We start from the raw sequence: 57,671 nt of genomic DNA, 5'->3' as shown, positions 1-57,671 counted from the left end.
CTGCTGACCGCCAGCGCCAGCTTCGTCGGCCAGGGCCACAGCCTGGAGGTGCCGATCCCGGCGGATACAGATGCGCCAGGCCGCGCCATCGCGCAGGGCTTCATCGCCGCCCATCGTGCAGCCTATGGCCATGCCCGCCAGGCACCGGTGCGGCTGGTTTCGCTGCGCGTGGTGCAGCGCCTGCGCGCGCCGGTGATCGATGCCGTCTCCAGTGCCGTCAAAGCTGCCGCGCGAAGCATCCGGATGGCGGTGATCGACGGCGTGGCGCAGGAGGTGGCGGTGGTGCCGCGCGGCTCCCTGGCCGCCGGCGAAATTCTCGCCGGCCCGGCGATCCTGGAGCAGGACGATACCACGCTGGTGGTGCCGGCGGGCTGGCGCGTTACCGCCCATCCCACGCATCTGATGATGGAGCGCGCCCGATGAACGCCGAACGGCTTGACCCCGCGACCATCGAGATTGTCCGCCGCCGGCTGGAGGCCATTGCGGAGGAGATGCAGGGCGTGATGCTGCGCTCGGCCGTCTCGCCCATCGTGCGGGAGGCGAATGACGCCTCGGCCAGTCTCTTCCTGCCGGACGGCACGGTGATGGCCCAGTCCATCTCCCTGCCATTGCTGCTGGGATGCCTGATGCCCGCCGTCTCGCGCATGTTGCGCGACTTCCCCGTGGCGCAGATGCGGCCGGGCGACGTCTATCTGATGAACGACCCCTATGACGGCGGCACGCATATCCCGGACGTGTCGCTCATGGTGCCGGTCTTCGCGGAGGATCGGGTAATCGGCCTAGCTGCCACCATCCTGCATCATCAGGACATGGGCGGGCTGACGCCGGGCTCGCTGCCCACCACCTCCACCGAGATCTTCCAGGAAGGGCTGCGCCTGCCCCCGCTGCGGCTGGCCCGGGAGGGTGTGACGGATCAGCAGATCCTGCGGATCATCTCGTTGAACACGCGCACGCCCGACGCCTTCTCCTGGGATCTGGACGCTCAGGTCGCGGCTTGCCGCGTCGCCGCCATGCGGATGGAGGAACTGGCTGCGCGCCATGGCGCGGACGCACTGACCGCGATGATGCAGGAGCTGGTACGCCGGGCCGAGGCCGCGACCCGCGCCGCCATCCGTGCCATTCCCGACGGAAGCTGGACCTATGAGGACGCGCTGGACAATGACGGCGTGGATCTGGACCGCGAGGTGCCGATCAAGGTCCGCGTAACCGTCGCGGGCGATGAGATGACCTTCGACTTCACGGACAGCTCGCCTCAGGTGCGTGGGCCGGTGAATGCGGCGCCCGCTGGCGTAATGGCCGGCTGCTTCTTCGCGTTGCGCGCCGTCACAGGGCCGGACATCCCAAACAATGGCGGCTGCGCCCGGCCGCTCCGTGTCGTGCTGCCGGAAGGGTCGGTGCTGAATCCGCGCATGCCGGCGCCGCTGAATGCGCGCACGGGCACGGTGAAGCTGCTGACCAACGCCATTCTCGGCGCGCTGGCCCAGGCGCTGCCGGACCGCATCCCGGCTGCCAATGCGGGCACCTCCACCGTGATGGCACTGTCCGGGCGACGGGCGGATGGCTCGGCCTGGGTAGTGACAGAGGTGCTGGCGGGCGGCAGCGGCGGCTCGGCAATCGGGCCGGGGGTGCATGGCGTCTCCACCGATGTCGGCAACACCATGAATCTTCCGGTGGAGGCCATGGAGACGGACGCGCCCGTGCGCGTTCACCATTATCGCGTGCGGCGCGGCTCGGGCGGCGCGGGGCTGCATCCCGGTGGCTGCGGCATCGACAGGGAATACGAGGTTCTGCGTGGTCCCCTCACCCTCACCTTCCGGGGAGAGAGGCATCACCACGCGGCAAGGGGCAGCGCCGGCGGCCAGAACGGCCAGGTAGCGCAAGCCTGGGTGATCCGCGCCAACGGAGCGCGGGAGGAAGTGCGGTCGAAGCTCACCACGGTGTTGAACACGGGCGACCGGTTGCTGATGGGCACTGCCGGCGCCGGAGGTTGGGGACCATCCGCATGAAGAAGAGACTTGCCGCGTCGCTGCTGCTGTCCTGCATCTCACTTGGCGCCCTGCCCCGTCCGGCGGCCGCGCAACTGGACACGACGCGCCCGATCCGCATTCAGGTGGGCTATGTCAGCGGCAGCTTCGATGCGACCGGACGCATCATCGCGGATGGGCTGCGCGATCGGCTTGGCGTGAACGCGATCGTGGAGAACCGTCCCGGTGCTGGCGGCTCCATTGCTTCCGACTACGTGGCCAAGGCGCCGGCCGACGGCACGGTGATCCTGATCGGCGGCGCGGGCACGCATGGCGTCACGCCCGCCGTGCGCAGGAACCTGCCCTTCGATGCCGCGCGCGACTTCACCGCCATCGCGCGCGTCTCCGAATTCCCCAACGTCATGGCGATCTCGGCCCGGGCGCCGGTGCACAGCGTGCAGGAATTCATCCGCTGGGCCCGGCGGCCCGGCGGGGTCAATTTCGGCTCCTCGGGCACCGGCACCTCGATTCATCTCACGGGCGAACTATTCCGGCTGCGCACAGGGCTGGAGATGACGCATGTGCCCTATCGCGGAAGCGCGCCAGCGGTGCTGGACCTGCAGTCAGATCGCATTCAGGTGATCTTCGACAACCTGCCGAATGTCTTCGGCGGCATCCAGGGCGGTACGCTGCGCGCGCTGGCCGTCACCTCGCCCGAACGCGTGCCGACCTTGCCGGAGGTGCCGACCATGGCCGAGGCCGGGATGCCGGATTTCGTGGTATCGAGCTGGGTCGGCGTCTTCGGGCCGGCGAACATGAATCCGAAAACGGTGGAGCAGCTCTCCGCCGCGATTATGGACACGGTGCGGTCAGCCATGGGCCAAACCCGGATCGCCAATCTCGGCGCTCGCCCCTCCCCCGCCGGCCCGGCCGAGTTCGACGCCATGTGGCGCGCGGATATGCGGCGCTGGTCCGAGGTGGTGCAAGCCGCAAAGATCGAGCTGGACGACTGAGTCCCAGAGCGGCTTCGGGGCGACGGAACCAACCTATGTTGGTCCCGCCGCTCGCCTGATCGGCCTTGATGGGGCCCGGGCGGAGGCCGATTCGCACCGGATCTCCGGACGGCTCCCCCAACCGACGGGGCCGTGCGGGGGCCTTCGCAGCCTTCCACGAACCCGGCTGTCAGGAATGTGACAATGCCCGGCACGTCCCACCGCTTCCGCCCTCTGGCCCGCCCTGCGGGGCGCTTCCATGATGGCGGCTCGACGAAGCAGGACGGAACGTGTGCGGCATGGCGGCGTGATCGATCGGTCCCCTGCGGGTCGTTCGACCGGGTTCGGCTTCCCCGATGCCGTCGTGCTCGACATGGACGGGACGCTGCTCGACACGGAAGGCGCCTATCGCGCGGCCTTCATGGCCGCCGCGGCGGCCTTGGGGCAGGAGGTGCCGGATGCGTTCTATGCAACGCTCGTCGGCGTCTCGAGCCGCGAGCGCGGCACGTTGATACGCGCGCGGTTCGGGCCGGATTTCCCGTGGGAGGACTGCCTTCTCGACTACCGCGCCCGAAAGGCGCGGCTGCTGGAGGGTCCTTTACCCACGAAGCCAGGGGCGGTGGAGCTGCTGGAGGAGCTGACCGCCCGGAAACTGCCCTGCGCGGTGGCGACCTCGGCCAGCCGCCGCACAGCCTTGGCGGCCCTCGGACGGGCAGGGCTGCTCGAATCCATCGCGACGCTGGTAACGCGCGACGATGTTTCGGCCGGCAAGCCACATCCCGCCCTGTTCCTGCGCGCGGCGGCGGAACTCGGCGCCACGCCCGCCCGCTGCATGGCCGTGGAGGATTCCCCACCTGGCGTCGCGGCAGCGCAGGCGGCCGGGATGCGCGTGGTGATGGTGCCGGATGCCGTGCCACCCTCTGCCGTGCCGCGCAGCGCGGGGCTGACTGTGGCCGAAAGCCTGCTGGATGTGGTGGCGCTGCTCCGGCGCTTACGCAATGGTGAAGAGTGCGTGGCTTGATGGTCCGGGCGGGGCAGCCAGGATTGTCTCTGGATTTCCGGACGGATTCGATGCTCGCCCATTTCTCCGCGTGCCCCTTCCCGGATCACCCGGCCGCATGAGGCTGGTGATTTTCGGACTCGCCGTTTCCTCCTCCTGGGGAAACGGCCATGCGGCGTTGTGGCGCGCATTGATTGCCGCGCTGATCAGTGATGGCCACCGCGTAACCTTCTTCGAACGCGACGTTCCCTATTACGCCGAAAATCGCGACCTGCACGCCCTGCCGGAAGGTGGCGAACTCGTGCTGTACCGGGACTGGGCGGAAGCCCTGCCCCGCGCACGCCATGCCCTGGCCGAGGCCGATGCGGGCATGGTCACCTCCTACTGCCCGGACGCGGCGGAGGCGACGGCACTGGTTATGGACAGCCGCGCGCTGCGCGTCTTCTACGACCTGGACACGCCCGTCACCCTGGCTCGGCTCGAGGCCGGGGAAGCCGTGGGCTATATCGGGCCGGAAGGATTGGGCGGCTTCGACCTCGTGCTGTCCTATACCGGTGGCGGCGCGCTGGATGCGCTGCGCGACCGGCTCGGTGCACGCCGCGTGGCGCCGCTCTATGGCTCCGCCGATCCGGCCATCCATTGCCCCGCGCCGGCGCCGAGTGACAGGGCTGCGCTATCCTATCTCGGGACCTATGCCGCCGACCGGCAGGCGGCCCTGGACCAGCTTTTCCTGGAACCGGCCCGGCGGCGCCCGGAACGCCGCTTCGTCATCGGCGGCGCGCAGTACCCGCAGGATTTTCCCTGGACGGTGAATACCTGGTTCCTGCGACATCTTCCGCCGCCCGAGCACCCGGCTTTCTATGCCGCGTCTCGGCTCACGCTGAACATCACGCGTGAGGCGATGGCCCGCTCGGGCTGGTGCCCCTCTGGCCGGCTCTTCGAGGCCGCAGCCTGCGGCGTGGCGATCCTGTCGGACTCGTGGGCGGGGCTGGACGCGTTCTTTGAGCCGGGACGCGAGATTCTCATCGCCCGCTCGACAGAAGAGGCGCTCGCAGCCATCGACCGCTCCGATGAGGAACTGGCCCTGGTGGCGCGGCGCGGGCGCGAGCGCTGCCTGGCCGAGCACACGGCACAGCGGCGGGCGCGTGAGATGGTGGCGGCGATCGAGGCGGCCGCTACCCCTGCCCTGACCTCCGTGCCAGGCGCGGGCGCATGAGCCGCGCCACGGCGCCCCGCGTCTGGGGCATCATCCCGGCCGCGGGGCAGGGCACGCGGATTCAGCCCCTCGCCTTCTCGAAGGAATTGCTGCCGGTGGGCAGCCGCGTGGATGAGAACGGCGTGGAACGCCCGCGCGCGGTGAGCGAGCACCTGGTCGAGCGCATGGTGTTGGGTGGGGCGGACCGGATCCTTTTCGTCATCTCGCCGCTGAAGTCCGACATCATGCGCTACTATGGCGGGCATTACGGCACGGCGAACATCGCCTATGCGGTGCAGGAGCGCGCCGCCGGGCTCTGCGACGCCATCTTCCGCGCCGTGCCCTTCGTGGCGCCGGAAGAATGCGTGCTGGTGGGATTGCCTGATACGGTTTGGTTCCCCGCCGATGCGCTGCGCCGCCTCCCCGATGACCGCCTGAGCTTCCTGCTCTTTCCCGTCGATCAGCCCGAACTTTTCGACGCGGTGGACACGGATGGGGATGGCCGCGTGCGCGAGGTGCAGGTGAAGCGGCCGGACCCGGCGACGAACTGGGTATGGGGAGCCTTCAAGATGCCCGGCGCCACGCTTCACGCCTTGCATGACCTCTGGGAAGCGCGGGAGCGGCAGGATGAATATATCGGCACGCTGGTGAATGCCTGGATCGCCCGGGGCAACAACGCCTGGGGCGTCCGGGCCGGCATCAGCTATGTCGACACCGGCACGCTGAACGGATACCGCGATGCATCCCGGCTGCTGGAGCTGCCAGCACCTTTGGCGAGCCGTGACCTGGAGGGAGAAGAGCTTGAGCGTGACTGACGGCTGGACGGCCGAACGCATCGCCGCCCGCGCCGCCGAGCTGGGCCCGTGGTTTCACAACCTGAACCTGCGCGGCGTGCGCACCGCGCCGGACCATTTCCTCGGCGATTATCCCGCGAACAAGTTCCGTGGCTTCGCCCATGCCCTGCCCGCCGACCTGACGGGCAAGAGCGTGCTGGATATCGGCTGCAATGGCGGCTTCTACGCCATGGAGATGAAGCGCCGCGGCGCGTCCCGCGTGCTGGGCGTGGATTTTGACGAGGATTACCTGGCCCAGGCGCGTTTCGCCGCCGAAGTGGAAGGGCTCGACATCGAGTTCCGCCGCCTTTCCGTCTATGACGTGGCCCGGCTCGGCGAGCGCTTTGACGTCGTGGTGTTCATGGGGGTGCTCTATCACCTCCGCCACCCGCTGCTGGCGCTGGACCTGATCTACGAGCATGCCGCGGGCGACCTGCTGCTGTTCCAGTCCCTCCAGCGCGGCAGCGAGCGCGTCGCGCCCGTGGCGCCGAACTACCCCTTCAGCGAAACCGAGGTTTTCAATGACCCGGGCTGGCCGAAGATGCATTTCATCGAGCACGCCTATTCCGACGACTTCACCAATTGGTGGGCGCCGAACCGTGCCTGCTCGGCCGCCATGCTGCGCTCGGCCGGCTTCTCCATCGAGGCGGAACCGGAGCCGGAGGTTTTCGTCTGCCGTCGCGCCAAGCGGAACCAGAACTTCTACGGCGCCGTCTATCCCGCGCGCGGGACGGAGGATGCGGAGGGGGGTGGCATCGCGCCCTTCGATGAATCGAAGGGCTCGTCCGCCTGAACGCCGAAGCGCTGCTGTCCCGCCTCGCGCGGCGCGAGGCGGTGGAGGAGCCCGTCGCCGTGGTGGTTGCCCATCCCGACGACGAGACGCTCGGCGCCGGAGCGGTGATGCCGCTGTTCCGCCGGCTGCTGCTGGTGCAAGTGACGGATGGCGCGCCGCGCAACCTTGGTGACGCGCGGGCGGCGGGATTTGAGACCGCTGAAGACTATGCCGCCGCACGGCAGCGGGAGTTGGATGCGGCCCTCGCCACGGGCGGGGTTCGCGCGGAGCGTATCGTGCTGGGTGCTGCGGACCAAGGAGCGTCGCTCGAAATGGCGGCACTGGCACGGGCGCTCGCGACGCAGTTTTCTGATCGCGGCACTCGGGCGGTGCTGACGCATGCCTATGAGGGCGGCCACCCCGATCACGACGCCGTAGCCTTTTGTGCAAGGGCGGCGGTCACGATCCTGGCGCAAGGCGGGGCCGAAGCGCCGGCCCTGATTGAGATGCCCTACTACCATGCTGCCCCGGATGGCTGGGCCGTGGGCCGCTTCCTGCCCCGCGACCCTGCCGCCACGATACTGGAGCTGACCGCGGAGGAACGCGCCCGGAAGCGCGCGATGCTGGACGCCTTTACCACCCAGGCCGGAACCCTGGCGCAGTTCCCGGTTGAGACGGAGTCCTTCCGGCCCGCACCGGAGCATGACTTCGCCGCCCCAGCGCATGCAGGACAGCTGCTTTACGAGCGCTATCCCTGGGGCATGGACGGGGCGCGCTGGCGCCGCCTGGCCACCGAGGCGTGGCGCAGCCTGCGCCTGCCGGCATGAGCGGCCGGCCTCTCTCGATCCTCTCGGTCGCTTATCCCTTGGCCCCCGTCGGGCCCGATGCGGTGGGCGGGGCGGAGCAGATCCTCTCCGCGATGGACCAGGCCCTGCAGGCGGCGGGGCATCGCTCGATCGTGGTCGCGCAGGAAGGGTCGGCGGTGTTCGGTTCGCTGCGGCCGGTGGCGCGCCCGCCGGGCGCACTGGACGATACGGCCCGGCAGCGGGCCCAGGCGGAAACGGCACGCGTGATCGCGGCGGTGCTGCAGACGGAGCGGGTCGATGCGGTGCACCTGCACGGGATCGACTTTCACGCCTATCTCCCCGCGCCCGGCCCGCCCGTGCTGGCAACGCTGCACCTGCCACCATCCTGGTATCCGGCCGAGGCGCTTCACCCTTCCCGCCCCGGCACCTGGCTGCACGGCGTCTCCGCCTCGCAGCATGCGGCGCTGCGGGAGATGGCGGCCCCTGTGCTTCCCCCGGTGCCCAACGGGGTGCCGGTGGAGGAACTGGGCGCGGCGCGCCACGCCCGCCGTAACTTCGCGCTGATGCTCGGCCGCATCTGCCCGGAGAAAGGCCAGCATCACGCGCTGGATGCAGCGCATCTCGCGGATGTGCCGCTGCTGATCGGCGGAGAGGTCTTTCCCTACGAAGCCCATGAGCGCTTCTTCGCCGAGGAGGTCCGGCCGCGCCTGGACCGGCGGCGCCGCTTCCTCGGACCGATTGGTTTCGCGCGCAAGCGTCGGCTCCTGACCGCCGCGCGCTGCCTGCTTGTGCCGAGCACGGCGCCGGAAACCAGTTCCCTGGTCGCCATGGAGGCAGCCGCCTGCGGCACACCGGTGATCGCTTTTCCCTCCGGTGCCTTGCCGGAAGTGGTGGAGGAGGGCCGCACCGGCTTCCTGGTCTCCGACGCGCCCGGGATGGCGAAGGCGATCAGCCGCGTCGGCGCACTGGACCCCGAGGAGATCCGGCGCGTCGCCCGTCAGCGCTTTTCCCGGGAGCGCATGGCCGCAGACTACATCGCACTCTACCGGCGTCTGGCGGCATGAGAACGGTCTTGATCGACAGTGATGCGGCGCTCGCGGCGCTACGCCCGGAATGGGAGGGGCTGTGGCGGAGCGCGCAATCCGTCCCGGGCGGGGCGGCCACGCCCTTCCAGTCCCCTGCCTGGCTGCTGCCCTGGTGGGGCGCCTTCGGCACGGGAATGCCGCGTGTCGCGACCCTGCGCGGCGACGATGGCAGGCTGCTCGGCTTACTGTCGCTCTATGTGCTGGATGAAGGCGGTGCGCGGAAGCTGCTGCCGATGGGCGTCGGGATTACCGATTATAATGACGCGCTGCTCGATCCCGCTGCACCGGCGGATGCCGCCACCGCGCTACTGGCCATGGCGCTGGACGCCGCATCCCGCGATGGCGTGACCTGCTGCGATCTTCCCGATCTGAAGCCCGGCGCTCCTCTGCGGGAAGCCGAAGTGCCGCCGGGTTGGCGGGAGGAGGGCTGGGTAGGCGAACCCTGCCCTGTGCTCGCCCTACCCGACAGCATCGAGGCGCTGCGCGGGCCAATTCCGTCGGGCACCCTCCGCAAGCTGCGCATGGCCCGCCACCGAGCGGAGCGGGCCGGCGGCTGGACCGCCTCCGTCGCCGAAGCCGAGGAGGTCCTGCCTTTCTGGGAGGCGTTGGTCGGCATGCACCGGGCACGCTGGACCCGACTGGGCGAGGAGGGCGGCGTGCTGGCTGACCCGCGGGTGCTCGCCTTCCATCGGGCCGCGCTGCCACAACTTTTCGAGGCCGGCGCGCTGCGGCTCTACGCCTTGCACATCGGCGGGGCGATCGCGGCCGTCTACCATGTACTGGCCGCCGGTCCCGACCGCCTGCTGTTCTACATCAGCGGCTTCGACGAGGCGCGCGCCTTTGAGAGCCCCGGCACCATCCTGCTCGGCCATATCGCAGAAGCAGCCATCGCCGAAGGGCGACGCGAGCTGCACTTCCTGCGCGGCGGCGAAGCCTACAAATACGCCTGGGGCGGGCAGGACCGCCTGAACACGGGACGCCACCTTGTGCCCACCGGCCCCCATGACCGATGACGACCCGATCGCCCTCTGCCTGGCCGGCCGCATCTCACCAGAGGTCGCGCTGGCGCGGCTGCTGCTGGGCGGCGCCAACCCGGCTGCGGTTGCTCGGCGCGTAGCCGAGCGCCGCGCCCCTGATAATGCCAACTGGCGGCGGCTCGATGAGCTGGTCTCGGCCCGCCGGGGCGCGTTGGAGGAACTCTCGGCCATGGCAGCGGAGGTCGACCACGCGCCCTTCGGGGCTGCACCCGATGCGGCCGTTGCCGCCATCGCCGCCCTGTTCGACCGCGCCGTGTCCCGCGCGCCGGAAGCCAGCGTCGCCGCCTATTCGCTGGGCGATCCCGCCATCCTCGCCGCAGCGACCCAGGAGATCCTGTCCTGGTTGTCGGCCGAAGGGCTGATCGGCCGGGAGCGGGATGTGCTGGATCTGGGCTGTGGGATCGGCCGGGTCTCGGCGGCACTCGCGCCGCTCTGCCGCTCCGTGCTGGGGCTGGACGTGTCGCCGGGCATGGTGGCCGAGGCCCAGCGGCGCCATGGGGCCATTTCCAATCTGCACTTCGAAACGACCCCCGGGACAGGCCTCGACCTGCCAGGCGACGCGCGCTTCGACCTGATCCTGGCCGTGGATAGCTTTCCCTATCTCGTCCAGGCCGGCGCCGCGGTGGCGGAACGGCATCTGGCCGATGCAGCGCGGCTGCTGCGCCCGGGCGGGGCCTTTGCCATCCTCAACCTGTCCTATCGCGGCGATCCCGCGCTGGACCGGGCGGATGCGGCGCGCTGGGCGGCAGGGGGATGGACGCTCTCGCGGAACGGCGTCGCGCCCTTCACCCTCTGGGACGGCCTGGCTTTCCTGCTCCGCCGCCCCGGTCAGTGCGGCGCCAGCGGCCAGAAATAGGCGATCAGCGGCACACCAGCGAGCACCACCAGGATCGACAAGGGCAGGCCGAGCCGGGCGTAGTCGCCGAAGCGGTAACCCCCCGGTCCCATCACCAGCGTGTTGCACTGGTGCCCGATGGGGGTGAGGAAGTCGCTGGCGGCTCCGAGCGCCACCGCCATCAGGAATGGGTCCGGGCTCAGTCCCAGCTTGCTCGCCAAGGCGGCAGCGATCGGCCCCATGACCAGCACGGTCGCAGCGTTGTTCAGGAAGGGCGTCACGGCCATGGCCAGGATCATGGTCACCGTCAGGGCCGCGATCGGCGGCAGCCCCTCCACGGCACCGGTGAGCCAGCCGGCCAGCACGTCCGTGCCGCCGGTATGCTGGATGGCACCGCTGACGGGAATCAGGGCGGCAAGCAGCACGATCACCGGCCAGTCCACGGCATCATAGGCTTCTCGGGTGGTCATGACGCGGAGCGTGAACAGCGCAACCACGGCACCGAAGAAGGCGATCCCCACGGGCAGCCATCCCAGGGCCACCAGCACCATGGCCGCCACCAGCACCGCTAGCGGCAGCCAGGAACGCTTGCCGCGACCCAGCGCCATGCCACGCTCGGCCAGGGGCAGCACGCGCAGCTCGCCCAGATTGTCGGGCATGGTGGAGGCCAGGCCGCGCAGCAGAACCACGTCGCCTGCCCGAAGCCGGATCTGCGCCAAGCGGTCCCGGATCTGGGTCTGGCCACGGCGGCTGACCGCGAGCAGCGAGACCCCGTGGCGGCTGCGGAGTGTCAGCGCAGCCGGGGTGCGGCCGACCAGCGGGCTCTCGCTCGTCACGACGCCCTCCACCACCTGGTGGTCGTCCTCGTCCGTATTCGGATCGTCGGTCACCGGCCCCTCGCCAGCCAGGGCAAGCCCGGCCTGGGCGACGAGGCGCTCGAGATCCTCCGGCTCTCCGCGCAGCATCAGCCCTTCCCCGGCGGCCAGGCGGCGTTCCGGCGAGGGAGGATCAGGAACCAGAGCAGTGATCGGGCGCAGACCCGCCGGTTCCGCCATCGCCGGCTCAAGCTCCCGGGCGGGCAGGATGGCTGAAACCCGAACCTCACCCTGTGAGAGGGCTTCCAACTCGGCCACCGTCATGCCGGCCGCCGCGCTTCCCTCCTGCAGCCGTGCCTCCACCGTGTACTGGCCGATGTTGAAGGCCGCATCCATGGAAGCTGCGCCGCGACGTCCACCGGGAAGCAGCCGCCAGCCGATCGCCACGAAGAGCAGCGCGACGATGCAGATCCCGAGGCCCACGGGCGCATAGTCGAACATGCTGAAGGGCGTCCCGGTCAGCTGCTCGCGCACGCGGGACATGATGATGTTGGGTGCTGTGCCGACCAGCGTGACGACGCCGCCTGTCATGGCGGCGAAGGACATGGGCATCAGCATCGCCGCCGGCGGCGTGCCCGTCTTGCGCGCGAGCTGCATGGCCATGGGCATCATGATCGCCAGCGCGCCGACATTCTTGGTGAACATCGCCACCAGCATGGTGGCCGCGGCCAGCACCGGCACCTGCACCGCCGCTGTCCGCAGGTGCGGCGTCACCGGCCGCATGATCACTTCCACCGCGCCGGAACGCGCCACGGCATGGCTGATCACCAGAGCCGCCGCGACGATCACGACCACATCGTCCGCGAAGCCCTCGAAGGCCTTGTCCAGCGGCACGACGCCGAGCAGGACCCCTGCAAGCAGCGCTCCCAGCGCCACCGCATCATACGCAAATCGTCCCCATAGGAACAAGGCGATGGTCACGCCCATCAGACCAAACGCCAGACCCTGGTCGAGTGTCATTCTTTCGCTGGCTCGCCCCCGAACGCCGGGTGCCCCTTCCCTGCGCGGCCCCGATCGGCAGCGCACGCCCAAAAACCGGCGGGGGGCGCCGGGGTTGCGACGTTCCGCGATCTGAAACCGCAACGCTGGCGAAGGCCGGACGGCGCGCCCCTTAATCCTGCCTTTTGTTAATGGCGATCGCGATGTCGGGGCCGGCGAGGTTCAGGGACAGGTTCAATCCCGTCTCATCGGCCATGGCGTGCAAGCGCTGTCGCTCCTGGCCCGCACGCGTATCCCAGCACACCGCCTGATAGGTCCCGGGCAGAAGGCCGGGAACACGAAGCGTGACCGCCATCTCGCCATCGCCGTCCACCTGGCGCAGGCCTGCTTCCGTTTTCCGCAGGCAGCGCCGAACGAGCCATAAAAGGGCCTGCCTCTCGTCACCGCAGCCGAAGGCCTGCACCTTTCCCTCACACACCACGATTTCGTCATTCAGGTTTCGCCGGCGGAAGTTCTTCCAGTCCATCAGCGGAAGGAAATCCGCCATGGCCTTTTGTGCCCGCCGCATTCCCGCCGTCAGCACATGCGGGCTGCGGTTAGGCCAGCGCATGCCGCCCCCGGCGCCGCCCGAGGCGAGATGCGCCCATTGAATATGCCGGAAATACTCGTCGTCGAATGCTTCCGGCAGGGTGCGGTGCTTGTCCTTGAAGGTGTGGATCGGGCCGTGTTCGGAATCGAAGAAGGGGCGCAGATCCGTGATCTCGGCCAGGGCTTCGCGAGTCAGGCGCCCGGCGCTCACGGCGGGTGCCAGCGTGTCCCGCGGGTCGTCGATCGTGCCTTCCTCGTAGAAATGGCTGTTCGCGAAGTCGAGTTGCGGATGGCGGAAGATCGGCTCCACGATCCAAGGCTTCCAGATCAGCTCCGGGCCGAAAACAGAGACGCATTGCAGATGCGCGCGGCCATGCAGCCTGGTTTCGAGATCCCGCAGGAAGGGGCTGACATCATCGATGAAGTCAGTGAAGGCATCCGGCCGGTTGTCGCCCTGGGCCGGGTGCATCTCGTTCCACAGATCCCAGGCGAAGATCACGCCGCTGCTGCCCCAGCGCTCGGTCGCGAAGGCCAGACGGCCCTTCACCAGCTTCCGCGTCTCCGGGCAAACCATGAGCTGTGACCGGTCGGCACAGGGGCCGCCATTCGCCTGATTGTAGGGGTGATTCTTCCACCGGACCCAGGTGAAGAAGGTGTCGAGCGGCGTAAGAAGGACGCGGAGCCCGACCTTGATGCAGAGCGCGAACAGGTCGTCCCAAAGTTGCACCATGGCGGGGACGAAACGCCCGGCGGGGCGCTCGAAGTAGCGGTGATTGGTCTGCGCGTATTCGAGCATGAGCCGCAGGCAGGTCACGCCACTGTCACGCAGGTAGACCAGGTGGCGCTCCACGGCCGGAAGATCGCGGCGACGGAACAGTCCGGCCAGTTCGGGCCAGGTAATCGCGTCATTCTGCCCGATCGGTGTCCAGGGCGCGCCGGACGACGTCACGAAATAGGGCGCGCCCGGAGCACGCTCAATCCAGGAAAGCTCAGACAATGCGAGGAATCTCAATTCAGCATCAAAGGTCCCGAAGGTGACGCAAGCCCGCCTGGGCGGGAAGGCGCCCATCCGCGTTCCGCCCCAGGAAGTGCCGCCATTCCCCCCTATCCCGCGTTTTGTTGATGAGAACTGGTTGAGGGGCGTGATGGCGGAGTTCACGGCGGAACCGGAGGGCCTTCTGGCCGCCCGGCTTGTGGAGTCGTCGACGGAGACGGGGGAGACGATCCATGTGGCACGCAGCGAGGCGCGGGCAGCCCGGTTGGCCCAGGCCGCCCGGGCCCTCGCGCCCGAACTGCTCGTGGTCCATCTGCCGGGATGGGACTGCCAGCCCTATGACCGGACCTCCCCGTCCCGGCAGGTCATGGGGCAGCGGATGGCCGCCCTGCGCGCCCTGTCGGGGCGGGGCCGCAGACCATGCCTCGTGCTGGCCAGCCTCGATGCCGCCGTGCAACGCCTGCCACCGCCAGAATCTTATACCGATCTGGCATTCCGGACCGGCGAGGCGCTGGATGCGGAAAACCTGGGGCGCATCTTGGAGCGGCTCGGCTACGTCCTGGACGACCGCGTAGATGAACCGGGCGAGGCGGCACTGCGTGGGAGCGTGCTGGATCTGTACCCTGCCGGCGAAGGCACCCTGCCCTGCCGGATTGAGCACGAGGACGGGCGGATTATCGCGATTCGCCTTTACGATCCCCTGACACAACGCAGCCTGGACGAGGCGGAGGAAATCGCCCTCGGCCCGTCCTCGGAGGTCGTGTTCCCCGAGGATTCCAAGGAATTCCATGCTCAGGGCATCGAGCACGCTCTGGCCGAGTACCATCCGGCCCTGGTGACGCTGTTCGGCCTGCTTCCTGAAGCGCCTGTCGTGCTGGACCCGGAGGTGGAGGAACTTCGGCGCCAGCGCATGGCGGATGTGACGGACGCCTTCCGCTCGCGGTTCGCCCTGGCCCCTCCAGGGCAAGGGATGCGCCAGGCCACGGAGCCCGCGAAGCTGTATCTTGATGACTCCGGTTGGACGGAAGCGCTCCTTGGCCATCCCGTGACCGTGCTGGATGAGCCGCCGGAGGAGCCCGAAGGCGCCATGCCGCGCTTCATCAACGAGCGCGACCCGGAGGAGGCTTTCCTCGACTTCCTGGAGGAGCAGATCGAGGCGGGCCGCCGCGTCGCGCTGGCCGGCCGCGAGCGCCAACGCACCCGCGCCCTCGTGAAGCTCGTACGACAGAGGCTGGAAGTTGAGCCGCAGCGCTTCGCCGGCTGGGCGGCGTTGCGGGCGGCACCGCCCGGCAGCTTCGGCGTGCTGGACGGGCTGCTGGAAGCGGGCTTCCTCACCGAGGACGCCGCCGTGGTCGCCCCGAACGACGTACGCCCGCCCCGCGCACGCCAACCGGGACCCGAACGGCAGCAGATCCTGGGTATGGCTGAAACAGGGCTCCAGCCCGGGGATGCGGTGATCCATCTTGATCACGGCCTGGGCGCCCTGCGTGGGGTGGAGGCGGTGAGTGTCGGCGAGGTGTCGCTTGACTGCCTGATGCTGGACTATGCCGGCGGGGCCACGCAGCTCGTACCGCTGGACGAGATGGACCGCCTCTGGCGCTACGGTGCCGAGGCGGAAGGCGTGACCCTGGATCGCCTGGGCAGCGATACCTGGCCGAAGCGCCGGGCCGAGGTTGAGGCACAGGTCGCCGAGACGGCGCAGGCTCTTGTAAAGCTGGCGCAGGAAGAGGAGCGGAAGACCGCCCCCGTGCTGAAGGCGCGCGGCGGTGCCTATGACCGCTTCGCGGCCCGCTTCCCCTTTGTGCTGACGGAGGATCAGTCAGAGGCGATCGATGCCGTGCTGGCCGACCTGGCTTCCGGCCATCCCATGAACCGGCTGGTCTGCGGCGATGTCGGCTTCGGCAAGACAGAGGTGGCGCTGCGGGCGGCGGCGGTGGCAGCGCTGGCCGGCAAGCAGGTGGCGGTGCTGGCGCCGACCACCGTGCTCGTGCGGCAGCACCTGACGACCTTCCGGCGCCGCTTCGCCGGCATCAAGATCGGCAGCAAGTCCATCCGGATCGAGCAACTCTCCCGCCTTACCTCGGCGGCCGAGGCGAAGAAGGTGAAGGCCGGGTTGGCGGATGGCAGCGTGCAGATCGTCATCGGCACCCAGGCGCTGGCGGGCAAAGGCGTGAAATTCGCCGATCTGGGCCTGGTGGTGATCGACGAGGAGCAGCGCTTCGGCACGCGGCAGAAGGACATGATCCGACGGCTGGGCCAGGATGTGCATGTCATGGCCATGACAGCCACCCCCATCCCGCGCACGCTGCAATCGGCACTGGTGGGGCTGGAGGATCTGAGCGTCATCGCGACGCCGCCGGGCCGCCGCCAGCCGATCCGCACCGTGCATGTGCCGCTGGACGATGCGGTGCTGCAGCAATCCCTGGCGCGCGAGAAGCGCCGCGGTGGCCAGAGCTTCGTCGTCTGCTCCCGCATCGAGGATCTGCCGGAGATGCGCAAGCGCATCGAAGCCCTGCTGCCGGATCTGGAGATCATCGAGGCGCATGGCGAATTGCCGGCGGAAGAGGTGGACACCGCCCTCGTCCGCTTCGCGGAGGGCGAGGGCGACGTGCTGCTCTCCACCAACATCGTGGAGACCGGGCTGGACGTGCCGCGTGCGAATACGATGCTGGTCTGGCGCGCCGACCGCTTCGGGCTGGGGCAACTCCACCAGCTTCGCGGCCGCGTGGGACGCGGACGCGTGCGCGGCACGATCATCCTGCTGACCGACCCGGCCGAGCCCCCGTCCCCGCTCACGCTCAAGCGCCTGAAGGCGCTGGAGGCTTTCGACCGGGTGGGGGCGGGCTTCGCGATCAGCGCACGGGACATGGACCTGCGCGGCGCGGGCGACCTTCTGGGCGAAAGCCAGGCCGGGCATATGAAGCTGATCGGGCTGGAACTGTACCAGCACCTACTGGACCGCGCGCTGCACGCCGCACGCGGGGAAACCGTGCAGGAGGACTGGATGCCGGTGCTGGCGATCGGCATCTCGGCGGGAATCCCGAAGGACTATGTCGAGGACGAGGCCGTCCGCGTCGAGTTGCATGCACGCCTGGCCGCCATCCTGCGCCGGGGCGATGCGGTGGCACTCGGCGAGTTTGCGGAGGAGGTGGCGGACCGCTTCGGCGCACCACCGAAGCCGGTAGAGAACCTCTTCGCTCTGGCGAGGCTACGGGTCCGCTGCCGGAGGCTCGGGATCACGAAGCTGGAGGTCGGGCCCAGTGCCGCCGCCGCAACCTTCCGGGGCACGCCACCCGCCGTCGAGGCGCCGCTTGAGCTGCGGGGCGAACGGGTCGTGCTGCCGAAGCCAAGCCAGGGAGAGGATGGGCTGCTGGCCAGGGCGGCGGAACTGCTCACCCGCCTTTCGCGCCAGCATAAGGCACGGAAAGGCCAGACAGCCGAGAATCAGCGGCAGGTGGCGCCAGCCGAGGCGTGAGAAAAAGGCCGGGAAGAAGGGATTCTTCCCGGCCTTTTTCCTTCGCGATCAGGGAGACTAGCGGCAGGCACCCGGCCAAGGCATGGCCGCGCCGCCCGGCCCCGCAACCCGCAGCAGACAGGCGGCGACCCTGACGGGGTCCGGCACCGGGTCCACAAAGTTCACCGCATCCGGCCGCAGCGCGCGTGCAACCTCCGCCCGGTGCTCCTGCATGGTTACCGGACCGATGCCGACATTACCGCGCAGCGCAACAGCACCATCGCTCTCACGCCCATCCTCCTCGCCGCCTCGCAAGGCGGAGACAGGCCCGGCACCGACGCGCGGGCGGCCAGTGGGATTGACGACGATGTCGCCCTCCGCGGCCAGAATGCCCCCGGTTGCCGCCGCCCCTGCATAAACCGCGCTGTCGCGGCCATTCGGATAGCGCGTGGCCCCGAGCACGATCAGGTTGTTCACCGAATGCACGAAGGCGTTGCTCACGACCTTCGGTTGCCGCTGCGCCGTTGCTTCGAAGACATTGGCCTGCAGCGTCAGGCGCAGGAAGGGCGCCATCGGGCCGGACAGGTTGGCGAGCGGATCGTCGCAGCCGGGTGCCGCGCGGTCGATGTAACAGGTCAGCGTGCCAACCAGCATGACCTTGTTGTGGTTGGCGAAGTGGTTGAAGGCCACGGTGACACGGGCCTGGGCGTTCCGTGGATCCTTCGGCACGATATCAAGGCAGCCATCGCCGCAGCGCTCGAAGGCATTGTGCAGGATCGCGATGCGATCGAAATGCGCGGTGAGGCCGATCGCGTCATTGGCGCGGTCGACAGTGTCCACATAGGGATCCTTGGTGAAGCGCAGGCCACGGATCAGGATGTTGGTCGCATTCGCCACCAGGAAGCTGGTGGTGCGCGGCGCGGCGGTGATGGTGACACCGCCGCATCCGCCGTCGATGGTGATGTCGGAGGGCAGGCGAAGCGTGGCAGAAAGCCGCAGCGTCTGCCCGTTCAGCTGCGGGTCGAAAGCAATCCAGCCACCCGTCGCGCGCGCGGCCTCGACCGCGCCACGCAGGGTGCCGGGCGTTCCCCGCGTTCGCGCCGTGTCCGGATCCTCGGTGCTGGTGACAAGGTAGAGCGGCCGGTTGAGGCCCCCCGTGACACCACTTGCGTCGCCTTCCACACGGCTTGGGCGCGGATCGGCGGTGACCAGGCCGTTGGGACCAGCCTGGGCCGGGCCGCAGGCGGAAGCGGGCACCGGGGTGGCCGCGGCCCGTGCCCGCGCCTGGGCGAGGAAGGCCGCGGGTTCCGGCGCGGCGGCACCGGGGCGCGGCCAAAGGGCCAGCGCGCCTAACAGGAGAGCCGCGGCCGGACGCGCCGCGCGCAGGTGATCAGCGTTCACGGAAAGCCTCCTTCGAGCGCTGTTCCAGGGGAGAGAGGAGGTATTCGGCGACACGGCGGCGGCCGGTCCAGACCTCGACATTGGCTCCCATGCCGGAACGCGGCATAGGGCCGGGCGCCGCGCCGTCCAGCATCACGCGCACGCTGTAGAGAAGACCCAGCTTCTCGTCGCGCACCGCGTCGCGCGACACGCCCGTAACGCGACCGGAAAGAGTGCCGTAGCGGGTGAAGGGATAGGCATCGAGCTTGATGACCGCCTGCTGCCCGACCTCAACAAAGGCGATGTCGCGGTCCGGCAGCTTCGCCTCGATCTCCAGCACCTCATTCATCGGCACGATGGACATGAGTTGCTGCGCGGCGGTCACCACGCCGCCCACCGTGTGCACGGCCAGCCCCTCCACCACACCGTCCGAGGGGGCATAAAGGCGCGTCTCACGCAGGCGCTGGCGGGCCTTGGCGAGTTCCTCCGTCTCGGCTGCCAGACGGGCCTGGGCCTGGGCGAGCTGGGCACCGGCTTCCCGCCCCGCATCCGCCAGGGCCTCAGCGCGCTGCGCGGTCAGGGCGGCGATCTGGTTGGCGGCCTGGTCGGCCCTGGCCCGCGCCGCCACCAGTTCCTGCCGCTGCCCGATATAGCGCTGCCGCTCCTGCAGCGCTTCCAGCCGGGAACCGAGGCCACGGCCAGCGAGCAGGTCACGGGCCTCGCTCACCTGCCCCGCCAGCGGAAGGGTCTGTTCCAGCCGCGCGACCTCTGCCTGCGTTTCCGCAAGGCTGCCGCGCGCCTTCTCCGCCTGCTCTGTCAGGCCTGACAGGCGGGCCCGAAGCACGCGGAGCTGGTAATCAAGATAGGAGCGCGCCTCGGCCACCAGGATCGGGTCCGCATCGGCGGGCGGCACGAATTTCGGGTCGGACGGCGTGTCGGAGCCGAGGGCCGCGAGCAGCGCGCGCAGCCGCGCGACCTCGATCGCGCTGATCATCGCGGCGCGGCTATGGGCGGCTATATCCGCCTGCGCCGCCGTCGGATCCAGTTCCACCAGCAGGTCGCCGGCCCGGACGGTGGCCCCATCCCGCACATGGATGGCCGTGACGGTGCCGGGCTGAAGCGGCTGCACGAGCTTGACCCGGCCCGAGGGCAGCACCACGCCCCGCGCGGAGGCGATCACATCCACCCGGCCGAACCAGGCCCAGGCGACGGCGATGGCGACCAGCAGGATGATGGACCAGAGCATTCCCCGCCCGATCGGCGAGGGCGGGCTCTCGATGATCTCGATCACCGCGGGCAGGAAATCCGCGTCGCGATTGCGGGAGAAGCGCCCGAGGGAGATGCGCCCGGCGGGCAGGCGAGCGGGGATCATGGCCGGTTCCCCGGGACAGGGCTGCTTCGCATGGGAATGCCGGTCACCCGATTGTAGAGCGGGTTGCCATAGACGGGGCCGCTGGGCGCGGGCGGGCGAGGCACCGGCGCGACGGGCCGGATTTCACCGAGTTGGCCCGTCTGCTCCCGGAACAGGGCGGCATACCGGCCGTTCTTCTGCAGCAGACTGTCGTGGTTGCCCTCCTCCACGATCGAGCCACGCTCCAACACCATGATACGGTCCGCCATGCGCACCGCGGAGAAGCGGTGGGCGATGATGATCACCGTGCGGTTGGCGGAGATGAGCCGCATGTTGTCGAGGATCACCCGCTCGGACTCCGCGTCCAGCGCGCTGGTCGCCTCGTCGAGGATCAGGATGCGAGGATTCGCAGCCAGGGCGCGGGCCAGGGCGATGCGCTGCCGCTGGCCGCCGGAGAGGGAGGCGCCACGCTCGCCCACCTTGGTATCATAGCCGTCCGGCAGGGCCTCCGTAATGAAGTCATGCGCGCCAGCGATGCGGGCGGCATGCATCACCCGCTCCAGGCTCATGGTCGGATCGGAGAGAGCGATGTTCTCCCGCACCGTACCGGAGAAGAGCACATTGTCCTGCAGCACGATGCCGATCTGCCGCCGTAGGCTGGCCGGATCGACGAGAGCAACGTCCACCCCGTCCACCAGCACCTGCCCCTGCTCCATCATGTAAAGAGCCTGGATGGCCTTCGCGATCGTGCTCTTGCCCGAGCCAGAGGAGCCGACGATGCCCAGCACCTGGCCGGCCGGGACCTGGAAGGAGATGCCGCGCAGCACGGGCGCACCCTGCGGCCGGTAGCGAAAGGTGACGTCACGGAAGGCGATCTCGCCACGGACCGCCGGCATGGGCGGGCGGCTGCCGGCGGTGGGCTCACGCGGAGCGTCCAGGATGTCGCCCAGCCGCTCCACGGAGAGGCGGACCTGCTGGAAGTCGATCCACATATGGGCCAGCCGCAACACCGGGCCAGAGACATTGGAAGCCAGGAGGTTCACCGCCACCAGCTCGCCCACCGAGAGCTCCCCACCCATGACGAGCTTGGCGCCGAACCAGAGCAGGGCGACGGTGGAGATGCGGTTGATGAGCTGGACGGTCTGGCCGGCCGTGTTGGAGAGGCTGGTGGCGCGGAAGGCAGCGGTGACATAGGCCGCCAGCTGTTCCTCCCAGCGCCGCTGGAGCTGCGGCTCCACCGCCATGGCCTTCAGCGTCTCGACGCCGCCCACCGCTTCGGTCAGGAAGGCCTGATTGTCGGCATTGCGGCGGAACTTCTCGGCCAACCGCTCCTGCAGCACCGGCGTGACCAACACCGAGAGCGCTGCGTGCAGTGGCAAGGTGGCCGCCACGATCGCCGTCAGCAGCGGGCTGTACATCAGCATCACGCCGAGGAAGCAGACGGTGAAGAGCAGGTCCACGAAGACCGTCAGTGCGCTGCTGGTCAGGAAGGCGCGGATCGTCTCCAACTCCCGCACCCGGGCGACACCGGCACCGACCTGCCGAGCCTGGAACCATTGCAGCGGCAGGGCCATGAGATGGGAGAAGAGCTGCGCCCCCAGCGCGACGTCGATCCGGTTGGAGGTGTGTGAGAGGACATAGATCCGCAGGCCTGATAGCAGGGCCTCGAATACCGCCATCACCAGCAGGATGGTCGCCATCACCTCCAGGGTGGAGACGGCCTGGTGCACCAGCACCTTGTCGATCACCACCTGCAGCGCCATCGGCGTCAGCAAGGCGAGAATCTGGAGGACGAGGGAAGCGACCAGTACGTCCCGGATCGCACCCTTGTATTTCAGGACGGCGGGCAGGAACCAGCGCAGGCCGAAGCGATCCCCGCCCTCGGTCGCCGGCGCCCGGCTGGTGAGGAGGATGAGGCGGCCCGTCCAGGCAGCCTCGAAAGCCGCACGGTCGAGGGTGCGCGTCTGCGGCCGCCCGGACTCATCCCGCATCGCGGGGTCGAGCACCGCAATGCGCTCCTGGTCCGCCGCGCCGATCAACAGGAAGTTGCCGTCCGACAGTTCGGCGATGGCAGGGCGCGGTGTACGGGCAAGCCGGTCCCACGAGGATGTGCGTAGCGCGGCTTTCAGCCCAGAGCCCCGGGCCGCCCGCACAAGCTGCACCGCCCCCAATGCCGACGCGCCGCGGAAGCGATGGGTGAGATGGGCGGGGTCGGCTGCCCGGCCCAGCAGCTCGAGTGCCATGCAAAGGCAGCCAAGCCCGCTATCGAGGGACGGGCCTGGGGCAGTGGCGCTCATATGATCCGCTCTCCACGCTACCGCGCGTCGGTCATGCTGCCATGCTCGACACGTAAAAAAATTTGGCTCGGCCAGGCCACACCGGTGGCAAGAACCTTGGTCTTGCTATCGAAGGATGCCACCATTCCGTCCGACACCGTGACAGCAGACTGAGCCAATTCGGTATCACCTTGAGCAGCTTGCTCGTCGGTCGGGTCGAGAGCCTCTTTACGCGATCATGACGAGGCAGCGACGGCTCGCTCGGCAGGCGCAAGGTCCGTCGCTCTGGCTCGCGAGCTCTCTCAAACACGTGAACAGGTCGTCTTGCCGGCTGGAGCGCATTCGCCCGCACAGCCTTATTCCAAGGTCGCCACGAATCACGGTCCCCCCGACCGTGATTCATGATGTTGCCAGTCTTGAGGTCCTTGGACGGCGCCCTCGATTGTCCCGGCGCCGTCATCTGATATCACGGCGTCGGCGCGACGCCCCTTGCCCAAGAATGCTCCGCAGAGTCACCCTTGGGCGAAGGTCGATCCACGCTCTCAGGCGGTGGCGAAGCTGCTGGGCGCGGTCAGCGTCGGTGCATTCGCCCGCTTGCCGATGCCGGTGTAGGAGAAGCCATGCGCCTCCGCCTCGCTCGGCGGGTACACATTGCGCAGATCCACCATAATCGGCGTCCGCATTTCCTCGCGCAGCTTGTCGAGGTCGAGCGCGCGGAAGATGTCCCACTCCGTCACGATCACCAGGGCGTCGGCACCGCGCGCCGCGTCGTAGGCGCCGTTGCAATACTCGACATCCTGAAGAACGCTGGCAGCCTGCTCCATGCCGACCGGGTCATAGGCGCGGACCCAGGCGCCCGCATCCTGCAGGGCGGTGGTGATGGCGATCGACGGCGCGTCGCGCATGTCGTCCGTGTTCGGCTTGAAGGTCAGGCCAAGCAAGGCGATCGTCTTGCCACGGATGTCGCCACCGCAGGCCGCCACCACCTTGCGCCCCATTGCGCGCTTGCGCACATCATTCACCGTCGCAACCGTCTCGGCGATGCGCATGTTCGTGCCATGGTCCTGCGCCGTCTTGATGAGCGCGGAGACGTCCTTCGGGAAACAGGAGCCGCCAAAGCCCGGGCCGGCATGGAGGAACTTGGGCCCAATGCGGTTGTCCAGGCCGATGCCGCGGGACACGTCCTGCACATCCGCGCCCACCGCCTCGCAGAGATCGGCGATCTCGTTGATGAAGGTGATCTTGGTCGCCAGGAAGGCGTTGGCCGCGTATTTCGTCAGCTCGGAGGTACGACGGTCCGTGAACAGGATCGGCGCCTGGTTCAGGTAGAGCGGGCGGTAGACCTCGGCCATCACCTCGCGGGCGGCATCGTCATTCGTGCCGATCACGATGCGGTCCGGGCGCTTGAAGTCCACGATGGCCGAACCCTCGCGCAGGAACTCCGGGTTGGACGCAACGGAGAAGTTCGCGTCCGGCCGGGCCTCGCGGATGATGCGCTCCACCTCGTCACCGGTGCCGACCGGTACGGTCGACTTGGTCACGACCACGGTGTAGCCGGTCATCGCCTGGGCAATGCGGCGGGCGGCCTGGTACACATAGGTCAGGTCCGCATGGCCGTCGCCGCGGCGGGACGGGGTGCCGACGGCGATGAACACGGCGTCGGCGCCGGCCACGGCCCAGTCGATATCCGTATCGAAGGCCAGCCGGTCCTCGGCCACGCTCTTCGCCACCAGCTCCTGCAGGCCCGGCTCGTAGATCGGAATACGCCCTGCCTTGAGGGCGTCAACCTTCACCACATCCGTATCAACGCAGCGGACGTCATGACCGAAGTCGGCCAGGCACGCCCCCGAAACGAGGCCGACATATCCGGCCCCGATCATGGCAATCTTCATTCCAGGTCCCCTTGTTTCGGAAAGCCTTTGTCGTAAAGCGACAGCGTGTCGGACAGCATGCGCTGCACGCCGAAGCGCTGCTCAATGAAAGCCGGAGCGCCTGTCCGGGTCCTGGCCCTCATCGTTTGGTCGCGCAGCACACGGGCCACCGCGGCTGCGAGATTCTCGATCACGTCATTCTCGACCAGGATCCCGGTGATCCCGTCCAGAACCGCCTCGCGCGATCCGCCGGCATCAGTGGTTACAACGGGCACGCCAAGGCACTGCGCTTCCAGCAGCACATTCGGCAGCCCCTCGACTTCGCTGGCCAGCAACATGACATCCATGGCGCCGATCCACGGCTCCACCGGGCTCTTGCGGCCCGCCAGCGTAATCCGCCCGGAGAGACCGCGCTCCGCGATCCAGCGCTCCAGATCGGCCCGCAACACGCCATCGCCCACGATCACGAAGCGTGACTTCGGCACCATCGCCGCCACCTGCTCGGCGACGCTGAGCCAGAGATGCGGCCGCTTGGCAGGCGCCAGGCGGAATGTGCCGCCCATCAGCAGCTCGTCATCTGCCAGGCCCAGCTCCTGCCGCGCCGCGCGGCGGGCCTCCTCCGAGCCGCGCTTGCGGACATTCGCGACCTCGACGCCGTTGCGGAGCACGGCGATCCGGCCCGGCTCAAAGCCCAGCCACTTCTCATAATCCGTCGCGCCGGCCGCGGAATTCGCGGTGAAGCGCACGTTGTCGCGCTTCCCGAGGGAACGGTACATCGTCGCGAGATAGGATCGATAGCGGCGGCGATCAGACTCCGGCGCTACCACATTGCGCATGGAGGCGACAATTCGCGGCACTCCGGCCAGCACCGCTGCAACCGAGCCCGTGGAGATCACGCCATCCTGCCACAAATGCACCAGGGCGGGGCGGTGCCTGCGGAAGCAGTCATAGAGCTTCAGCACATCGCGGGAGAGCTTGGGCGGCAGCGCAGCGATGAGCCGCAGCGCCTCCCGCGCGCCGGGATCCGCTGCGGAGATGGAACGGAACACCGTCTGTGCGTCGATCGGGCCCAGATCCTCGATCTGCAACTCCGGCGTCTGGGCGACCGGGAGCATGACGGCACGGCCACGGTCCGGGGAGAGGTCCTGGCCGACGAAGAAGGTCGGCCCGCGCCCGGCCGCCGCCCGCATCCGCGCGATGCCCGCGGCGGAGAGCGCCACCTGCCGCTCCGCACCACCGGCGCCGAGCGAGGAGGAGACCAGCATCACCCCGTTCCCCGGCTCGATCAGCGTGCGCTCCGGCGCGTGCAGCAGCGCGCGTTCGAACAGCGTGTCGGGGAAGCGCGGCACACCCTCGGTCGGTGCAGGCAGGCGCAGCGCGGCCGAGCAGCGCGCAGCCATGCGCTGCGTCTCGATATTCGCCGTGCCGTCATCCAGGCCAGCGGAAAGATAGCTCCAGGCCCGCACATACTGCCCGGCATCCAGCAGGGCGGCCGAGGCCGCCTCGCGCGCCCGCACCCGGGTGCGAGGATTGGTCAGGGCGCCGGCCGCCAGGGATGCGGCCCGGTCATTATAGCCGCCCACATTCTCCAGCACGGCCATGTCCACCATGCCCTCGGGACCACGGGTGCGGAAGAACTGCCGCGCCTCCTTCAGCAGGGCCTCGATCGCCGCGTTGCGCTCCATCCGCGCATAGGAGATGAGCAGGCCGCGCCAGTAGGTGACGCAGTTCCGATCGAGATCGAGCGCCTTCTGCCAGGATGCCGAAGCGGCCGACCAGTCCTTGAAGTTCGCGTAGAGACGGGCGAGGCGCGCGTGGTGCCCGGGCTGTTCCGGCTCCAGCAGCACCAGCCGCCCGGCGGTCTCCAGCAACGTAGCCTTGGGCGCCCCGAGGGCCTGCTGGACCCGGAACCGGTTACGCAGCAGGGAGATGTCGTTGGGGTAGCGCACCGCCGCGCTGTCCAGCAACGCCAGGGCGGTCTCCGCCTCGCCTAGCGCCTTGTAGCCCTGGGCGATGCGCAACGCTGTCCGCAGCAAGCCGTCCCAGGCCTCGCGCGCCCGGTCGAGCACCTCCATGGCCTCCGCCTTCGGGCGGCGGCGGACCAGTTCGGTGGCCAGCAGGGTCAGGCTGTAACAAGTCTCCGGCCGCTGGGAGAGGTAGCGGGCATAGACCTCGCGCAGTTCACCCGGCCCGGCCAGGCAGAGCTGTGCCTCCAGCAGGTGCTCCGCTGCGGCCAGGTCTTGCGGCGCAGTGGCCAGATAGGCCTTGAGCTGCCGCTCCGCCTCGGCAAAGTCTCGGCGCAGCAGAGCGTTCCGGCCGAGCCGCAGGTGATGCAGGCCGTCAGTGGCCTGACCGCTCCGCGCAATCTCCAGCCACATCAGGCGCGCGCGGTGCCTGTCGCCGGCCTTTTCATAGGCCTTGGCGAGCAGGGTCCGCAGTTCCGGCGTGACGCGGTCGGATTCCACCAGCGGCTGCAGCAGCCCGATGGCCTCCTGCGCCATCCCCGACTGCAACAGGCGCTTTCCCTGCTGCGCCGCGCGAACGGCGGTCAGGTCCGGAACCTGGCTGCGCTGCGCCGGACGGACAGAAGCGGGCTTGGGGACGGAGAGAATTTCGGACATCAGGCGACCGCCACCAGAAGGGATTCACGGGCCTCGGGAACCGGCGCACCCACCGGGACAGGGGGCTCGGCCGGCATCCGGTCCACAAAGGACTGGAACCAGCTCTCGATGCACAGCATCGCCCAGAGCTCCCGCGCCTCGCGGGGAGAGCCGTGGGGAGCCAGCAGGATTTCGACACGGCGCCGGCGGAACAGGCCGCGGCCGGCGCTCGCCGAACCCAGCATGGTATCGGCGATCCAGGGGCGCAGCGCGGTGATGTTCGGCAGGAGCCAATCCTCCTCCTCGCCCTCTGGCGTGATCGGACAGACAACGGGACCGCCCAACCCGCCCTGGCGCATCGTCTGCGGCAGGGTGAGGCACCAGCCCGCCACCTCCTCGTCCAGGAAAGGACAGGCGACGGAGGCGCCCGTTATGGTGGCTGCGGCGTCAAGCAGCGGCAGCTCCAGGCCCGGGATCCGATAGGTCAGGTCGATCCGTGCGGCGCGGTCCAGCCAAGTCTCGGGGCCGGCATCCTCCAGGCTGGTGCCCAGCGCATCCGGCATCGCGAAAAGCAGCGTGTGCGCCAGGGCCGGACCGCTCAGGTCCATGCGCTCCGCCTCTGTCAGGACGCCGGTCGTGCGATGGAACAGATCCCGCGCGAAGGGCGGCACCTCATGGAAGGCCGGGGCCCACCAGGCCGGCGGGCGGCCGTCGGAACGCATCCGGGTGATCTCATGTCCGAACTCCACATAGCGTGGGCTGTCCAGCAGGATCGCATCGGCCCCGAGATCCGAGAGCAGCCGACGCCCGGCCGCGAGACCCGCAGCCATCGGCAGAAGCATCGCCGGAGGAGCCAGCAATGGTTCCCCCGCATGCAGTTGCAAGCGGGACAGGAGATCCGGCAGGCCCGAAGAAGCTCCAGCCTCGTCCAGGGCAGGCACAGGCCGCGGCGGCCGTCCACCCGCATCGACAAGGGCGGCGGCGTGGCCGTGTCCGATCACCGCCGCCGCCCCATCGCCACCGCAGGCGCGCGCCACGGCGCTGCGTAGGCGGCGGCGGTACTCGGCGGCCAGCGCATCCGTGCCAGCCGCATCATTCGAAAGCTCAGGCGAAACTTCAGGAAGCTGCCACCAGGCCGCCAGTTCGACCCGGCCATCCACGCGCAGGGTCAGCACATGGCCCGGGGCAAGCCGGTTCACGCCCCGCAGCGGTGTGCGATCGACCGGCGAATGCCCGAAGGAAAGGATATGGGAGACAACCTCGAGATCCGCCTGGCGCCCCTGCCCCGGCCAGGCCAGCAGGGCCTGGATTTCCGAGGCAAAGACGAAGTTTCCGCCGGCTTGGGACCAGAAGAAGGGCTGCTGCCCGAAGCGGTCCCGCGCGCAGGTCAGAGTTCCGGCTGCGGCATCATGCACCACCAGGGCGAATGCCCCCCGCAGCCGGGGAAGCAGCCCCGTGCCCCAGGCCTGCCAGCCAGCCAGTACCAGCGCGGCATCTCCGTCGCCGTGCGGCGCCTGGCCGGCAGCACGCAGGTCGGCCGCGAGCGCGCCGTGGTTATCCAGGCGCCCGTCGAACAGAAGCGTCAGTCTCTCTTCCTCGCTCCGGGCCTCCGGTACTGGGGCGAAGTCGCTGCCCAACAGCACCGCCCCGCCCTGCCCCTGCGTCAGAACCGCCGGAATGCCGGCCTCGGCCGACATTCCGGGGGCCCGATGAAGGAGCCGGCGCCGGACCCGGAAGGCGGCGGCCCGCACCTCCGGCGACGCTGGCTGGCTGGCAGCCACCCATCCTGCGAGGAAGCCCATCGCGTGATCCTCAGGCCGCCAGAGCCTGGCGGTTCAGGATGTCGCTAAGGAACTCCAGGCTCTGCGCATTGTTCGGCTCCAGCTCCACCGCGCGCAGCGCGGCGGTGACACCGATGTCGTAGTTGCGCGCAGAGCGGCAGGCGCTCGCCAGGCGACGCCAGTGGATCGGCATATCCGGCTCAAGCCGCACGAGCTGCTGCAGGACCTCGATGGCCTCGCGCCAGCGGCGGGCACCACGGTACAGCTTCACCAGAACCTTCAGCGCATCAGGCCGCTGCGGATCGATGGCCAGGACGCGGCGGGCGAGATCCTCCTGCAGATGCAGGTCACCCGCGGCCACCGCCTCCTTGAGCTGGCGGCGATAGGTGGCCAGCGCCTTGCGGAGCAGGCGCGGCGCAGCCTCGCCTTCCGGGTCCACCATCTGCACATGCCGCGCCTTGACCACGGCATCATCAAGCCGCCCCTCGGCGAAGTCGGTGCGCATCACCTTCACCAGCTTGCGCGTGAGCGAGTGCACCGCGCTCGACAGTTCCGCCAGGACGGCGGGCTCGAGGCGGCTGTAGATCCGCAGCGCCTCGTCCGGCCGGCCGGCGCGGGACGCGGCCTTTGCGGCCCGCATCAGGGTCTTCGTCTCCAGGCCATTGGCCTCGGCAACGCCTTCCCAGGCCTTCGCCGCATCCGCCCAGTTTTCCTCACGCTCCAGGAGTGTGGCGTACTCCTTGAGCAGGCGGCCATTGGCCGGATCCCAGGACAGGCCACGACGGCAGGTCGCCATCGCGGAGGCGACATCGCCCTCGGCCAGGCTCTTGCGCAGCTCCGTCACCAGCGGCGCGACCAGCTTGCGCATGCCGGAATTGGCGTTCTTGTTGGTCGGATCAACCAGCAGTACGGCCATCCAGGCAGACGCAGCAGCCCCGTCGTCGTGGCGCTCTACGGCGAGCCGGGCGCGCTTGATGAGCGAGCGGACCAGACCCGCCTGCAGCACCGGATCCTCCGCCGCGGCGTGCCCCTGTGCACGCACGGCGGCGATGACGGCGGCGGCATCCTCGTGGTGCGAAGCCGCGATCAGCGCAGGCACCGTTGCCATGGCCGCCACGGGATCGATGACGGCGATGCGCAGCACGACGGCCGCCATCTCCTTCATCCGCTTCATGCGCTGCAGCGCCTCCACCTGGATGTGGAGCGCGGCGGCATCCTCGGGGTCGCGCAGCAGCGCGGCCTCGGCAGTCTTGACCGCCTCGTCGTAGCTGCGGCTCTTCAGCTCGCAGCGGGCTGCCTCGGCAAGCGGAGCAGCGTCGTCCTGGCGCAGCTCCGCAACGCGGCGCCACACCGGGCTTGCCTCATGGAAGCGCTTGGCCTTCACCAGCGCCTTGGCCGCGACCGTCAGGGCCTTGTAGTCATTCCTCGCGACCGTCACGAGTTCCAGCGCCTGGGCGCAGGCCTCCTCGAGCCGGTTCAGGCGCTGCGCGATGCGGACGAGCATCACCTTCGGCTCGATCAGCGAGGGATCGATCCGCAGCGCATGCCGCAGATCGGCAAGGGCGCCGGTGCTATCGCCGCGGTGATAAGCAACATTCGCGAGCAGCGCGTAGATCTCGGCAACGCCGGGGTGATCGATCGCGGCGCCGCGGAGCATCACCTCCGCCTCGTCCATCTCGCCACGGCCGATACGGGCGCGGGCCTCGGTCAGCAGCGGGCGGAGCTCCTCCGGCGCGGGCTCGGACTGCGGCGCTGGCGGCGCAGCCTCCTGAACCGGTGCGGCAGGGGCCAGGGCGACCGGGGCCTCGGCAACCGGAGCCGGCTTGGCCGGCGCGACCAGGGCGGGGGCAGCCGCCGGCATTTCCAGGGCGGCGCCGATACCCGGCGTGCTCATGGCCTCGAGCAGCGGCTGGCCATAGGTCTCGAAGAGCAGGCTGCCGAGAACAGACTTGAACTCGGTCGTGTAGTGGTTGTTGTCGCGACCTTCCTCGGCCAGGGCCCGGACGCGGTCATAGGCCAGCACCTGCGGGGTGGGATCGAACAGCGTGTAACCCTGTTCGGCGCAAATCTCGCGCATCCAGTTGCAGAGCCGCGAGCGGGTCTCGATGACCTTGCCATTGTTGTCGGTCACGTCAATGTGAGTGACGAACACCGTCGGGCCGGGAATGCGGTCGGCAATGGTCTGCAGATCCTGCTTGAGCTCATCGCGCGTCATGACGTGCATGTAGCCCTCGAGGAGGATGCTGCGCTCCACCGGGTCGACGCCAGCGAAGCTGGGCAGCTGCTCCAGCGCTTCGGCGCGCTTGTCGCGCTCATGGGCGTACTTGAACTTGAAGAAGGTGGTGAACAGCTCACGCCGCTTCTCGAACACGTCAGAGAAGCAGTTGATCTGCAGCAGCCACTCCCGGTAGTGGATCTCCTTCTGGGAGGAGACCTCTACAAAATAGAGGTTCTCGGCCGCACCCTCGCGCGGCTGAAAGGCCCTGTACTCCGAGGAGCAGATGAACCGGCGGAGGTGCTCCGGCAGCTCACGTCCCTCGAAGACGTCGAGCATCTGGAGGATTTCCTTCGTGGTGTGCACGAAGCCGTACCAGTTGGTGAGATTCCGAACCATCGGATGCAGCTTCGCAGCCGCGGCCATTGGCTCGGCGAGGCGGCAGGTGCCGAGGGTCGTAACGGACAATACCCGTGAACCCGTCTCGACGTGCCGATCAGTGATGGCAGGCGGGGTGGTGCTGACATCGATGGACAAGGAGATCCTCCTTCATCGCGAACATCACGGCATCTAGCCTGCCGCGGACATGACGTTTACCTAGAGCGCCACCGCTGGGAGGCACAGCGGAACTGAAACCGGTTCGGTATTCATGTTGCCAGCAATGGGTCGGAATTCTTGTGCAGCGCCAATGCAACTTATGCGTTGCGAGCGGCTGGCCGGCCCTGACCCGGATCCAGGGCAGGTGCAAGGAAGGCACGGGCCACTCGCCGAAAGCCCAGAACCACACCCGAACAAGTAGAAGCCGGCGCATGTCCGCATCGGCGGTCATGGGGCGGGTCCGGCGCTGGCGACCTGGCCTAGCCCGCGGCAAATCGTTGCACCAATCTGGCACAAACCACCTTGGACATGATGCAGATCAGGTGCTGCACAGGATCCAAAGGCCGATCGTGAGGATCCAGGCTGCCCCGCATCCTCAACTCCGCCAGAAAATTCTTCACATAAAGGTTATAACCAGGAAAAGCGGCAGAAAGTCGGAATGTTATGCCAGTGCCTTACGGAAATAATCCGGAACGGCGGGAAGCCGGATGCAAGAAATTCAATCTTAGGTTGTCGAACCAGCGCACCCAATTGGCACGGATTTGAACACGATTGCAGGAAAATCCAGCCACAAAGCATATCGCAGAAAAGATGGTGACGCGATTTAATGGGTACGACGGACGGTAAAGGTGAAGCGACTGTGACCCGAAGCCTCAAACCATCGCCCGCTGACCGGCCCCACACTTCCGGGCCCTCCGATCCGCTGCAGGGCTCTGGCGAGCATGGCTCGGAATCGACAGCGCTCCTCGAGGAGCTAAGGGCTACCTTCACCCGCCTCCTCGCTTCCTTCGAGGCGCCCGGCGCCATCATGCAGGCGGAGCTTGGTACTAACCCGGCCAAAGAGGCGCCTTCGCCAGCGGCTTCAACCACCGTGGAATCGGCCTCCGAGCTGAAGGCCCTACTACAGCTCCGCGCACGCCGGCGGCGGCAGCCCTTCGGCCAGTTCCACGACTGGCCGGCCTGGGACATGTTGCTGGACCTCGCAGCCGTCCGGGCCGAGGGAGGTCACGTTTCCGTGTCCTCAGTCTGTATCTCCTCCGGCGCGCCGCAGAGTACGGCGCTCCGCAAGCTTGCGGCGATGGAGAGCGCCAACCTGGTTCGCCGTTATTTTCATGGCACCGACCGGCGTCGGGTCTGCATCACCCTGACCGATACGGCTGTGGAGATGGTGATGTCGACGCTTCGGGAAGACGCAGCCTTCTTCCGGGCAGCCGCCAGCGCGAGCTGAACCCACGGCTTCGAACGCATCCGGCCCTTAGACAAGGAGGCCGGCCTGGTCTGCTGCGTCCAATTGCCCTTTATGCTGCCGACCAGACGCCGCCCGTGACCGAAGTGGCGGTACGGGCAACCGCACAAAAAAAGCGGGAAGGCGCGAACCCGCCCTTCCCGCCTCATGACAAAAGGCTAGACCGTTCGGCTATGGCGGGGAGCCACTCTCCCCGCCATAGCCTCGTGCCTCAGCCGGTGACGAGCCGGCTGATGGCCAGCGACTGGATCAGCGGCGCGACGAACTTGCCGACCTCCGGGATGGGCGCGTTCGTGACGTAGATGGCGTCATCCGGCAGCAACGCGACCCGCTGTGCCACGAAAACCGACTCCGCCTTGGAGAAATCCAGGTGCAGAACGAGCGGGCGCAACGTCCCGTCCGGCGCCTCGCGCAGCCGGAACAGGAAGACATTGCGCGGGCTGGCCGAGCGGTCATCCAAGCCGCCCGCCAGGCTCATGCCCTCCAGCAGGGTAGTCTGCGGGGAGACCATGTCGATCAGGCCAGGCTTGGCCACGGCGCCCGCCGCCGTGAAGCGCTTCATGTTGGTCTCCACGACCACCGTGTCCCCGCGGGACAGGTAGATCGGGGACTGCGTCAGCAGCTGGGAATAGGGAATGCGCCGCACGGTGCCGCCCGTGGTCAGCAGCACATCGGCGGAACGCGCCGGCGCGGTCGGGCCGCCGGACCGCGCGATGGCGTCCACCACGCTGAGCGGTCCCTCCGCCGTGGTGACGCGCCCGGGCGTCTTGACCTCGCCGGTCACCAGGACGGACTGGTTCGGCGTGGAGACCAGCTCGACATGGACCTGCGGATCCACCGTCCGCCCGGCCAGCGCGCCGCGGATCGCCTCCGCCGCGCGATCCAGATCCCCGCCCGCGACGCGCACGCGCCCGGCATAGGGAAGGGAAACCGTGCCGCGATCATCCACCCGCACCGCCTGGAACACGGTGCCGCCCGTCGCCGTGGAGGCGAAGGTGCCGCCGTCGCTACGCTCGAACACGACGATCCGCAGCGTGTCGCCCGGGCTGATCGCGAATCCGCCAGTGGCCCGCACAGGGGCGATCGACGATGTCGTCGATGTCCGGCGGAGCAGATAGGGCGCGGCCGTAGCCGGAGTCAGCTCAACCAGGTCATAAGAGGCCTGCTCCGCATCGGGCGACAGGATGGCTGAGGCGGTGGGACCGGATCGAGGCGTCCAAGCGCAGCCCCCGACCGTCAGCAGCAGGGCCGCGAGCATCGCAACCCGGGGGGAGGTCTCAAGCAACGTAGGTCTCCATGGTTTGCTCGACCATGCGGGCGAGCGAGAATCGATTCGCGACGAATCGCCGTGCGCGTGCTGCAGAATCTACCGGACAGGCGCCGCCGGCGGCCAGCGCAACCAGTCGTGAGGCCGCCTCATCTAGATCCGGTTTGGCGGCACTGCCGAGAACCCAGCCGGTTTCGCCGTGCAGCAATGTCTCCGCGGCGCCGCCGGCCGGGGTGGTTACCACCGGCACGCCTGCGCCCTGTGCCTCGATCAGCACGTTTGGCAATCCCTCCCATCGTGACAGCAGCAGCAGAGCATCGAATTGGCGCAGCCAAAAGCCCACATCCGGGCGGCGGCCCGTGAACAGCACGCGGCCAGCGATCCCCAGCGCCCGCGCATGCGCCTCCGCCGCATCCCGTAATTCACCATCGCCCACGAGAATGAAGCGCGCATCGGGCCGGCGCGCGAGCACCCGGGCGGCGCAATCAAGCCAGGCATAGGGTCGCTTGTTTTCGTCCATTCGCAGGACGCCTCCCACGGTGAAGCCTCGCCCGGCCCGGGCCGTGAAAGCGTCCAGCAGTTCCCGGCTGCCCCCCGAAGGCTCGGCCGCCGGCATGGACAACCCGTTCGGCACCACCACGACGCGGTCAGGCGCCAGACCGATCCATTCGGCATAGCGCATGGCAGAGAAATGCGAATTTGCCGTCATCGTCACGCCAGGGGCACGCATCAGCAGAGGATAGAGCGCCGCATATTCCGGACGGTCGCGCTCGGGGCGGTCCGGCGGCGGGGCGCTGCGCACCGACACCACGATGCGCGGCACGCCGGCCAGCAGCGCCGCAAGTGCGCCGGCCAGGATCGTACCGTCCTGCCAGAGATGGACCACCGCCGGCGCCCGCGCACGGAACACATCGGTCAGGCGTGCGGTGCCCTCGGCCACGCGGGGCGGAAGAAAGCGCAGCAGGTGCCGCCATTCCGCCAAAAGCGATCCGGCCGGATCGCCACCGAAGTCCGGGAAGCGATCATAGCAGCCCACGGACACCCCGTGCTCCCGCAGGACCGGCAGGAAAAAATCCGCACCAGGGCGATCATCGAGCGACCGGCAGATCACCTCGATCGGCCCCTCGACCGGATGTCCCGCAATGGCCTGTCCGGCCAGACGGGCGCGTTGCAGCCCAACAGCCGTATTGGCGAGCTGGCGCTCCGCGCCCCCTGCCCCGAGTGAGCCGTTGACCATCACGACACGCCCGAGCGCAACAGCGCGGCGCTCCGGCGCGCCGCGCCGCCGGATCGCTTCCTCGAGCAGATAGGCAAGAACCCGGCTGCCTGTATCGGCAGGCGCGCCGGGCCGGGCACGCGGCACGCCTGCCAGCGCCTGGATATCCGCATTCAGCCGCGCAATCTCGGGAGCGAGCCGCTCCTCGGGGCCGCCCCGCCGCAGCGCGGCGGCCAGGACACGGCGCGCTGCATGCTGGTGGCCACGGCGCTCCAGCATACGAGCCCGCATCAGCGGCACCGCCGGGTTCGCGGGATCCCGGCGGGAGAGCCGCGCGAAATCCGCCGAGGCCTCGGCCGTCGCGCCTAGCTCGTCCCAGGCACGGGCGCGCAGCAGGATCTCGTCCGGGCTGGCGGGTGGCCGGGGGAAGCGCACCGCGATGAGGTTCCGCGCCGCCTTCCTCCCCCGCATGCGCAACGTCCAACGCAGCACCAGCAGGAAAGCCTCCTGGCAGGACGGAAAGCGCTCGCTCAGGGCGGTCCAGGCCGGAATGGAATGTTCCCGCCCGGACCAGCGATCCAGCAGGCGGACCGCAAGAAGCTGGAGCCGCTCGGTGCCTGGATGGCATCGCACCAGTTCCAGCAGCCGGTGGAGGCCAATCGCCGGCGTTCCAGCCTCAAGATGGGCGGCGCAGAGTGCCTCTGCCTCTTTCAGCACGGACCGGTCCGGCGGCGTGCCGGCGATGCCGCCGGCCAGCGCACCTTCCGAAACGGCCAGGGTCACCGGATCCGCATCCCCGGCCAGGGAAGCAGGAAGCAGGGAGACGTCGAGCGGCACGGGCTATCAGACCTGGTAGTAGGAGCGATACCAGTCGACAAAAGCCGCCACGCCGACAGCGACCGGCGTTCGCGGCCGGAAATCCGTAATCGAATGCAGAGCGCTTGTATCCGCCCAGGTGGCTGGCACGTCGCCGGGTTGCATATCCATGTAGTTTCGGATGGTCTCGCGGCCTGTTGCGCGCTCGATCGCTTCGATGAAGTCGATAAGGTTCACTGGCTCGCTATTGCCGATATTGACCACGCGGTAGGGTCCGGCCGGACTTGCACCCGGATCCTTTTCCTCGCCGTTCCGCGGCGGCGTCATCGCCAGCCGAATGATGGCCTCCACCAGATCGTCGACATAGGTGAAGTCCCGCTGCATCCGGCCATGATTGTAGACGTCGATCGGCAAGCCCTTCAGCGCGTTCTCGGTGAAGCGGAACAGCGCCATGTCTGGCCGTCCCCAGGGGCCATACACCGTGAAGAAGCGGAAGGCTGTGGTCGGGATGGACCAGAGATGGGCGTAGCAATGCGCCATGCCCTCGGTCGCCTTCTTTGTGGCGGCATAGAGCGTCAGTGGATGATCGGTCCGGTGCGCCTCGCTGAAGGGCATCTCCGTGTTCGCGCCATAAACCGAGGAGGTCGAGGCGATCATCAGATGTCCGACCCGGCAGCGCCGCGCCTGCTCGATCACGTTGAAGGTGCCGATCAGGTTGGAGTCGATATAGGCCCGCGGGTTCTCGATGCTGTAGCGTACGCCCGCCTGGGCAGCGAGGTGGATGATGACGTCGGGCCGGGCCTCATCCACAACCCGGGCCAGGGACTCCGTATCTTCCAGCAGGAACTCATTGGCCTTGAAGCGTGGATGCTCCATCAGCATTGCATGGCGCCGGCGCTTCAGCCTCACGTCATAGTAGTTGGTCATCCCGTCCAGGCCGGTCACGTCATGACCATCAGCCAGCAGCCGGCGGGCGACATGAAAGCCGATGAAGCCCGCGGTGCCCGTGACGAGATACTGCATGGTGTCTCCAGAGGGATTCGCAGATGCCGGCGGTGCCGGGGCCCGGGGGGGGGGGGGGGGGGGGGGGGCCGGGGGGGCGGGGGGGGGGGGGGCGGGGCCGGCCCCGGGGGGCCCCCCCCCGGGCCGGGGATCAGGCGTGATCCCGGATCGCGTAGTAGAGCAGCATGGTGGCCGCCCAAGTCAGGAAGGCGCAGCCTGCCACCAACAGCGGCGTGATGATGGGCTGCGGGAAGGACGCCTCCACCGCCGCTACCGGCCGAACGAAGGGCAGCACATAGGTGCCCTGCCGCACAGCGTTGGTTCGGGCGATCTGCAGGTTATCGGTCGCCGTCGTCAGCCGCGTCTGCGCCCGCTGCAGTTCCGCCTGCAGGGCCTCGTGCCGGTCGATGATCGAGGCCCAGTCCGAGCCCTGACGGTCCAGCGCGTTCCGGCTCACCTGGCGCTCCAGGTCGTTGAGCTGCTGGCGCAGCGCGCGGGCCCGGGCACTCGCCGCCGCAAAGGCCGGGCTATTCTGCCCGCCGGAGGCACGAAGGCTGTCCGCCTGACTCTCGGCCAGCATCAGGTCCTGGCGCAGACGGGACTGCAGTTCGCCGTTGGAGGCGGTGGCGCGGGTCGGGTCAAGCACGCCGGTGGTCGTCCGCAGGGCCTGCAGGCGCTGGCGAACGGAATTCAGGTTGTCCTCGGCCGCCTTCACCTCCCGCTCCGCGAATTGCAGCGAGTCCTGGTGGGCGCGGGAGGAGACGTCGTTGATCATGCCCTCGCTGGCCGCGATGATCCCGTTGGTCAGGGCCAGCGATTCCTCCGGCGTATAGGCATAGGTCTTGACCGTGATCACGCCGCTGGTGACCTCGTACTCCGCCCGTACCATCTGGTGCCAGGCGCGTACGAGCTGCTCAGGAGTTGCATCCGGCGGCAGGCGGAACAGCGGGTCGGCGATAGGGTTGGTCAGGATGCGCCGGACATCCACGCCCCTGCGGCTGAGGTCCTCCATCGCCGGAGCAGAGGTGATGTAGCGCGTCAGGCCGTAGGACTGGGTCACGGCCGCGCCGCTGGCGGGCGGTCCGAAAGCGCCGGTCAGCGATCCCTCGCGCGCGGCGGTATCGTCGCGCTCCTCACCGACACGCAGGGCGAAGACCGCGGTCGTCGCATACTGCTTGGCGGCGTAGAAGTTGAAGTAGACGAAGCTGGCGATGGTGGGCACCACCACCATCAGGATGAAGACCAGCAGCCCACCCCGCCGCCGCTTCGGCGGCGGGGGAAGCTGCGGCAGCGTGATGCCACCGCGGGCTACCGCGCGCTCCGTGGTGACGGAACCCGCATCGAGCCTCGGTCGAAGCGGGTTCGGGGTCGGCGAAAGGACGTCAGACATGCATCACCATCAGGTTGTTTTCATAAGCCTGGATTGCATCGGCCATGCTGCCGTAGACGTGGAGCCGGCCATCCTCGAGGATGGCACCCTGCTCGCAGATCCGGCCAATCGTGGTCACCGCCTGGGAAACCATGATCAGCTTCGCTGTCTTGCGGCGTTCGGTAAGCGCCTGGATGCACTTGCGCTTGAAGGCGACGTCACCGACGGCAGTAACCTCGTCCACGAGGTACACGTCGAACTCGATCGCCATGCTCAGGGCGAAGGCCACGCGGGCCTTCATGCTGTTCGAATAAGTCGTGATCGGCCGGTCGAAGTGAGAGCCGATCTCGGAGAAGTCGCGCACGAAGCGGGCGACGCCAGCTTCGTCGGCGCCATAGAGCCGGGCCATGAAGCGGACGTTCTCATGCGCCGAGAGGTTCGGGTGAAAGCCGCCGCCATAGCTGATCGGGAAGGAGACCCGGACGTGACGCCGGACATAGCCGGTGTCGGGCTTGTCCATGCCAGCGATGATCCGCAGCAGGGTGGACTTGCCTGAGCCGTTGCCGCCGAGGATGCCGACATCCGTCGTGCAGTCGAAAATGGCGGAGATTTCGTCGAGCACCTTCTGCCGCCCATAGGGGCTGCGATGGCTCTTGGTGACACGGTGCAGCTCGATCATGCGGACTGCACCTGGCGCTGCGTCACCCGCTCAAGGCAGAGGCCGATGAGGATGGATGCGATCGCCCATTTCAGGAGGTAGTCGGGATCCAGCGTCACCGAGTGATACTCCGTGATGTAGCCCTCCCGGAACCACTGCACCGCGTGCACCATCGGGTTCCACGACAGCCAGCGGCGCAGGTCGGCCGGAATGCGGTCGATGAAGAAGAAGATGGCGGAGAAGTGGTAGAGAGGCTTGGTGATCATCGGGAAGATCATCACCCAGGATTTCCACAGCGTCATAAGGACGGCATTGATCATGCCGATACCGAAGCCGAGCCCGAATGTGGCCAGCGCCGCGCCGGCACAGACCAGCGGATGGTCCGGCAGATGCGCGCGCCCCGTGGCAACCATGAAGCCCAGGATAAGGAAGGTGACGCAGATCCAGGTGATCGCTTCCAGGATCGCCCGCGCCACCAGCAGGTCCATGCCGTTCACCAGCGGCAGGCGCAGCAGCATCTGGCCGCCACGGATCGAGCCGCCAAGGCCACGCGCCACCTTCTGGAACAGGAAGTAGGGCAGTACGCCCGTCACAAAGAACAGGATGACATTGTCGCCCACGGGCGCGCGGCGGTTGATCGCCCAATAGACGATCGACATGACCAGCACATGCGAGATAGGCTCTGCCAGGGCCCAGAGATACCCGACGCGCGTGCGGCCGAAACGCGAGCGCGCCTCACGCAGGATGAGGGCGCCGATGATGCGGCGCTGGTTGGCGAGGGCCGACGCGATCACGGCCGCCCTCCGTGCAGGAGCACGGGGCCGGCGGCGCTTCTATATCTGTCCTGTGCCGTCGGGTGCGTCATGGCTCGAATCACCGGAGCTGTTCTGCAAGCATCCGTAGCCGCGATGCCGGCCCGCGGCACGCGTTGTCTGGTTCAGAATGCGATCAGAATTGGCGCGCGAAGGTGCGATAAAGCCCAGTGCTGGCCACGATTCACGCCCGGCGCTCCCTTCCGGCAGAGCAGGCAGATCCGCTCGCCCTCCCCGCCATTGCGCAACCATGGACCAGCACTTCCAGTGCCGCTCCCGGAAAGTTTACCAACACGTCTGGATTGAAAAGCAGCGGGTCAGAAAAGCAACAATCCTGGTGTGGGTTCTGAACCCGTCTCTCCTTGCCCCATGAGGCACCGCGCCACTAACCCAAAGGCATCGGCGGCCCGGACGGGCCTACCCCACCCCCGGTTCATCGCCTTTCCTGGCAGGTTGAACGATCCCATGCAGACCATCCTGGTCGCCGGCCGCACTTTCGTGGCCCTTCGTAAGGCAGGACGTCCTCGTCGCGACCGCTCCCCTGTCTTTCATGCCGTCACGCCCTACTACCGGATGTCACTCTGTGGCGACGAACCCGGCCCTGGTTCCGGTTGGGCAGAACCGCCCGGTGACTCGGTCACCTGCCCGGAGTGCCTGCGGCGCCTTGAACGCATGAAGGACCCCTGAGGCAGGAGCACCCTGGTCGCGCGGTCCGGATCAGCCCGAACCGTCATTGTAGTTCTTGGCCCGCTGGCACAGAGCGATCAGGCATGGGCGATCCCACCATGAAGCGCGCGATGTTTTTTCTTGGAAACACGTTATGCGCGAGGGGCCAACACGCAATCCGCGAACACTGCTCTTTATTCCTATAACTTTAGAGTGAGCCGATGAGGCATCGGCTAATGGTGGTGGTCGATCTTGCTTCCGGGTTGCACGGCCTCACGCAATGCTGATAGCGAAAGCGCACGAGGCGGGGTGAGATGGGTCCGTTGATGCACGGATCTTATTGGCACGGCAAAAACAAACTTAGCGCATAGGGGAAATTGTCCAGTCAAAGAGCGTCTTCTTCTTCCCGCCTACGCGACGGATAGGATTTTTATCCTAGATTGGGCGCATCCGCAGATGCGCAGAAGGGGATGTATCGAGAATGTCGGACAAAGCTCACGGCTTCGCCTCGCTCCATGGCGGCACCGCGGGTGGCGCCGGGGGAGCCAGCGTCACGGTTTCCACCGGCAAACAGATGCTGGCTGCCATCGACCAGGCCGCTTCGAAGCCGCTGACGATTTATGTGAAGGGCGAGATCACCACCGGCAACACCGGCGCCCAGGTGATCGACCTCGTGGATGTCCACAACCTCTCCATTATCGGCACAGGCGACGGTGCGGAGCTGGACGGCATCGGAATCCGGATCAAGGGCGGCTCGTCGAACCTCATTCTCCGAAATCTCTCGATACACGATGTAAGAAGCGGCCCCAAGGACGCGATCGGCATCGAGGGCGGATCCCACAATATCTGGGTGGATCACAACGAATTCTATAGTTCCATGTCCGCCGGCAAAGATTATTACGACGGACTACTCGATATGAAAAGGGGCGTGGAGTACGTCACTGTATCTAATAATTACTTTCACGATCACCACAAAGTCTCGCTCAGCGGCTACAGCGATAGCGATGAGGGCGCTCGCTACATCACCTACAACGACAACGTGTTCGAGAATATCGGCTCCCGTGCACCAAGCGTCCGCGACGGGTATGTCCACGTCTACAATAATTACTATTCGGATGTAGAAAGCTCAGCGATCAATTTGCGCATGGGCGCGAAGGGGCTGATCGAAAACAACGTCTTCGAGAATGCCCACAATCCCATCGTCAGCGTCGACAGCAAGCAGATCGGATACTGGAACCTCAGCGGCAACGCCTTCGAGCACGTTACCTGGAGCAAGGTCGGCAGGCACGAGGCCAGCGCCGCCAATGGCAAGTCCACCACGAATTACGAAGTGCCCTACGACTATACGCTCGATCCCACCGCCAAGGTGAAAGCGAACGTCCTGAGCCATGCCGGCGTGGGCAAGCTCGGCTCCTCGCATGACGGCGGGGGCAGCTCCTCCGCTCCCGAAAAGCCCGGCGCGCCTGCCCATCCAGAGCCGCAGGAAAGCACTGCAGGCAGTTCAAAGGCCGATCGCCTCGTAGGCTCGGCCAGAGCTGACACGCTCGATGGCGGCAGCGGCAACGACACTATTCTGGGCGGCGACGGGAACGACAAGCTGATCGGCGGCACGGGCAAGGACCACCTGGACGGAGGAAGCGGCGACGACAAGCTGCTCGGGGAAAAGGACGACGACCGCCTGGATGGAGGCTCGGGCAAGGACCTCATTGAGGGCGCGGCCGGGCACGACAAGCTAGAGGGCGGGCCTGGCGAGGACAGCCTGCGCGGCGGCGATGGCAACGACACCTTGGCCGGAGGGACAGATAACGACAGGCTCGACGGCGGCAAGGGCATCGACACCTCGAATGGCGGCGGGGGAAACGACATCCTGGCCGGGGGGGACGACCGCGACACGCTCATCGGCGAGAGCGGAAATGACCGCCTGACCGGAGGCCAGGGCGCCGACACCCTGACAGGCGGCACCGGGAACGACCGCTTTATCTACACCAGCTTCACGGACTCCGAGGCGAGACACCAGGAGGACACCATTTCTGATTTCAGAAAGGGCGACCTGATCGACCTTTCCGAGATCGATGCCCGCCCCAGCTCGGGCGGCGACCAGGACTTCACCTGGATCGGCAGCCGCGGCTTCTCAGGGAAGGCAGGGGAGCTCCACGCTATTCAGGTTTCCGGTGAAACGCGGGTCGAGGCCGATGTGACCGGGGATGGCAAGGCCGACTTCCAGGTTTTACTGGAAGGTCATCACACGCTGACGGCCAGTGACTTCGTCCTCTAGAGGACAGCTGGAACGCAGTTCCGCGCGAAGGCCTGAATCCGCCTTCCAGGTGGCGGGGCGAAGTATTCAGCGCAGCCCTATGTGAATCGAAGATGCTCAAGGAAAAGGAAGCGCCCGCCGGTGGCGCCCGAGCCAGAATGGACCAGTCTGGCTTGGATCAATCAGCCTGCGCTGGCGCAGTTTGCGCCCCATGGCAATGACCGGAGCAGCGCAAGGCGTGGTTCGGGGCCCCTTCGAGGCCCCGCACCCCTTCGCGCGCCTGCTGGAAAGCCGGGTGACGGCCCAACCATCCCGGCCCCTTCCCTCCCGGGAGGAGCTCGCGGCCCGGCACCGGGCCCTTTATGCGCAGATTCCGTCCTTCGAATGCGAGCCAGGCTGCACGGCCTGCTGTGGCGCCATCGCAATGACCGGGTGGGAATGGGCCCAGGTGGCCGAGAAGCGCCATGCCGAGGGCGCCTGCCTCACCTGCCCCTATGCCGCCGAGGGCCATTGCGCGATCCATGCCGACCGCCCGCTGATCTGCCGGCTTTTCGGCGCCGTGGAGCATCCCCAGCTGACCTGCCCAAAGGGCCGCGGCCCGGCCCGCAAGCTGACAGCCGCGGAATCGCAGCGCCTGATGGAGGCCCACCAGCAGCTCCTGCTGGACAGCGCCGCGGTCCTCGAAAGCGCGGCGGCCAACAGCCCGGCGGGCTGAGGGCCGCCCACCAGCCTCAGGCCTTCAGGCCAAGGCGACGGATCATCGCGCCGTCTTCCTCATACTGCCTGCGCGCCGCGGCCGTATAATCAGCGCTGCCCAGGAAGGCCGGAGTCATGTCGTAGCGCTCCAGCATGGCCACATGGGCCGGATCCTGCGCGGCCTCACGGAAGGCGTTCTCCAGAACGCGCACCACGGCAGGGTCCAGGCCTGCCGGGCCGCCGACGCCATAGGGGGAGGTGGAGACGATATCGATCCCCAGCTCCTTCAGCGTCGGCGCATTCGGGAAGCGCTTCGCCCGCTCGGCGCCCCAGGTACAGAGAAGACGGAACTGGCCGGACTGCACCAGCTCGGCCCAGGCGCTGGTTTCGGCGGAAACCTGCGTATCGCCCGCCAGGAGCGACTGCATGTTCTCAGAAGCGCCGCGGAAGGGCACATGCGTCCATTCCACCCCCTCCTTCGCCGCGATCTGCTCCATGGTGATGTGCAGCGAGGTGCCGGCGCCCGGCGTGCCGTAGCTGATTTTGCCCGGATTGGCCTTCGCATAGGCCACCAGGTCGCGGAAGCTCTGCCAGGGGGCGTCCGCCCGCACGACCACGCCGAACAGATAGCCCGTGATCTGCGCGATGTAGGTGATGTCCTTCATCGGATCGAAGGGCGGGCGCGCCACCATCTGCGGGTAGCGGAAGACCGAGATCGGGGTCTGGGTCAGAATGTAGCCATCGGGCCGCGAGCTGGCCACGAGCTGGGCGCCCAGGATGCCGCCGGCGCCGGACTTATTCTCCACCACCACCGGCTGGCCGAGACGCTTGGACGCCTGCTCAGACAGGACGCGCATGAGGATGTCGCTGGCGCCCCCGGGTGACCAGGGCACGATCATGCGGATGGACTTGTCGGGAAACCGCCCCTGGGCGACGGCTGGGCGCGCCAGGGCTGACGCGACGGCCGCGCCCAAGCCAAGGCCGAGCGCGCTGCGGCGGCCGATGGGGGAAACTGTCATTGGATCGCTTCTCCGTAAATTGGGCGTTCGGCCCTTCTTCTGATCCGGCCCGCCCGAAAGCGGGCGGTGGCAGCCCGGCCTAGGCCGGGCCTCCGCGCTCAGACCTCCTCGACCAGCCCACCTCGCTCCATCACGGCGCGCAGATGGTGGTCGGTATCGCCGAACAGCAGCTCATTGGCCGTCAGCCGCTTGAAGTAGTGGCCAGCCTTGTACTCCCAGGTCATCGCGATGCCACCATGAAGCTGCACCGCCTCCTGTCCCACCTGCCGGCCGGAGCGGTTCACCTGGGCCTTGGCCGCCGCGATGGCGGGGCGACGCTCCGCAGCATTGGTCTCCTCCGCCATCATGGCCGCATACATGGCCATGGAGCGCGCCTGCTCCACCGCCACCAGCATGTCGGCCGCGCGGTGCTGCAGCGCCTGGAAGCTGCCGATGGCGACGCCGAATTGCTGGCGCGTCTTCAGGTAATCCACGGTAACGCGTTGCAGTTCCTCCATGGCGCCCAGGCTGTCGGCACAAAGGGCGGCTAACGCCACATCCACCACCTGCTCAGCGAGCGGAAACCCGCCATCCACCGTCCCCAGCACGCGGTCCGCGGGCACGCGGACATTGTCCAGGCTGATTTCCGCCACGCGCTGCCCGTCCTGGCTCGGCATACCGCGGCGGGTCACGCCCTGCGCCTCGCCATCCACCAGGAACAGGGTAATCCCGTCACGGTCGCGTCGTCCGCCGGCCGTGCGGGCGGTCACCACCAGCAGCCCCGCCGTGTCGCCACCCAGCACCACGCCCTTCTGGCCGTTCAGCACATAGCCATCGCCGTCCCGCTTCGCCGTGGTGGCCACGTCGAACAGGTCGTAGCGCGACTGCTTCTCCAGCTGAGCAAAGGCGATGGTCAGGGAGCCATCCACCACCTGCGGGATGAACTCCTGGCGCTGCGCCTCCGTGCCACCCAGGCGCAGGAAGCCGCCGCCCAGTACCACGGTCGAAAGATAGGGAGCGGTGATCAGGCCACGACCCAGCGCCTCCATCACGATCATCGTCTCCACCGGGCCGCCGCCAATGCCGCCCTCCTCCTCGGAGAAGGGAACGGCGAGCAGGCCCAGTTCCGCGATGCCGCTCCAAAGCGCGGCATCATCCGGCGCCGCGCCATGGGCGCCCGGATCGCGCGCCTTATCCGCCGCGAAGCGGTCCACGCTCTCCTTCAGGAGGCGCTGTTCCTCGGTCAGGTCGAAGTCCACGCGCGTGTCCCCTCAGAGGCCCAGGAAGGCTTTGGCGATGATGTTCCGCTGGATCTCGTTCGAGCCGCCATAGATCGAGACCTTGCGGTAATTGAAGTAGAGCGGCGCGGCCGCATCCGCCCAGGCCGGCGAAACAGCCGGTTCGTTCCAGCCCTCGGGCTGGTCATGCTCCGGCGCCGGGATGGCATAAGGGCCGGCCACTTCCAGCAGCAGCTCGGTCGTGGCCTGCTGCAGCTCCGATCCCTTGATCTTCAGGATGGAGGAGGCCGGATCGGGCTTGTCGGCGTCACGATGGCGCTGGTTCGCCACCACGCGCATCTGGGTGATCTCCAGCGCCTTCAGCCCCACCTCGATCTCGGCCACGCGGCGGCGGAAATCAGGATCGTCCCACAGCACGCCGCCACCGAAATCGGTCTCGCGCGCCAGGCGCTTGGCGCGGGCCAGGCGCTGCTTGGAAAGGCCGATGCGCGCGATGCCCGTGCGCTCATTCGCAAGCAGGAACTTGGCGTAGTCCCAGCCCTTGTTCTCCTCGCCCACCAGATTCTCGGCGGGCACCTCCACCTCGTCGAAGAAGACCTCGTTCACCTCATGCGCACCATCGATGGTGATGACGGGGCGCACGGTGATGCCGGGGGTCTTCATGTCGATCAGCAGGAAGGAAATGCCCTTCTGCTTCTTCGCCTCGCGATCCGTGCGGACCAGGCAGAAGATCCAGTCGGCATGCTGGCCCAGCGTCGTCCAGGCTTTCTGGCCGGAGACGATGTACTTCCCGTCCCTCTTCTCCGCCCGCGTCTTGAGCGAGGCGAGGTCGGAGCCGGCGCCCGGCTCGGAGAAACCCTGGCACCACCAGATATCGAGATTGGCGGTGGCCGGAAGGAACTTCTTCTTCTGCTCTTCCGATCCAAAGGCCGCGATCACCGGGCCAACCATGAAGACGTTGAACTGCAAGGGCAGCGGCACGGCGGCGCGCTGCAGCTCCTCGGTATAGATATAGCGCTGGACAGGGGACCAGTCCTTGCCACCCCAGGCCACGGGCCAGTTGGGCGTCGCCAGCCCATGCGCATTCAGGATGCGGTGGGAGGTGGCGATGTCTTCCTTGTCGAGATGACGCCCCTCCGCGACCTTCTGGCGGATCTCAGCGGGGATCTTCTCGCGGAAGAAGCGGCGGAGATCGTCGCGGAAGGCGATCTCCTCGGGCGTGAAGCGGAGTTCCATTCCAGGCTCCTCAGACGATCTCGATCAGGCCGGCGGCACCCTGGCCGCCCGCGACACACATGGTCACCACCGCGTATTTGGCATTCCGGCGGCGGCCCTCCAGCACGGCATGGCCCACCAGCCGCGCGCCGCTCATGCCGAAGGGGTGGCCGATGGAGATGGCTCCGCCATTGACGTTCACCTTTTCCGGATCAATGCCCAGCTTGTCACGGCAATAGATGGACTGCGAAGCGAAGGCCTCGTTCAGCTCCCAGAGATCGATGTCCTCCACCTTCAGGCCGTGACGGGCCAGCAGGCGCGGCACAGCGAAGACGGGACCGATGCCCATCTCCTCCGGCTCACAGCCGGCCGTGGCATAGCCGCGGAAGATGGCCAGCGGCGCCAGGCCGCGCCGGGCTGCCTCATCCGACGACATCAGCACGCTGGCGCTGGCGCCATCCGAGAGCTGGCTGGCATTGCCGGCCGTGATGAACTTGCCCTCCTTCACCGGCTTCAGCTTGGACAGGCCCTCGATCGAGGTATCGGGCCGGTTGCCCTCATCTTTGGAGGGGGTGACCGTCTCCTCGCGCGTCTCGCCGGTCGCCTTGTCCGTCACCTTCATCACGGTGGTGAAAGGCACGATCTCGTCGTCGAAGCGCCGGGCCTGCTGGGCGGCTGCCGTGCGGCGCTGGCTCTCCAGTGCGAACTCGTCCTGCGCCTGGCGTGAAACACCGTAGCGCTCGGCCACCAGATCGGCCGTGTCGATCATCGTGTCGTAGATGCTGGGCTTGTTCGCCTCCAGCCAGGCGTTCCGGTAATGGTTCCGGTTCACCGTGGGCTGAACGAGGCTGATCGACTCCACCCCGCCCGCAATGGTGACGGGCACCTTGTCCACGATGATGCGCTTGGCCGCATGGGCGATCGCCTCCAGGCCGGAAGCGCAGAACCGGCTGACGGTGACACCGGCGGAGGACACCGGGATGCCCGCGCGGATCGCCGCATGGCGCGCGACATTGCCGCCCGTCGCACCCTCGGGATAGCCGCAGCCGAAAATCACCTCCTCGACGCCCTCCGGCTCCAGCTTCGCGCGCTGCATCACGGCGCTGATGGTGTGGGCGGCCATGTCGGCGCCGTGGGTGTTGTTCAAGGCTCCGCGATGCGCCTTGCCGATCGGCGTGCGGGCTGTGGCGACAATGACGGCTTCTGTCATGGCTTGGCGCTTTCCGGCTGGGCCGCGGCAGCGCGGGCGCGCTCCTCGGCAATGAGGGTGCTGGCCATCAGCTTGCCAGCGGGGGAACGGGGCAGGGTCTCGCGCAGTTCCAGTGCGGCGGGCATCTCATGCCGGCCGACACGGTCTCGCAGGAAGACCTTCAGCGCGTCCAGCGTCAGCTCCGGCGCGCCCGGGCGCAGCGTGACGAAGGCCTTGGCGGACTGGCCGCGATAGGGATCGGGAATGCCGATCACGATCACCTCGGTCACGTCCGGATGCTCATAGATCGCGGACTCGATGGCGGCCGGATACACGTTGAAGCCGCCGGAGATGATCATGTTCTTCCGCCGGTCCATGATGAAGAACATCCCGTCCGGCTCCATCCGGCCGATATCGCCGGTCAGGAACCAGCCGTCCCGGAAGGCGGCCTCGGTCTCGGCAGGTTGGTTCCAGTAGCCGGCGAAGACGGTCGGGCCGCGGATGGCCATCTCCCCCACCTCGCCGGGCGGCAGTTCGCGGCCGGGATCATCCAGCGCGACGATCCGCATCTCCACCCCCGGCAGCGGCAGGCCGATGATGCCCGGGCGCGGCGTGGCCGCCACGGGCACGCGCGTGCCGGCGGGCCCGGTTTCCGTCATGCCCCAGCCGATGCGCAGCCGCTGGCCGAGCAACGCCTCCACCCGCGCCGCCACGTCGAAGGGCAGCGGCGCGCCGCCGGATACGCAGAGCCGCAGCGAGGACATGTCGTAGCCCGACGCCCCCGGATGGTTCAGCAGCCCGATCCAGATCGTTGGCACGCCCGAAAACACCGTCACACGCTGCGCCTCGATATCGCGCAGCGTCGCCTCCGCATCGAAGCGCGGGCGCAGCAGAATCTCGTTGCCATCCGCCAGGTGGCGCAGCAGCACGGTCGTCAGCGCATAGATATGGAACAGCGGCAGCACACCCAGCACGCGCTGCTCGCCCTGCACCAGCACGCCGCCATCCTGCCAGTTTTGATAGGTGCTGACGGCGGCGGTCAGGTTGCCATGCGTCAGCATGGCGCCTTTGGGCATGCCCGTGGTGCCGCCGGTATATTGCAGCAGCGCGACATCCCCGGGCGAGACGGCGGGCCAGGATGCCGGAGGTTCGGCAGCCAGGGAGGAAAGGGAGATAACGCGGGGATCCGCCTCCCCCGGATCGCCGCCCCAGGCGGCATCCTCGCCCAGCAGCACGCGATCCACGGTGCCGGAATCGAGCAGGTCCAGCGCGTTGGGCAGCAATCCCGGCAGGTCGGTGGTGATCACGATCCGCGCGCCGCTATCGGTCAGCTTGTGGCGCAGCACGCGCTTCGCATCCAGCGGGCTGAGATGCACCACGCGCGCACCCAGCCGGGTGAGAGCCAGAAAACAGACGGGGTGCCAGGGCGTGTTGGGCAGCAGCAGACCCACTGGCTGATCCTTCGCCACGCCCAGGCCCAACAACCCGGCCGCCAGGCGGTCCACAGCGGCGCCAAGCGCGGCGTAGGTCACGCGCTGCCCCCGGTATTCGAGCGCCGGCCGGTCGGACCAGCGCGCCACCGCGGCGTCCAGCAGCCCACCGAGCGTGCCGACCTTCAGCGGGGCGTCCCAGCGGCAGTCGGGGGGATAGGATGCCTCCCAGGGGCGTCGCCCCATGGTCATGCCGCCCTGCTCCCCGGAGAGGACACCGGATCCATCATTACCGCTGACCCTGCACCGGGCTGCAGCATCGCGTTCCCCCAGAAATCTTTTCGAATTCCGCACTGCGAAAATACGTTCTGCTGAATTCTCATGCGGTATCCGACAGGCACCTCGTCGGGTCAAGAAGCCGGGCCAGCGAAGTGACCATGAGCCGGTGCCCAGGCGCCGCCTGCATCACGATCGGCGGCGCCGGACCATTGAGCGATGCCGGGTCTGCCTCCGCTTTCCTCACCAGCGCGGCGGGAAAACCGATTTGACCGCAAGGGCCGGGATGCGGGCACTGGGCGGAATGGCCGATCAAGCCCCATCATCCACGGCATCAAAGAGACAGCGCCTATGAATGCCCCTCTGAAGGGCCTGGAGAGGCCCGCCGAGAGCAGCCTTGCGGAGCAGGACCCGCGCTGGTTCGCGGTGATGGCCCGCGACGCCCGGATGGATGGCAGCTTTGTCTATTCCGTTCGGACCACCGGTGTGTATTGCCGCCCCTCCTGCGCCGCGCGCCTGGCCAACCCCCGCAATGTCCGTTTCCACGCCACTCCTGCGGAGGCCGAGGCCGCCGGCTTCCGCCCCTGCAAGCGCTGCCGGCCGGACGCCCCCCCGCAGCGGGAGCGGCATGCGGCCCGGGTGGCCGAGGCCTGCCGCATGATCGAGGCGGCGGAGGAACCGCCTCCCCTCGCCGCCCTGGCGAAGGCCGCGGGGATGAGCCCCCACCATTTTCACCGCGTCTTCAAATCCATCACCGGACTGACGCCGAAGGACTACGCCGCCGCGCACCGAGCCCGGCGCGCGCGGGAGGCGCTGGCGCGGAACGGCACCGTGACCGAGGCGATTTACGAGGCCGGCTTCAGCACCAGCAGCCGCTTCTATGAAAAGGCTCCGTCCATGCTGGGCATGCCGCCCAGCGCGTATCGCCGCGGCGGCGCCAAGGCGGTGATCCGCTTCGCCTTGGGCGAATGCTCACTGGGCTCCATCCTGGTGGCCAGCAGCGACAAGGGCGTTTGCGCCATCCTGCTGGGCGATGATCCGGCCGCACTGCTGCGTGACCTGCAGGATCGCTTCCCCCAGGCGGAACTGATTGGCGGCGACCCGGAATTCGAAGCGCTGGTCGCCCAGGTGGTCGGCTTTGTAGAAGCACCCGGCATTGGCCTGGACCTTCCGCTGGACCTGCGCGGCACCGCTTTCCAGCAGCGGGTTTGGCGGGCGCTGCGTGACATCCCCGCCGGCATGACCGTGAGCTATGCCGAGATCGCGCGCCGCATCGGAGCACCCGCCGCGGTGCGCGCGGTGGGTGCAGCCTGCGGCGCGAACGCGCTCGCCGTAGCCATTCCCTGCCACCGGGTGGTGCGCAGCGATGGCGGGCTTTCCGGCTATCGCTGGGGCATTGAGCGCAAGCGAACCCTGCTGGCACGGGAGGCAGCCATTCCGGGCGAGTGACCAGATAGCGCCTTCCAGGAACGTTCTGACATCGTTCCATGAACCGCCTTCATGGGGCAGCGTTAGGTATAAAAACGCTGTAAGGAATCGCTAGCCCATGAACAGCCAACGACACCGCTTCGCCTTCCGCCTCGCCGCATTGCTGACAACCGGCAGCATGGTCGTTTCCTGTGCGCCGGTGCCTGGCCCATATCAGGAACAGGCGAACAATGCGGCCTATGCCTGCCAGCAGGGTATTCCGCAGGCCTGCGCGGACTACCAGGCCCTGGCGCCTGCCGCGAATGCCGAGGCCTATCAGTCCCAGCAGAACGCCGCGGTGGGTACCGCCGTGGCTGCCGGCTTGCTGGGCGCCGTCGCCGGGGCCGCCATCGCCAGCAGCGGGGACCGGGGCTATCGGGGGCGTGGCCACTACCGGGGCCACGGACGGTATTACGGCCATCGCGGTGGATACCACCGCCACGGCTGGCATCGCTGACCCCGGCGCTTGCCGCCCCTGGCGCCTCAGACCCGCCCGGCCGAGATCTGCAAGGCAACAGCCAGCAGCAAGGCCAGCGTCGCCGTACCTGCGAGGGTGACGGCCAGGCGCCGCCCCGGCGACCGCCACCCGGCCGCACCGAGATAGGCGAGCGGCAAGCCAAAGGGCCAGGCCAGGGTCTGGACGATGGCCATAGGCCATCCGGCATCCGCACCGGCCTGCCGATCCGTGAACAGCCCCGCCAGCGGGGACGCCACCGCGAGCCAAAGCGCGCCGGGAATGCCGAGCAGCGCCACCCCCGCCATCGCCAGAAGCCCTGCCAGCACCAAAAGGCGCAGCGCAACGACCCCCGGCGATCGCGCCGGCTGCGTCACACCAAGCCGGTCCGGCCCATCTCCAGGAACTTTTCGCGCCGGCGCGCCTTCAGCGTGGCACCGTCCAGTTCCAGCAGAGGCGTCAGGCAAGCCTCGATCTGGTCACCAACTCTCGCGACCATCATCGCGGCTTCGCGATGCGCGCCGCCCATGGGCTCGGGCACGACGCTGTCCACCAGGTTCAGGCGCTTCAGGTCATCGGCGGTCAGGCGCAGCGCCTCCGCGGCCGTCGCGGCCTGGGCAGAATCACGCCACAGAATGCTGGCGCAGCCCTCCGGGCTGATCACGCTATAAATGGAGTGCTCCAGCATCAGCACCCGGTCCGCCGCCGCGATGGCGATGGCGCCGCCCGAGCCGCCCTCCCCAATGATCGTCGCGACGAAGGGCACCGGCGCCTCAAGCCCGGCCTCGATGGAACGGGCGATGGCCTCGGCCTGCCCGCGCGCCTCCGCCTCCACGCCCGGGAAGGCGCCGGCTGTGTCCACAAAGGAGAGAATGGGCAGGTTGAAGCGGCCCGCCAGCTCCATCAGGCGCCGCGCCTTGCGGTAGCCCTCCGGCCGGGGGCTGCCGAAATTGTGCTTGATGCGGCTCTCGGTATCCGAGCCCTTCTCGATGCCCAGCACCATCACGGAACGACCCCGGAAACGGCCGAGCCCGCCGACCATGGCCTGGTCGTCGGCAAAGGCGCGGTCGCCGGCCAGCGGCGTGAAGTCCTCGATCAGCCCGGCGATATAGGCCAGGCATTTCGGTCGATCCGGATGCCGCGCCACCTGGGCCTTCTGCCAGGGCGAAAGCTTGGCATAGGTCGCGGCCAGCAGCTTCTCTGCCTTGTCGCGCAGCTTGCCGATCTCGTCGGCAACGTCGATGCCGCCGGCATCAGTGGTACGGCGCAGCTCCTCGATCTGGCCTTCCAGCTCGGCGATCGGTTTCTCGAAATCCAGGAAGTGACGCATCCAAAAGTCCGGTCCGGGGCGCGGCGGGCTTAACCCATGGCAAGGCGGGGGGGAAGAGTTGGAGCTGGCCGCCGGTCCCGCCGGCATCCTCCCCCGGGGAGGCGAAGCCGGGCAGGAAGCTCCGCCAGCCACCCGCGGCGCGATCTGTCATGCAAAACGGGTTCCTGTCCTGCCTGTAACCGATCTAGGCTCATCGTAACCGTCCGGAAACACGGGCGGAGCGAGACGGAGAGACGTTCATGGCCATGTTCACCCGGCGCCGATCACTGCTCGGCGCCACCCTCGCAGCCGCCGCGCTGCCCCTGCCCCACATCGCCCGCGCCCAGGGAAGCTTCCCGGATCGGCCGATCCGCGTGGTCGTCCCCTTCCCCGCTGGCGGCACCACAGACATGCTCGCCCGCCTCTTCGCCCAGCGCATGACGGAGGGAATGGGCCAGGCCGTGGTGGTGGAGAACCGCGGCGGTGCCGGCGGCTCGATCGGCGCGGATGTGGTCGCGAAGGCAGCGCCGGACGGGCACACGCTGCTCTTTCACAACCTGACCTTCAGTTCCACAACCGTGGCGCTCCAGCTCGCCAACCGCGCGCCGCATGCCATCGAGCGTGACTTCACCCCCGTCTCGCTGGCCGCCAATGTGCCGATGCTGCTCGTCGCCGCCTCCGCCGTGCCGGCGAAGGACCTCCGGGAATTCGTCGCCTATGCGAAGCGGCCGGGCCAGTCCGGCCTGTTCTACGGCTCCACCGGCCCGGGCAGCATCATGAACCTGGCGGGCGAGGTGCTGAAGCGCGACGCCGGCATCAACATGGAGCACGTGCCCTTCCGCGGCGCCGCGCCGCTGGTTCAGGAAATGGTCGCCGGCCGCATCCATTTCGGCGGGGACCAGCTCTCCACCGCCCTGCCCCATGTCCGCGCCGGAGCGCTCAAGCCCATGGCGACCCTGGCCGCCCAGCGCTCCGCCGCCCTGCCCGATGTGCCCACGGTGCGGGAACAGGGCTTTCCCAATATGGAGTTGCGCGGCTGGAACGGCTTCTTCGCCCCGGCCGGCACACCGGAGCCGGTGGTGATGCGCCTCCAACGCGAGATCGCCACGGCGGCGGCCCAGCCCGAGATACGCCGCCGCATGGCCGAAGTCGGGGCTGAGCCGGTCGGCTCCTCCCCCGCCGAGCTGCGCCAAGCCGTGGCGGAACAGGTCGCCCAGATCCGCCCGCTGGTGGCGGAGCTGCGGCTGCAAGTCGAATAGGAAAGGACAAGGGCATGGCCGGCGTGGTGTTGGTGACGGGTTCGGGACGCGGCATCGGCGCCGCCACTGCCAGGCTGGCCGCACGCCGCGGCCACGCCGTCTTCGTGAACTATGCCGAGCGCGAGGATCGCGCGCGCGCCGTAGTGGAGGAAATCCGCGCCGGCGGCGGCCGCGCCGCCATGGGCCGGGCCGATGTCTCGCGGGAGGAGGAGGTGGAGGCCCTCTTTGCCGCGGTGGACCGGGAGCTCGGCCCCGTCACCGGGCTGGTGAACAATGCCGGCATCACCGGCCCGGCGACACGCACCGAGGATTACGACCCCACCACGGTGCGCCGCATCCTCGACGTCAACATCATGGGCACTCTGCTCTGCACCCAGGCCGCACTGCGCCGCATGTCCACGCGCCGGGGCGGCGCGGGCGGGTCGATTGTCAATCTGTCCTCCGTTGCCGCGACACTCGGCGGCGCGGGGCAGTGGACGGCCTATGCCGCCGCCAAGGGCGCGGTGAACAGCCTAACCATCGGCTTGTCCAAGGAACTGGGACCGGAGGGCATCCGGGTGAACGCCCTTCTGCCCGGGCTGATCGATACCGAGATCCACGCCGCCGCCGGTGTCGGCGACCGGTTGGAAAAGCTGGCGCCCAGCATTCCCATGGGGCGCATCGGCACGGCGGAGGAATGCGCCGAGGCGATCGTCTGGCTCCTCTCGGGCGAGGCCGCCTATATCACCGGCGCCCTGATCCCCGTGACCGGCGGTCGCTGACCGCGTCCGGCCTCAGGCCCGGGCCAGCGGATGGTGCTCCTCCACCAGTGCCCGCAGCCTTTCCTCCAGCACATGGGTGTAGATCTGGGTTGTCGCGATATCCGCGTGGCCCAGCAGCACCTGCAGGCTCCGCAGATCCGCCCCCCGACCCAGCAGATGGGAGGCGAAGGAGTGCCGGAGGACATGGGGCGAGACCCGGTCCGGCTCGATTCCGGCCGCCAGCGCCGCCTCATGCAGCAGGTTATTCAGGCTTTGCCGGGTCAGATGCCCCGAGGCCCCACGCGAAGGAAAGAGCCAGCGTGACCCCTCCGCCCCCTTCAGCCCGGCGCGTGCCGCAAGGACGGCTTCCCGTGCCCGGTTGCTGATCGGCACCAGCCGCTCCTTCCCGCCCTTGCCCCGCACCACCACCAGCGGCGAGTCCTCCCGCAGCGCATTGGCCGGCAGTTCGACCAGTTCGCTGGCCCGCAGGCCGGAACAGTAGAGAAGCTCGCACACCGCCACCGCCAGCGGCGCCCGCCTTTCCGGCAGCCGCCCGGCGGCGGCGATCAGCGCCTCAACCTCCTCCTCCCGCAAGGGGCGGGGCAGCAGGGCGGGCTTGCGGGGGCTGTCCAGCGCCTCGGTCGGGTCGTCGGCCCGCACGCCCTCCCGCGCAAGGAAGCGGTGGAACTGCCGCAGGGCGGAAAGCCGCCGGGCGGCGGTGCGGGGGGAAAGGCCGGAATCGGTCAGCCCGCCGATATAGCGGCGCAGGGTCTCCGCGCTCATCGCCGCCGGCGCCTCCCCGGCCTTGCGCTGGGCAAAGCCCACCGCGTCCTCCAGATCCGCCTGATAGGCGGCCAGGGTGTTGCGGGCGGCGCCACGCTCGGCCGCCAGCATCTCCAGGAAGGCTTCGATATGGCGATTCACCTGGCCCGGCCGGGTCAGGAACGCGGATCAGCGGGTGCCGAAGCGCTCATTCGGCAGGGTGTGCTCGACGGGCTGCTGTGACACGCCGGGCGGAAAGGCGCCCACGGCCAGCAGCGCGCCCACCAGCGCCAGAATCAGGAGAAGCACGAGCAGAAGGAGGGGACGGCGGAACATCAGAAAATCGGCTTCCCCCAGGACGGCTTTCGAGCCACGGCTCATCCGGCAGGCGCCACGCCCGGACGACGCGGCGACGGCGCTGTGCTAGCCTCGCGCGCCGTGTCACGCAACCTCGACGACCCCCTCATTTCCCAACCGTCCCCAGCGCCGGGCCCCCATGAGGCCTCCGCCGCCGCCCCCTCCGCGCCCCTGGTGCCGGAGCGGAGCATCGTGCTCGTCGGCCTGCCCGGCGCGGGCAAGTCCGCGATCGGACGCCGCCTGGCCGCGCGGCTGAACCTGCCCTTCCTCGACGCCGACACCGAAATCGAGAACGCGGCCGGTATGCCGATCACCGAGATCTTCGCCCGCTATGGTGAGGCTCAGTTCCGTGACGGGGAGCGCCGTGTGATCGCACGCATCGCCGCCGGCCCGCCGGTGGTATTGGCCACCGGCGGGGGCGCCTATGTCGATGCCCGCACACGGCAGCTCCTGCGGGAATCGGGCGCCATCACCCTCTGGCTGCGGGCGGACATCCCCGTGCTGAAGCGGCGCATCGCCAGCCGCAGCACCCGCCCCCTTTTCATCGGGCGCGACCCGGAGGAGGTTCTGCTCGGCCTCAAGGCCGCCCGTTACCCGTTCTATGCGGAGGCCGACGTGACCCTGGATTGCGGCGACGACACACCGGAGATAACGACCATCCGCGCGGAGCGTGCCATCGCAGCCTGGAAGCCCCCGGCCCGGCTGCCCGTCGCCCTGTCCTCTAACCCCTATGAAGTGGTGATCGGCAGCGGCCTCCTGCCCCGTGCCGGCGGGCTGCTCGCCCCTTACCTCCCCTCCCGCCGCGTCGTGATTGTGTCCGACGCTGCCGTTGCCGACCTGCACCTGCCCGGCCTGCGCGCGGGGCTGCAGGAAGCCAGCTTCGAGATCCGGGCCGAGGTCGCGGTGCCGCCGGGCGAGGGCTCCAAGCGCATCTCCATGCTTGAGGATGTGCTGGAACAGATCCTGGCCGCCGGGGCAGACCGCGGCACCACCGTCATTGCCCTGGGCGGCGGCGTAGTGGGCGACCTGGCGGGCTTCGCCGCTGCCGTCGCCCTGCGCGGCCTGCCCTTCGTGCAGATTCCGACCACCCTGCTCGCCCAGGTCGACAGCTCCGTCGGCGGCAAGACCGGGGTCAACCTACGCGCCGGCAAGAATCTGGCCGGCGCCTTCCATCAACCCCGCATCGTCCTGGCGGATACCGATACCCTGACCACCCTGCCCACCCGCGAGCTGCGCGCCGGCTGGGGGGAGGTCGCGAAGCACGGCCTGCTCCAGGGCCCGCTCTGGGACTGGTGCGAGGCGAACGGCCCCACTGCCATGGCCGGCGACCCGGATGCGCTGCGCCATGCCGTGCTGGAATCCTGCCGCCTGAAGGCCGGGGTGGTGGTAGCCGACGAGCGCGAGGAGGCGAAGGAAGGTGGCCGCGCCCTGCTCAATCTCGGCCATACCTTCGCCCATGCCCTGGAAGCCGAATGCGGCTATGACGGCACCCTGCTGCATGGCGAGGCGGTGGCGGTCGGCCTTGGCCTGGCCGC

At 68.4% G+C, this 57,671-nt stretch carries 44 protein-coding genes (2 of these 44 only partly in view); 20 read left to right on the top strand and 24 right to left on the bottom strand.

Annotated elements, in window-relative coordinates; translation table 11 throughout:
- The 11 genes from ACO1BU_RS16250 to ACO1BU_RS16200 form a co-directional block, all read left to right on the top strand.
- A protein-coding gene (locus tag ACO1BU_RS16250) for a hydantoinase/oxoprolinase family protein (protein WP_424137013.1) crosses the window boundary here: on the top strand, positions 1 to 423 show its end. 1,599 nt of this gene lie to the left of the window's left edge; only the last 423 of its 2,022 coding nucleotides appear in the window; its start codon lies off the left edge, out of view; it ends in the stop codon at positions 421 to 423.
- On the top strand, positions 420 to 2,006 hold the full coding sequence (locus ACO1BU_RS16245; RefSeq protein ID WP_424137012.1) for a hydantoinase B/oxoprolinase family protein: 1,587 nt from the start codon (positions 420 to 422) through the stop codon (positions 2,004 to 2,006). The genes ACO1BU_RS16250 and ACO1BU_RS16245 overlap by 4 nt, the downstream gene beginning before the upstream one ends.
- Positions 2,003 to 2,977, top strand: coding sequence for a Bug family tripartite tricarboxylate transporter substrate binding protein (locus ACO1BU_RS16240; protein WP_424137011.1), 975 nt, complete (start codon positions 2,003 to 2,005; stop codon positions 2,975 to 2,977). The genes ACO1BU_RS16245 and ACO1BU_RS16240 overlap by 4 nt, the downstream gene beginning before the upstream one ends.
- 286 nt (positions 2,978 to 3,263) lie before the next feature.
- Positions 3,264 to 3,977 carry an HAD family hydrolase gene (locus tag ACO1BU_RS16235; protein WP_424137010.1) on the top strand — a complete coding sequence of 238 codons (714 nt, stop codon included), beginning with the start codon at positions 3,264 to 3,266 and terminating at the stop codon, positions 3,975 to 3,977.
- Between the two features lie 97 nt (positions 3,978 to 4,074).
- Entirely contained in the window at positions 4,075 to 5,172 is a 1,098-nt protein-coding gene (locus ACO1BU_RS16230) for a CgeB family protein (protein WP_424137009.1), read from the top strand.
- A complete protein-coding gene (locus ACO1BU_RS16225) occupies positions 5,169 to 5,966 on the top strand; it encodes a sugar phosphate nucleotidyltransferase (RefSeq protein WP_424137008.1) in 798 nt (265 codons plus the stop codon). The genes ACO1BU_RS16230 and ACO1BU_RS16225 overlap by 4 nt, the downstream gene beginning before the upstream one ends.
- Complete coding sequence (locus ACO1BU_RS16220) at positions 5,959 to 6,777, top strand: TIGR04290 family methyltransferase (RefSeq protein WP_424137024.1); 819 nt, start codon at positions 5,959 to 5,961, stop codon at positions 6,775 to 6,777. The genes ACO1BU_RS16225 and ACO1BU_RS16220 overlap by 8 nt, the downstream gene beginning before the upstream one ends.
- 41 nt (positions 6,778 to 6,818) lie before the next feature.
- Positions 6,819 to 7,583 (top strand): PIG-L deacetylase family protein, encoded by a 765-nt coding sequence (locus tag ACO1BU_RS16215; protein ID WP_424137007.1) that lies wholly within the window; start codon positions 6,819 to 6,821, stop codon positions 7,581 to 7,583.
- Entirely contained in the window at positions 7,580 to 8,626 is a 1,047-nt protein-coding gene (locus ACO1BU_RS16210; RefSeq protein WP_424137006.1) for a glycosyltransferase, read from the top strand. The genes ACO1BU_RS16215 and ACO1BU_RS16210 overlap by 4 nt, the downstream gene beginning before the upstream one ends.
- An 8-nt stretch (positions 8,627 to 8,634) precedes the next feature.
- The gene (locus tag ACO1BU_RS16205) at positions 8,635 to 9,660 is read left to right on the top strand and encodes a GNAT family N-acetyltransferase (RefSeq protein WP_424137005.1); all 1,026 of its coding nucleotides are present in this window, start codon (positions 8,635 to 8,637) and stop codon (positions 9,658 to 9,660) included.
- Positions 9,650 to 10,540 carry a class I SAM-dependent methyltransferase gene (locus ACO1BU_RS16200; protein WP_424137004.1) on the top strand — a complete coding sequence of 297 codons (891 nt, stop codon included), beginning with the start codon at positions 9,650 to 9,652 and terminating at the stop codon, positions 10,538 to 10,540. Before ACO1BU_RS16205 ends, ACO1BU_RS16200 begins: the two co-directional genes overlap by 11 nt.
- On the opposite strand, the gene ACO1BU_RS16195 is transcribed toward ACO1BU_RS16200, so the two are convergent.
- A complete protein-coding gene (locus ACO1BU_RS16195) occupies positions 10,513 to 12,354 on the bottom strand; it encodes an SLC13 family permease (RefSeq protein ID WP_424137003.1) in 1,842 nt (613 codons plus the stop codon). The two genes, ACO1BU_RS16200 and ACO1BU_RS16195, sit on opposite strands and share 28 nt — an antisense overlap.
- Before the next feature lie 151 nt (positions 12,355 to 12,505).
- Positions 12,506 to 13,918 carry a glycoside hydrolase 5 family protein gene (locus ACO1BU_RS16190; protein WP_424137002.1) on the bottom strand — a complete coding sequence of 471 codons (1,413 nt, stop codon included), beginning with the start codon at positions 13,916 to 13,918 and terminating at the stop codon, positions 12,506 to 12,508.
- A 37-nt stretch (positions 13,919 to 13,955) separates the two neighbouring features.
- Here ACO1BU_RS16190 and ACO1BU_RS16185 point away from each other — a divergent pair, with 37 nt between their 5' ends.
- Entirely contained in the window at positions 13,956 to 17,390 is a 3,435-nt protein-coding gene (locus ACO1BU_RS16185; RefSeq protein ID WP_424137001.1) for a DEAD/DEAH box helicase, read from the top strand.
- Between the two features lie 57 nt (positions 17,391 to 17,447).
- Here the strand turns inward: ACO1BU_RS16185 and ACO1BU_RS16180 are convergent, their stop codons facing one another.
- From ACO1BU_RS16180 to ACO1BU_RS16150, 7 genes are all read right to left on the bottom strand, one after another.
- On the bottom strand, positions 17,448 to 18,770 hold the full coding sequence (locus tag ACO1BU_RS16180) for a polysaccharide lyase domain-containing protein (protein WP_424137000.1): 1,323 nt from the start codon (positions 18,768 to 18,770) through the stop codon (positions 17,448 to 17,450).
- Positions 18,760 to 20,121: an HlyD family type I secretion periplasmic adaptor subunit gene (locus ACO1BU_RS16175; RefSeq protein WP_424136999.1), complete on the bottom strand. Its 1,362-nt coding sequence runs from the start codon at positions 20,119 to 20,121 to the stop codon at positions 18,760 to 18,762. The genes ACO1BU_RS16180 and ACO1BU_RS16175 overlap by 11 nt, the downstream gene beginning before the upstream one ends.
- Positions 20,118 to 22,397 carry a type I secretion system permease/ATPase gene (locus ACO1BU_RS16170; RefSeq protein ID WP_424136998.1) on the bottom strand — a complete coding sequence of 760 codons (2,280 nt, stop codon included), beginning with the start codon at positions 22,395 to 22,397 and terminating at the stop codon, positions 20,118 to 20,120. Before ACO1BU_RS16170 ends, ACO1BU_RS16175 begins: the two co-directional genes overlap by 4 nt.
- A 521-nt stretch (positions 22,398 to 22,918) precedes the next feature.
- The gene (locus ACO1BU_RS16165) at positions 22,919 to 24,268 is read right to left on the bottom strand and encodes a UDP-glucose dehydrogenase family protein (protein WP_424136997.1); all 1,350 of its coding nucleotides are present in this window, start codon (positions 24,266 to 24,268) and stop codon (positions 22,919 to 22,921) included.
- A complete protein-coding gene (locus ACO1BU_RS16160) occupies positions 24,265 to 26,868 on the bottom strand; it encodes a glycosyltransferase (protein ID WP_424136996.1) in 2,604 nt (867 codons plus the stop codon). Before ACO1BU_RS16160 ends, ACO1BU_RS16165 begins: the two co-directional genes overlap by 4 nt.
- The gene (locus tag ACO1BU_RS16155) at positions 26,868 to 28,649 is read right to left on the bottom strand and encodes an asparagine synthetase B family protein (protein ID WP_424136995.1); all 1,782 of its coding nucleotides are present in this window, start codon (positions 28,647 to 28,649) and stop codon (positions 26,868 to 26,870) included. Before ACO1BU_RS16155 ends, ACO1BU_RS16160 begins: the two co-directional genes overlap by 1 nt.
- A gap of 10 nt (positions 28,650 to 28,659) precedes the next feature.
- Positions 28,660 to 31,380 carry a tetratricopeptide repeat protein gene (locus ACO1BU_RS16150; protein WP_424136994.1) on the bottom strand — a complete coding sequence of 907 codons (2,721 nt, stop codon included), beginning with the start codon at positions 31,378 to 31,380 and terminating at the stop codon, positions 28,660 to 28,662.
- Positions 31,381 to 32,311: 931 nt separating this feature from the next.
- On the opposite strand from ACO1BU_RS16150, the gene ACO1BU_RS16145 reads away from it, so the two are divergent.
- Positions 32,312 to 32,668: a hypothetical protein gene (locus ACO1BU_RS16145; RefSeq protein WP_424136993.1), complete on the top strand. Its 357-nt coding sequence runs from the start codon at positions 32,312 to 32,314 to the stop codon at positions 32,666 to 32,668.
- Positions 32,669 to 32,897: 229 nt separating this feature from the next.
- Here ACO1BU_RS16145 and ACO1BU_RS16140 read toward each other — a convergent pair whose 3' ends face one another.
- The 6 genes from ACO1BU_RS16140 to ACO1BU_RS16115 form a co-directional block, all read right to left on the bottom strand.
- On the bottom strand, positions 32,898 to 33,971 hold the full coding sequence (locus ACO1BU_RS16140) for a polysaccharide biosynthesis/export family protein (protein WP_424136992.1): 1,074 nt from the start codon (positions 33,969 to 33,971) through the stop codon (positions 32,898 to 32,900).
- A complete protein-coding gene (locus ACO1BU_RS16135; RefSeq protein WP_424136991.1) occupies positions 33,964 to 36,006 on the bottom strand; it encodes a glycosyltransferase in 2,043 nt (680 codons plus the stop codon). Before ACO1BU_RS16135 ends, ACO1BU_RS16140 begins: the two co-directional genes overlap by 8 nt.
- A 6-nt stretch (positions 36,007 to 36,012) precedes the next feature.
- Positions 36,013 to 37,008 (bottom strand): SDR family NAD(P)-dependent oxidoreductase, encoded by a 996-nt coding sequence (locus ACO1BU_RS16130; protein ID WP_424136990.1) that lies wholly within the window; start codon positions 37,006 to 37,008, stop codon positions 36,013 to 36,015.
- 130 nt (positions 37,009 to 37,138) lie between these two features.
- A complete protein-coding gene (locus ACO1BU_RS16125; RefSeq protein WP_424136989.1) occupies positions 37,139 to 38,377 on the bottom strand; it encodes a KpsE/RkpR family capsule polysaccharide export protein in 1,239 nt (412 codons plus the stop codon).
- Positions 38,370 to 39,035 (bottom strand): ABC transporter ATP-binding protein, encoded by a 666-nt coding sequence (locus ACO1BU_RS16120; protein ID WP_424136988.1) that lies wholly within the window; start codon positions 39,033 to 39,035, stop codon positions 38,370 to 38,372. The genes ACO1BU_RS16125 and ACO1BU_RS16120 overlap by 8 nt, the downstream gene beginning before the upstream one ends.
- On the bottom strand, positions 39,032 to 39,808 hold the full coding sequence (locus ACO1BU_RS16115; RefSeq protein WP_424136987.1) for an ABC transporter permease: 777 nt from the start codon (positions 39,806 to 39,808) through the stop codon (positions 39,032 to 39,034). Before ACO1BU_RS16115 ends, ACO1BU_RS16120 begins: the two co-directional genes overlap by 4 nt.
- Positions 39,809 to 40,973: 1,165 nt before the next feature.
- Between ACO1BU_RS16115 and ACO1BU_RS16110 the strand changes: the two genes are divergently transcribed.
- On the top strand, positions 40,974 to 42,767 hold the full coding sequence (locus ACO1BU_RS16110) for a pectate lyase family protein (RefSeq protein ID WP_424136986.1): 1,794 nt from the start codon (positions 40,974 to 40,976) through the stop codon (positions 42,765 to 42,767).
- Between the two features lie 190 nt (positions 42,768 to 42,957).
- On the top strand, positions 42,958 to 43,461 hold the full coding sequence (locus tag ACO1BU_RS16105; RefSeq protein WP_424136985.1) for a YkgJ family cysteine cluster protein: 504 nt from the start codon (positions 42,958 to 42,960) through the stop codon (positions 43,459 to 43,461).
- 16 nt (positions 43,462 to 43,477) lie between these two features.
- On the opposite strand, the gene ACO1BU_RS16100 is transcribed toward ACO1BU_RS16105, so the two are convergent.
- From ACO1BU_RS16100 to ACO1BU_RS16080, 5 genes are all read right to left on the bottom strand, one after another.
- Positions 43,478 to 44,461: a Bug family tripartite tricarboxylate transporter substrate binding protein gene (locus tag ACO1BU_RS16100; protein WP_424136984.1), complete on the bottom strand. Its 984-nt coding sequence runs from the start codon at positions 44,459 to 44,461 to the stop codon at positions 43,478 to 43,480.
- Between the two features lie 98 nt (positions 44,462 to 44,559).
- Positions 44,560 to 45,699 carry an acyl-CoA dehydrogenase family protein gene (locus ACO1BU_RS16095; RefSeq protein WP_424136983.1) on the bottom strand — a complete coding sequence of 380 codons (1,140 nt, stop codon included), beginning with the start codon at positions 45,697 to 45,699 and terminating at the stop codon, positions 44,560 to 44,562.
- A 12-nt stretch (positions 45,700 to 45,711) separates the two neighbouring features.
- Positions 45,712 to 46,914 carry an acyl-CoA dehydrogenase family protein gene (locus ACO1BU_RS16090; protein ID WP_424136982.1) on the bottom strand — a complete coding sequence of 401 codons (1,203 nt, stop codon included), beginning with the start codon at positions 46,912 to 46,914 and terminating at the stop codon, positions 45,712 to 45,714.
- A gap of 10 nt (positions 46,915 to 46,924) precedes the next feature.
- A complete protein-coding gene (locus ACO1BU_RS16085; RefSeq protein WP_424136981.1) occupies positions 46,925 to 48,103 on the bottom strand; it encodes an acetyl-CoA C-acyltransferase in 1,179 nt (392 codons plus the stop codon).
- Positions 48,100 to 49,764, bottom strand: a complete 1,665-nt coding sequence (locus ACO1BU_RS16080) for an AMP-binding protein (RefSeq protein ID WP_424136980.1) — start codon at positions 49,762 to 49,764, stop codon at positions 48,100 to 48,102. Before ACO1BU_RS16080 ends, ACO1BU_RS16085 begins: the two co-directional genes overlap by 4 nt.
- A 375-nt stretch (positions 49,765 to 50,139) precedes the next feature.
- On the opposite strand from ACO1BU_RS16080, the gene ada reads away from it, so the two are divergent.
- The gene (gene ada / locus ACO1BU_RS16075) at positions 50,140 to 51,237 is read left to right on the top strand and encodes a bifunctional DNA-binding transcriptional regulator/O6-methylguanine-DNA methyltransferase Ada (protein ID WP_424136979.1); all 1,098 of its coding nucleotides are present in this window, start codon (positions 50,140 to 50,142) and stop codon (positions 51,235 to 51,237) included.
- Positions 51,238 to 51,334: 97 nt separating this feature from the next.
- Positions 51,335 to 51,712, top strand: coding sequence for a hypothetical protein (locus ACO1BU_RS16070; protein ID WP_424136978.1), 378 nt, complete (start codon positions 51,335 to 51,337; stop codon positions 51,710 to 51,712).
- A gap of 26 nt (positions 51,713 to 51,738) precedes the next feature.
- On the opposite strand, the gene ACO1BU_RS16065 is transcribed toward ACO1BU_RS16070, so the two are convergent.
- Complete coding sequence (locus tag ACO1BU_RS16065) at positions 51,739 to 52,086, bottom strand: hypothetical protein (RefSeq protein ID WP_424136977.1); 348 nt, start codon at positions 52,084 to 52,086, stop codon at positions 51,739 to 51,741.
- Positions 52,083 to 53,039 (bottom strand): acetyl-CoA carboxylase carboxyltransferase subunit alpha, encoded by a 957-nt coding sequence (locus tag ACO1BU_RS16060; protein WP_424136976.1) that lies wholly within the window; start codon positions 53,037 to 53,039, stop codon positions 52,083 to 52,085. The genes ACO1BU_RS16065 and ACO1BU_RS16060 overlap by 4 nt, the downstream gene beginning before the upstream one ends.
- Positions 53,040 to 53,278: 239 nt before the next feature.
- Between ACO1BU_RS16060 and ACO1BU_RS16055 the strand changes: the two genes are divergently transcribed.
- Both ACO1BU_RS16055 and ACO1BU_RS16050 read left to right on the top strand, forming a co-directional pair.
- A complete protein-coding gene (locus tag ACO1BU_RS16055; RefSeq protein WP_424136975.1) occupies positions 53,279 to 54,277 on the top strand; it encodes a Bug family tripartite tricarboxylate transporter substrate binding protein in 999 nt (332 codons plus the stop codon).
- 14 nt (positions 54,278 to 54,291) lie between these two features.
- Positions 54,292 to 55,038: an SDR family oxidoreductase gene (locus tag ACO1BU_RS16050; protein WP_424136974.1), complete on the top strand. Its 747-nt coding sequence runs from the start codon at positions 54,292 to 54,294 to the stop codon at positions 55,036 to 55,038.
- Between the two features lie 12 nt (positions 55,039 to 55,050).
- On the opposite strand, the gene ACO1BU_RS16045 is transcribed toward ACO1BU_RS16050, so the two are convergent.
- Together ACO1BU_RS16045 and ACO1BU_RS16040 are read right to left on the bottom strand one after the other, a co-directional pair.
- Positions 55,051 to 55,941 (bottom strand): tyrosine recombinase, encoded by an 891-nt coding sequence (locus tag ACO1BU_RS16045; RefSeq protein ID WP_424136973.1) that lies wholly within the window; start codon positions 55,939 to 55,941, stop codon positions 55,051 to 55,053.
- A 27-nt stretch (positions 55,942 to 55,968) separates the two neighbouring features.
- A complete protein-coding gene (locus ACO1BU_RS16040; RefSeq protein ID WP_424136972.1) occupies positions 55,969 to 56,115 on the bottom strand; it encodes a hypothetical protein in 147 nt (48 codons plus the stop codon).
- 102 nt (positions 56,116 to 56,217) lie between these two features.
- On the opposite strand from ACO1BU_RS16040, the gene aroB reads away from it, so the two are divergent.
- Positions 56,218 to 57,671: the 5' portion of a 3-dehydroquinate synthase gene (gene aroB, locus ACO1BU_RS16035; RefSeq protein ID WP_424136971.1), read on the top strand. It continues 271 nt past the right edge of the window; the window shows 1,454 of its 1,725 coding nt (coding positions 1–1,454); the start codon lies at positions 56,218 to 56,220; its stop codon lies off the right edge, out of view.

It is taken from the genome of Roseomonas chloroacetimidivorans, from assembly GCF_049629625.1.
GTDB lineage: Bacteria > Pseudomonadota > Alphaproteobacteria > Acetobacterales > Acetobacteraceae > Roseomonas > Roseomonas chloroacetimidivorans.
The sequence above is the reverse complement of the archived record's forward strand: the minus strand, read 5'-3'. Positions and strand labels throughout refer to the sequence as shown.

Bases quoted from the DNA above. Each gene is read 5' to 3' on its own strand.
- ACO1BU_RS16245 (WP_424137012.1), top strand. From the start codon at position 420: ATGAACGCCGAACGGCTTGACCCCGCGACCATCGAGATTGTCCGCCGC.
- ACO1BU_RS16240 (WP_424137011.1), top strand. From the start codon at position 2,003: ATGAAGAAGAGACTTGCCGCGTCGCTGCTGCTGTCCTGCATCTCACTT.
- ACO1BU_RS16230 (WP_424137009.1), top strand. From the start codon at position 4,075: ATGAGGCTGGTGATTTTCGGACTCGCCGTTTCCTCCTCCTGGGGAAAC.
- ACO1BU_RS16225 (WP_424137008.1), top strand. From the start codon at position 5,169: ATGAGCCGCGCCACGGCGCCCCGCGTCTGGGGCATCATCCCGGCCGCG.
- ACO1BU_RS16210 (WP_424137006.1), top strand. From the start codon at position 7,580: ATGAGCGGCCGGCCTCTCTCGATCCTCTCGGTCGCTTATCCCTTGGCC.
- ACO1BU_RS16200 (WP_424137004.1), top strand. From the start codon at position 9,650: ATGACCGATGACGACCCGATCGCCCTCTGCCTGGCCGGCCGCATCTCA.
- ACO1BU_RS16195 (WP_424137003.1), bottom strand. From the start codon at position 12,354: ATGACACTCGACCAGGGTCTGGCGTTTGGTCTGATGGGCGTGACCATC.
- ACO1BU_RS16175 (WP_424136999.1), bottom strand. From the start codon at position 20,121: ATGATCCCCGCTCGCCTGCCCGCCGGGCGCATCTCCCTCGGGCGCTTC.
- ACO1BU_RS16170 (WP_424136998.1), bottom strand. From the start codon at position 22,397: ATGAGCGCCACTGCCCCAGGCCCGTCCCTCGATAGCGGGCTTGGCTGC.
- ACO1BU_RS16165 (WP_424136997.1), bottom strand. From the start codon at position 24,268: ATGAAGATTGCCATGATCGGGGCCGGATATGTCGGCCTCGTTTCGGGG.
- ACO1BU_RS16160 (WP_424136996.1), bottom strand. From the start codon at position 26,868: ATGTCCGAAATTCTCTCCGTCCCCAAGCCCGCTTCTGTCCGTCCGGCG.
- ACO1BU_RS16155 (WP_424136995.1), bottom strand. From the start codon at position 28,649: ATGGGCTTCCTCGCAGGATGGGTGGCTGCCAGCCAGCCAGCGTCGCCG.
- ACO1BU_RS16130 (WP_424136990.1), bottom strand. From the start codon at position 37,008: ATGCAGTATCTCGTCACGGGCACCGCGGGCTTCATCGGCTTTCATGTC.
- ACO1BU_RS16125 (WP_424136989.1), bottom strand. From the start codon at position 38,377: ATGTCTGACGTCCTTTCGCCGACCCCGAACCCGCTTCGACCGAGGCTC.
- ACO1BU_RS16120 (WP_424136988.1), bottom strand. From the start codon at position 39,035: ATGATCGAGCTGCACCGTGTCACCAAGAGCCATCGCAGCCCCTATGGG.
- ACO1BU_RS16110 (WP_424136986.1), top strand. From the start codon at position 40,974: ATGTCGGACAAAGCTCACGGCTTCGCCTCGCTCCATGGCGGCACCGCG.
- ACO1BU_RS16105 (WP_424136985.1), top strand. From the start codon at position 42,958: ATGGCAATGACCGGAGCAGCGCAAGGCGTGGTTCGGGGCCCCTTCGAG.
- ACO1BU_RS16100 (WP_424136984.1), bottom strand. From the start codon at position 44,461: ATGACAGTTTCCCCCATCGGCCGCCGCAGCGCGCTCGGCCTTGGCTTG.
- ACO1BU_RS16090 (WP_424136982.1), bottom strand. From the start codon at position 46,914: ATGGAACTCCGCTTCACGCCCGAGGAGATCGCCTTCCGCGACGATCTC.
- ACO1BU_RS16085 (WP_424136981.1), bottom strand. From the start codon at position 48,103: ATGACAGAAGCCGTCATTGTCGCCACAGCCCGCACGCCGATCGGCAAG.
- ACO1BU_RS16080 (WP_424136980.1), bottom strand. From the start codon at position 49,764: ATGACCATGGGGCGACGCCCCTGGGAGGCATCCTATCCCCCCGACTGC.
- ada (WP_424136979.1), top strand. From the start codon at position 50,140: ATGAATGCCCCTCTGAAGGGCCTGGAGAGGCCCGCCGAGAGCAGCCTT.
- ACO1BU_RS16070 (WP_424136978.1), top strand. From the start codon at position 51,335: ATGAACAGCCAACGACACCGCTTCGCCTTCCGCCTCGCCGCATTGCTG.
- ACO1BU_RS16060 (WP_424136976.1), bottom strand. From the start codon at position 53,039: ATGCGTCACTTCCTGGATTTCGAGAAACCGATCGCCGAGCTGGAAGGC.
- ACO1BU_RS16055 (WP_424136975.1), top strand. From the start codon at position 53,279: ATGGCCATGTTCACCCGGCGCCGATCACTGCTCGGCGCCACCCTCGCA.
- ACO1BU_RS16050 (WP_424136974.1), top strand. From the start codon at position 54,292: ATGGCCGGCGTGGTGTTGGTGACGGGTTCGGGACGCGGCATCGGCGCC.
- ACO1BU_RS16040 (WP_424136972.1), bottom strand. From the start codon at position 56,115: ATGTTCCGCCGTCCCCTCCTTCTGCTCGTGCTTCTCCTGATTCTGGCG.